55 protein-coding genes and 1 pseudogene (2 of these 56 running past the window's edge) are annotated in these 57,671 nt (G+C 51.3%); 27 read left to right on the top strand and 29 right to left on the bottom strand.

The features are described from left to right. The 6 genes from abgA to uspE all read left to right on the top strand — a co-directional run. Positions 1-774, top strand: partial view of a p-aminobenzoyl-glutamate hydrolase subunit AbgA gene (abgA, locus tag ACJHXA_RS01900; protein WP_000444949.1) — the 3' portion only. The gene continues 537 nt to the left of window position 1, outside the view; the window shows 774 of its 1,311 coding nt (coding positions 538-1,311); the start codon falls outside the window, past its left edge; the stop codon is at positions 772-774. Then, positions 774-2,219 carry a p-aminobenzoyl-glutamate hydrolase subunit AbgB gene (abgB, locus tag ACJHXA_RS01895; protein WP_001156440.1) on the top strand — a complete coding sequence of 482 codons (1,446 nt, stop codon included), beginning with the start codon at positions 774-776 and terminating at the stop codon, positions 2,217-2,219. The genes abgA and abgB overlap by 1 nt, the downstream gene beginning before the upstream one ends. Before the next feature lie 36 nt (positions 2,220-2,255). Beyond that, positions 2,256-3,782 carry a p-aminobenzoyl-glutamate transporter gene (gene abgT, locus ACJHXA_RS01890; RefSeq protein ID WP_000062967.1) on the top strand — a complete coding sequence of 509 codons (1,527 nt, stop codon included), beginning with the start codon at positions 2,256-2,258 and terminating at the stop codon, positions 3,780-3,782. A gap of 10 nt (positions 3,783-3,792) precedes the next feature. Next, entirely contained in the window at positions 3,793-4,308 is a 516-nt protein-coding gene (gene ogt / locus ACJHXA_RS01885; RefSeq protein WP_000945005.1) for a methylated-DNA--[protein]-cysteine S-methyltransferase, read from the top strand. A gap of 194 nt (positions 4,309-4,502) precedes the next feature. After that, positions 4,503-5,255 carry a fumarate/nitrate reduction transcriptional regulator Fnr gene (gene fnr / locus ACJHXA_RS01880; RefSeq protein WP_000611911.1) on the top strand — a complete coding sequence of 251 codons (753 nt, stop codon included), beginning with the start codon at positions 4,503-4,505 and terminating at the stop codon, positions 5,253-5,255. Positions 5,256-5,406: 151 nt separating this feature from the next. Beyond that, the gene (gene uspE, locus ACJHXA_RS01875; protein ID WP_001262123.1) at positions 5,407-6,357 is read left to right on the top strand and encodes a universal stress protein UspE; all 951 of its coding nucleotides are present in this window, start codon (positions 5,407-5,409) and stop codon (positions 6,355-6,357) included. Between the two features lie 49 nt (positions 6,358-6,406). Here the strand turns inward: uspE and ACJHXA_RS01870 are convergent, their stop codons facing one another. After that, a complete protein-coding gene (locus tag ACJHXA_RS01870; RefSeq protein WP_000605090.1) occupies positions 6,407-6,664 on the bottom strand; it encodes a DUF2534 family protein in 258 nt (85 codons plus the stop codon). A gap of 243 nt (positions 6,665-6,907) precedes the next feature. On the opposite strand from ACJHXA_RS01870, the gene ynaI reads away from it, so the two are divergent. Then, entirely contained in the window at positions 6,908-7,939 is a 1,032-nt protein-coding gene (gene ynaI, locus ACJHXA_RS01865) for a low conductance mechanosensitive channel YnaI (RefSeq protein WP_000559900.1), read from the top strand. A 50-nt stretch (positions 7,940-7,989) separates the two neighbouring features. Here ynaI and mppA read toward each other — a convergent pair whose 3' ends face one another. After that, positions 7,990-9,603, bottom strand: coding sequence for a murein tripeptide ABC transporter substrate-binding protein MppA (mppA, locus tag ACJHXA_RS01860; protein ID WP_000683008.1), 1,614 nt, complete (start codon positions 9,601-9,603; stop codon positions 7,990-7,992). A gap of 336 nt (positions 9,604-9,939) precedes the next feature. Then, on the bottom strand, positions 9,940-10,839 hold the full coding sequence (gene pgrR, locus ACJHXA_RS01855; protein ID WP_000817693.1) for a DNA-binding transcriptional regulator PgrR: 900 nt from the start codon (positions 10,837-10,839) through the stop codon (positions 9,940-9,942). A gap of 137 nt (positions 10,840-10,976) precedes the next feature. On the opposite strand from pgrR, the gene ACJHXA_RS01850 reads away from it, so the two are divergent. From ACJHXA_RS01850 to mpaA, 3 genes and pseudogenes are all read left to right on the top strand, one after another. Next, complete coding sequence (locus tag ACJHXA_RS01850; protein ID WP_001345592.1) at positions 10,977-11,897, top strand: alpha/beta hydrolase; 921 nt, start codon at positions 10,977-10,979, stop codon at positions 11,895-11,897. A 70-nt stretch (positions 11,898-11,967) separates the two neighbouring features. Continuing rightward, positions 11,968-12,105, top strand: a pseudogene (locus ACJHXA_RS01845) (NAD-dependent dehydratase); the annotation flags it as partial. Positions 12,106-12,231: 126 nt separating this feature from the next. Further along, the gene (gene mpaA / locus ACJHXA_RS01840) at positions 12,232-12,960 is read left to right on the top strand and encodes a murein tripeptide amidase MpaA (protein ID WP_000219119.1); all 729 of its coding nucleotides are present in this window, start codon (positions 12,232-12,234) and stop codon (positions 12,958-12,960) included. On the opposite strand, the gene ycjG is transcribed toward mpaA, so the two are convergent. Beyond that, positions 12,935-13,900, bottom strand: a complete 966-nt coding sequence (gene ycjG / locus ACJHXA_RS01835) for an L-Ala-D/L-Glu epimerase (RefSeq protein ID WP_001317023.1) — start codon at positions 13,898-13,900, stop codon at positions 12,935-12,937. The genes mpaA and ycjG overlap by 26 nt on opposite strands. Positions 13,901-14,018: 118 nt before the next feature. On the opposite strand from ycjG, the gene tpx reads away from it, so the two are divergent. Further along, a complete protein-coding gene (gene tpx, locus ACJHXA_RS01830) occupies positions 14,019-14,525 on the top strand; it encodes a thiol peroxidase (RefSeq protein WP_000084393.1) in 507 nt (168 codons plus the stop codon). A 43-nt stretch (positions 14,526-14,568) separates the two neighbouring features. Here tpx and tyrR read toward each other — a convergent pair whose 3' ends face one another. The 3 genes from tyrR to ACJHXA_RS01815 all read right to left on the bottom strand — a co-directional run bounded on the left by tyrR (position 14,569) and on the right by ACJHXA_RS01815 (position 18,713). Then, positions 14,569-16,110, bottom strand: coding sequence for a transcriptional regulator TyrR (gene tyrR / locus ACJHXA_RS01825; protein WP_001306544.1), 1,542 nt, complete (start codon positions 16,108-16,110; stop codon positions 14,569-14,571). Between the two features lie 147 nt (positions 16,111-16,257). After that, entirely contained in the window at positions 16,258-17,319 is a 1,062-nt protein-coding gene (locus tag ACJHXA_RS01820; protein WP_000138717.1) for a YcjF family protein, read from the bottom strand. After that, positions 17,316-18,713, bottom strand: coding sequence for a YcjX family protein (locus ACJHXA_RS01815; RefSeq protein WP_000825784.1), 1,398 nt, complete (start codon positions 18,711-18,713; stop codon positions 17,316-17,318). The genes ACJHXA_RS01820 and ACJHXA_RS01815 overlap by 4 nt, the downstream gene beginning before the upstream one ends. A 154-nt stretch (positions 18,714-18,867) precedes the next feature. Between ACJHXA_RS01815 and ACJHXA_RS01810 the strand changes: the two genes are divergently transcribed. Further along, positions 18,868-19,866, top strand: a complete 999-nt coding sequence (locus ACJHXA_RS01810; RefSeq protein ID WP_000075377.1) for a LacI family DNA-binding transcriptional regulator — start codon at positions 18,868-18,870, stop codon at positions 19,864-19,866. Positions 19,867-19,976: 110 nt separating this feature from the next. On the opposite strand, the gene ompG is transcribed toward ACJHXA_RS01810, so the two are convergent. The 16 genes from ompG to pspA form a co-directional block, all read right to left on the bottom strand. Further along, a complete protein-coding gene (gene ompG / locus ACJHXA_RS01805) occupies positions 19,977-20,882 on the bottom strand; it encodes a monomeric porin OmpG (RefSeq protein ID WP_000735257.1) in 906 nt (301 codons plus the stop codon). Positions 20,883-20,926: 44 nt separating this feature from the next. Further along, entirely contained in the window at positions 20,927-22,009 is a 1,083-nt protein-coding gene (locus ACJHXA_RS01800) for an ABC transporter ATP-binding protein (RefSeq protein ID WP_000057977.1), read from the bottom strand. 13 nt (positions 22,010-22,022) lie between these two features. Next, on the bottom strand, positions 22,023-22,682 hold the full coding sequence (pgmB, locus tag ACJHXA_RS01795) for a beta-phosphoglucomutase (RefSeq protein ID WP_000775799.1): 660 nt from the start codon (positions 22,680-22,682) through the stop codon (positions 22,023-22,025). Continuing rightward, a complete protein-coding gene (gene ycjT, locus ACJHXA_RS01790; RefSeq protein WP_000198012.1) occupies positions 22,679-24,946 on the bottom strand; it encodes a kojibiose phosphorylase in 2,268 nt (755 codons plus the stop codon). Before ycjT ends, pgmB begins: the two co-directional genes overlap by 4 nt. After that, entirely contained in the window at positions 24,943-25,998 is a 1,056-nt protein-coding gene (locus ACJHXA_RS01785; RefSeq protein ID WP_000833563.1) for a Gfo/Idh/MocA family protein, read from the bottom strand. Before ACJHXA_RS01785 ends, ycjT begins: the two co-directional genes overlap by 4 nt. Positions 25,999-26,007: 9 nt before the next feature. Beyond that, complete coding sequence (locus ACJHXA_RS01780) at positions 26,008-26,796, bottom strand: sugar phosphate isomerase/epimerase family protein (protein ID WP_001315450.1); 789 nt, start codon at positions 26,794-26,796, stop codon at positions 26,008-26,010. Between the two features lie 18 nt (positions 26,797-26,814). Next, complete coding sequence (locus ACJHXA_RS01775; RefSeq protein ID WP_000737347.1) at positions 26,815-27,867, bottom strand: zinc-dependent alcohol dehydrogenase; 1,053 nt, start codon at positions 27,865-27,867, stop codon at positions 26,815-26,817. 30 nt (positions 27,868-27,897) lie between these two features. Next, the gene (locus ACJHXA_RS01770; RefSeq protein ID WP_000224659.1) at positions 27,898-28,740 is read right to left on the bottom strand and encodes a carbohydrate ABC transporter permease; all 843 of its coding nucleotides are present in this window, start codon (positions 28,738-28,740) and stop codon (positions 27,898-27,900) included. Then, entirely contained in the window at positions 28,727-29,608 is an 882-nt protein-coding gene (locus ACJHXA_RS01765; protein WP_001080790.1) for a carbohydrate ABC transporter permease, read from the bottom strand. The genes ACJHXA_RS01770 and ACJHXA_RS01765 overlap by 14 nt, the downstream gene beginning before the upstream one ends. 20 nt (positions 29,609-29,628) lie before the next feature. After that, the gene (locus ACJHXA_RS01760) at positions 29,629-30,921 is read right to left on the bottom strand and encodes an ABC transporter substrate-binding protein (RefSeq protein ID WP_000597458.1); all 1,293 of its coding nucleotides are present in this window, start codon (positions 30,919-30,921) and stop codon (positions 29,629-29,631) included. 13 nt (positions 30,922-30,934) lie between these two features. Then, positions 30,935-32,614 carry a glucosylglycerate phosphorylase gene (ycjM, locus tag ACJHXA_RS01755; protein ID WP_000810516.1) on the bottom strand — a complete coding sequence of 560 codons (1,680 nt, stop codon included), beginning with the start codon at positions 32,612-32,614 and terminating at the stop codon, positions 30,935-30,937. 211 nt (positions 32,615-32,825) lie between these two features. Further along, the gene (gene pspE / locus ACJHXA_RS01750; RefSeq protein ID WP_000473109.1) at positions 32,826-33,140 is read right to left on the bottom strand and encodes a thiosulfate sulfurtransferase PspE; all 315 of its coding nucleotides are present in this window, start codon (positions 33,138-33,140) and stop codon (positions 32,826-32,828) included. A 74-nt stretch (positions 33,141-33,214) separates the two neighbouring features. Further along, complete coding sequence (gene pspD / locus ACJHXA_RS01745) at positions 33,215-33,436, bottom strand: phage shock protein PspD (protein WP_001295585.1); 222 nt, start codon at positions 33,434-33,436, stop codon at positions 33,215-33,217. Positions 33,437-33,444: 8 nt separating this feature from the next. After that, entirely contained in the window at positions 33,445-33,804 is a 360-nt protein-coding gene (gene pspC / locus ACJHXA_RS01740) for an envelope stress response membrane protein PspC (RefSeq protein WP_000907387.1), read from the bottom strand. Further along, a complete protein-coding gene (gene pspB, locus ACJHXA_RS01735) occupies positions 33,804-34,028 on the bottom strand; it encodes an envelope stress response membrane protein PspB (protein WP_001274963.1) in 225 nt (74 codons plus the stop codon). The genes pspC and pspB overlap by 1 nt, the downstream gene beginning before the upstream one ends. A 53-nt stretch (positions 34,029-34,081) precedes the next feature. After that, complete coding sequence (gene pspA, locus ACJHXA_RS01730; RefSeq protein WP_000511025.1) at positions 34,082-34,750, bottom strand: phage shock protein PspA; 669 nt, start codon at positions 34,748-34,750, stop codon at positions 34,082-34,084. A 166-nt stretch (positions 34,751-34,916) separates the two neighbouring features. On the opposite strand from pspA, the gene pspF reads away from it, so the two are divergent. After that, complete coding sequence (gene pspF / locus ACJHXA_RS01725; RefSeq protein ID WP_001315447.1) at positions 34,917-35,894, top strand: phage shock protein operon transcriptional activator; 978 nt, start codon at positions 34,917-34,919, stop codon at positions 35,892-35,894. 119 nt (positions 35,895-36,013) lie between these two features. Here pspF and puuE read toward each other — a convergent pair whose 3' ends face one another. The 5 genes from puuE to puuD all read right to left on the bottom strand — a co-directional run bounded on the left by puuE (position 36,014) and on the right by puuD (position 41,709). Beyond that, positions 36,014-37,279 carry a 4-aminobutyrate transaminase gene (puuE, locus tag ACJHXA_RS01720; RefSeq protein ID WP_000069226.1) on the bottom strand — a complete coding sequence of 422 codons (1,266 nt, stop codon included), beginning with the start codon at positions 37,277-37,279 and terminating at the stop codon, positions 36,014-36,016. A 37-nt stretch (positions 37,280-37,316) separates the two neighbouring features. Beyond that, positions 37,317-38,597 (bottom strand): gamma-glutamylputrescine oxidase, encoded by a 1,281-nt coding sequence (puuB, locus tag ACJHXA_RS01715; protein WP_000134843.1) that lies wholly within the window; start codon positions 38,595-38,597, stop codon positions 37,317-37,319. 1 nt (position 38,598) lies between these two features. Then, positions 38,599-40,086, bottom strand: a complete 1,488-nt coding sequence (puuC, locus tag ACJHXA_RS01710; protein ID WP_001009111.1) for an aldehyde dehydrogenase PuuC — start codon at positions 40,084-40,086, stop codon at positions 38,599-38,601. A gap of 274 nt (positions 40,087-40,360) precedes the next feature. Next, positions 40,361-40,918, bottom strand: coding sequence for an HTH-type transcriptional regulator PuuR (gene puuR / locus ACJHXA_RS01705; protein WP_001278727.1), 558 nt, complete (start codon positions 40,916-40,918; stop codon positions 40,361-40,363). 26 nt (positions 40,919-40,944) lie between these two features. Further along, positions 40,945-41,709: a gamma-glutamyl-gamma-aminobutyrate hydrolase gene (gene puuD / locus ACJHXA_RS01700; protein ID WP_001307158.1), complete on the bottom strand. Its 765-nt coding sequence runs from the start codon at positions 41,707-41,709 to the stop codon at positions 40,945-40,947. Between the two features lie 211 nt (positions 41,710-41,920). Between puuD and puuA the strand changes: the two genes are divergently transcribed. The 13 genes from puuA to rnb all read left to right on the top strand — a co-directional run bounded on the left by puuA (position 41,921) and on the right by rnb (position 55,854). Continuing rightward, a complete protein-coding gene (puuA, locus tag ACJHXA_RS01695; RefSeq protein ID WP_001296746.1) occupies positions 41,921-43,339 on the top strand; it encodes a glutamate-putrescine ligase in 1,419 nt (472 codons plus the stop codon). 148 nt (positions 43,340-43,487) lie between these two features. Continuing rightward, positions 43,488-43,652, top strand: a complete 165-nt coding sequence (locus ACJHXA_RS01690; RefSeq protein WP_120795382.1) for a protein YmjE — start codon at positions 43,488-43,490, stop codon at positions 43,650-43,652. Next, the gene (gene puuP, locus ACJHXA_RS01685; protein ID WP_000996861.1) at positions 43,642-45,027 is read left to right on the top strand and encodes a putrescine/proton symporter PuuP; all 1,386 of its coding nucleotides are present in this window, start codon (positions 43,642-43,644) and stop codon (positions 45,025-45,027) included. The genes ACJHXA_RS01690 and puuP overlap by 11 nt, the downstream gene beginning before the upstream one ends. Before the next feature lie 133 nt (positions 45,028-45,160). Then, on the top strand, positions 45,161-45,406 hold the full coding sequence (locus ACJHXA_RS01680) for a YmjA family protein (protein ID WP_001015099.1): 246 nt from the start codon (positions 45,161-45,163) through the stop codon (positions 45,404-45,406). 312 nt (positions 45,407-45,718) lie between these two features. Next, positions 45,719-47,362 carry an ABC transporter substrate-binding protein SapA gene (gene sapA, locus ACJHXA_RS01675; RefSeq protein WP_001250213.1) on the top strand — a complete coding sequence of 548 codons (1,644 nt, stop codon included), beginning with the start codon at positions 45,719-45,721 and terminating at the stop codon, positions 47,360-47,362. Then, positions 47,359-48,324: a putrescine export ABC transporter permease SapB gene (sapB, locus tag ACJHXA_RS01670; RefSeq protein WP_000583277.1), complete on the top strand. Its 966-nt coding sequence runs from the start codon at positions 47,359-47,361 to the stop codon at positions 48,322-48,324. Before sapA ends, sapB begins: the two co-directional genes overlap by 4 nt. Then, positions 48,311-49,201, top strand: a complete 891-nt coding sequence (sapC, locus tag ACJHXA_RS01665) for a peptide ABC transporter permease SapC (RefSeq protein WP_001146163.1) — start codon at positions 48,311-48,313, stop codon at positions 49,199-49,201. Before sapB ends, sapC begins: the two co-directional genes overlap by 14 nt. Beyond that, entirely contained in the window at positions 49,201-50,193 is a 993-nt protein-coding gene (sapD, locus tag ACJHXA_RS01660; protein WP_001128858.1) for a peptide ABC transporter ATP-binding protein SapD, read from the top strand. Before sapC ends, sapD begins: the two co-directional genes overlap by 1 nt. 1 nt (position 50,194) lies before the next feature. Continuing rightward, on the top strand, positions 50,195-51,001 hold the full coding sequence (gene sapF / locus ACJHXA_RS01655) for a peptide ABC transporter ATP-binding protein SapF (RefSeq protein ID WP_000573407.1): 807 nt from the start codon (positions 50,195-50,197) through the stop codon (positions 50,999-51,001). Positions 51,002-51,068: 67 nt separating this feature from the next. Continuing rightward, positions 51,069-51,422: a DUF559 domain-containing protein gene (locus ACJHXA_RS01650; protein WP_000968857.1), complete on the top strand. Its 354-nt coding sequence runs from the start codon at positions 51,069-51,071 to the stop codon at positions 51,420-51,422. A 369-nt stretch (positions 51,423-51,791) separates the two neighbouring features. Next, on the top strand, positions 51,792-52,580 hold the full coding sequence (gene fabI, locus ACJHXA_RS01645) for an enoyl-ACP reductase FabI (RefSeq protein WP_000506490.1): 789 nt from the start codon (positions 51,792-51,794) through the stop codon (positions 52,578-52,580). 144 nt (positions 52,581-52,724) lie between these two features. Continuing rightward, positions 52,725-53,852: a carboxymuconolactone decarboxylase family protein gene (locus tag ACJHXA_RS01640; RefSeq protein WP_000437858.1), complete on the top strand. Its 1,128-nt coding sequence runs from the start codon at positions 52,725-52,727 to the stop codon at positions 53,850-53,852. 67 nt (positions 53,853-53,919) lie between these two features. Next, complete coding sequence (rnb, locus tag ACJHXA_RS01635) at positions 53,920-55,854, top strand: exoribonuclease II (protein ID WP_000484984.1); 1,935 nt, start codon at positions 53,920-53,922, stop codon at positions 55,852-55,854. Positions 55,855-55,931: 77 nt separating this feature from the next. On the opposite strand, the gene ACJHXA_RS01630 is transcribed toward rnb, so the two are convergent. Next, complete coding sequence (locus tag ACJHXA_RS01630) at positions 55,932-56,036, bottom strand: hypothetical protein (RefSeq protein ID WP_000221855.1); 105 nt, start codon at positions 56,034-56,036, stop codon at positions 55,932-55,934. Positions 56,037-56,089: 53 nt separating this feature from the next. Here ACJHXA_RS01630 and pdeR point away from each other — a divergent pair, with 53 nt between their 5' ends. Beyond that, positions 56,090-57,671, top strand: the 5' portion of a protein-coding gene (gene pdeR / locus ACJHXA_RS01625; protein WP_000859945.1) for a cyclic di-GMP phosphodiesterase. The gene runs 404 nt beyond the window's last position; only the first 1,582 of its 1,986 coding nucleotides appear in the window; its start codon is at positions 56,090-56,092; its stop codon lies beyond the right edge, outside the window.

Raw genomic sequence — 57,671 nt, 5'->3', positions numbered from 1 at the left:
CAGCCTGCAGAGGAAGGTACGCGTGGCGCGCGGGCGATGGTCGATGCAGGTGTCGTAGATGATGTTGATTATTTTACTGCCGTGCACATTGGCACTGGCGTACCTGCGGGCACCGTGGTGTGCGGCAGTGATAATTTTATGGCAACCACCAAATTTGACGCGCACTTCACCGGTACCGCCGCTCACGCAGGCGCAAAACCAGAAGACGGTCACAATGCCTTGTTGGCGGCAGCACAAGCCACTCTTGCACTGCATGCAATCGCCCCGCACAGCGAAGGAGCTTCCAGAGTAAACGTGGGCGTTATGCAGGCAGGAAGCGGTCGTAACGTTGTTCCTGCCTCGGCGTTGCTGAAAGTGGAAACACGCGGGGCCAGCGACGTCATTAATCAATATGTTTTTGACCGTGCACAACAAGCGATTCAGGGCGCAGCAACCATGTATGGTGTCGGCGTTGAAACTCGTCTGATGGGTGCAGCTACCGCCAGTTCTCCTTCGCCGCAATGGGTCGCATGGTTGCAAAGTCAGGCGGCTCAGGTCGCGGGGGTCAATCAGGCCATTGAACGTGTTGAAGCGCCTGCGGGTTCCGAAGATGCCACATTAATGATGGCCCGCGTGCAGCAACATCAAGGGCAAGCCTCCTACGTGGTGTTTGGCACACAGCTGGCGGCAGGTCATCACAACGAAAAATTCGATTTTGACGAGCAGGTTCTCGCTATTGCCGTCGAAACGCTGGCGCGCACCGCGCTCAATTTTCCCTGGACGCGAGGTATCTGATGCAGGAAATCTATCGTTTTATCGACGATGCGATTGAAGCCGATCGCCAACGTTATACCGATATTGCCGATCAAATCTGGGATCATCCAGAAACACGTTTTGAAGAGTTCTGGTCAGCGGAGCATCTGGCTTCGGCGCTGGAATCTGCAGGCTTCACCGTTACCCGCAACGTAGGCAATATCCCAAATGCCTTTATTGCTTCGTTTGGTCAAGGCAAACCGGTTATCGCCCTGCTGGGAGAATATGACGCCCTGGCAGGTTTAAGTCAGCAAGCAGGTTGCGCGCAACCTACATCCGTGACGCCCGGTGAAAATGGTCACGGTTGCGGACACAATTTGCTGGGAACCGCCGCCTTTGCCGCTGCAATAGCCGTCAAGAAATGGCTGGAACAATATGGGCAAGGCGGCACAGTGCGCTTTTATGGTTGTCCTGGCGAAGAAGGCGGCTCGGGTAAAACGTTCATGGTCCGCGAGGGGGTATTTGATGATGTGGATGCGGCACTCACCTGGCACCCGGAAGCCTTTGCCGGTATGTTCAATACCCGCACGCTGGCAAACATTCAGGCATCATGGCGCTTTAAAGGGATCGCAGCACATGCCGCGAATTCCCCTCATTTGGGACGCAGCGCCCTTGATGCCGTAACGTTGATGACCACTGGCACCAACTTCCTCAACGAACATATTATTGAAAAAGCGCGCGTACACTATGCCATCACAGATAGCGGCGGGATCTCGCCCAACGTGGTCCAGGCGCAGGCAGAAGTGCTTTATCTTATCCGTGCCCCCGAAATGACCGACGTGCAGCATATTTATGATCGGGTCGCCAAAATCGCCGAAGGTGCGGCATTGATGACCGAAACCACGGTTGAATGCCGCTTCGACAAAGCCTGTTCCAGTTATCTCCCGAATCGCACCTTAGAAAATGCCATGTACCATGCCCTATCCCATTTTGGTACCCCGGAATGGAACTCCGAAGAACTGGCTTTTGCGAAACAAATTCAGGCTACGCTCACCCCCAACGATCGGCAAAACAGTCTGAATAATATCGCCGCAACCGGTGGCGAAAACGGCAAGGTTTTTGCACTACGTCATCGTGAAACGGTACTGGCGAATGAGGTCGCTCCATATGCCGCCACCGATAACGTGCTTGCGGCATCGACTGATGTCGGCGACGTCAGTTGGAAACTGCCTGTTGCCCAGTGTTTCAGCCCCTGTTTTGCCGTCGGTACACCGCTACATACGTGGCAACTGGTTAGCCAGGGGCGAACATCTATTGCTCATAAAGGAATGCTGCTGGCGGCGAAAACTATGGCAGCAACCACAGTCAATCTCTTCATTGATTCAGGGCTATTGCAAGAATGCCAACAAGAGCATCAGCAAGTTACGGACACGCAACCGTATCACTGCCCTATCCCGAAAAACGTGACACCGTCACCTTTAAAATAACAACAACAACGCAAACACAACAACCGAGGAATGCCCATGAGTATGTCATCCATACCGTCGTCCTCCCAATCCGGGAAGCTCTATGGCTGGGTCGAAAGAATTGGTAACAAGGTTCCCCATCCTTTTTTGCTCTTTATCTATTTGATAATCGTACTCATGGTGACGACGGCAATTTTGTCAGCCTTTGGCGTCAGTGCGAAAAACCCGACCGATGGTACGCCGGTGGTGGTGAAAAACCTGCTCAGTGTGGAAGGATTACACTGGTTTTTACCCAATGTGATTAAAAACTTTAGCGGTTTTGCTCCACTTGGAGCGATCCTGGCGCTGGTTTTAGGTGCCGGCCTAGCGGAGCGCGTCGGCTTACTGCCAGCGCTAATGGTTAAAATGGCATCGCATGTTAATGCCCGCTACGCCAGTTATATGGTGCTGTTTATTGCTTTTTTCAGCCACATTTCTTCCGATGCGGCGTTAGTGATCATGCCACCGATGGGTGCGCTGATTTTTCTGGCGGTGGGCAGGCATCCAGTTGCAGGTTTACTGGCTGCCATTGCAGGCGTAGGTTGCGGCTTTACGGCTAATTTACTGATTGTCACAACCGACGTGTTGCTGTCGGGGATCAGCACGGAAGCGGCGGCTGCGTTCAATCCGCAAATGCACGTCAGTGTAATTGATAACTGGTATTTTATGGCCAGCTCCGTAGTCGTACTGACGATTGTTGGCGGCCTGATAACCGACAAAATCATCGAGCCACGATTAGGTCAATGGCAGGGAAACAGCGATGAGAAACTGCAGACATTGACCGAAAGTCAGCGTTTTGGTTTACGCATAGCAGGTGTCGTATCGCTACTTTTTATTGCTGCGATCGCGCTGATGGTGATCCCGGAAAACGGGATATTGCGCGATCCGATTAATCACACCGTGATGCCATCACCCTTTATTAAAGGTATCGTGCCACTGATCATTCTTTTTTTCTTTGTTGTCTCGCTGGCTTATGGCATCGCTACCCGCACAATTCGACGTCAGGCGGATTTACCGCATTTAATGATTGAACCGATGAAAGAGATGGCGGGATTTATCGTGATGGTTTTTCCCCTCGCCCAATTTGTCGCCATGTTTAACTGGAGCAACATGGGGAAATTCATCGCCGTGGGGCTGACCGATATACTTGAAAGTTCAGGGCTTAGCGGCATCCCGGCGTTTGTCGGTCTGGCGTTGCTTTCCTCTTTCTTATGCATGTTTATTGCCAGCGGTTCCGCAATCTGGTCGATTCTGGCCCCCATTTTCGTACCAATGTTTATGCTACTTGGCTTTCACCCGGCATTTGCGCAAATCCTCTTTCGTATTGCCGACTCATCCGTATTGCCTTTAGCGCCGGTATCTCCTTTTGTTCCACTGTTTCTTGGATTCCTGCAACGCTACAAACCAGACGCAAAACTGGGTACTTACTATTCATTAGTCTTGCCCTATCCGCTTATCTTTTTGGTGGTATGGCTGCTGATGTTGCTGGCGTGGTATCTTGTTGGTCTGCCGATAGGTCCGGGGATTTACCCACGTTTGTCTTAAGAGAGAACGGATGCTGAGATTACTTGAAGAAAAAATTGCCACGCCACTGGGTCCACTGTGGGTGATTTGCGATGAGCAATTTCGCCTGCGGGCGGTTGAATGGGAAGAGTACAGCGAACGCATGGTGCAGCTGCTGGACATCCATTATCGCAAAGAAGGCTATGAGCGCATTTCTGCCACCAACCCAGGCGGTTTAAGCGACAAGCTTCGTGATTATTTTGCCGGTAATCTTAGCATTATTGATACGCTTCCCACTGCCACAGGGGGGACGCCATTTCAGCGCGAAGTCTGGAAAACTCTACGCACTATCCCCTGCGGGCAGGTAATGCATTACGGCCAACTGGCTGAACAATTGGGCCGCCCTGGCGCGGCGCGTGCCGTTGGTGCGGCAAACGGATCGAATCCCATCAGCATCGTCGTACCTTGCCATCGGGTTATTGGCCGAAACGGCACCATGACCGGATATGCAGGCGGAGTTCAGCGAAAAGAGTGGTTATTGCGCCACGAAGGTTATCTTTTGCTGTAAACATTAAACAATTTGTGCCAGCTTGTTCACACTTTTATGTAAAGTTACCCTTAACAACTTAAGGGTTTTCAAATAGATAGACATATATTTACATCTGATATCGGAATTCTCTGCTGTTAAGGTTTGCTTAGACTTACTTGCTCCCTAAAAAGATGTTAAAATTGACAAATATCAATTACGGCTTGAGCAGACCTATGATCCCGGAAAAGCGAATTATACGGCGCATTCAGTCTGGCGGTTGTGCTATCCATTGCCAGGATTGCAGCATCAGCCAGCTTTGCATCCCGTTCACACTCAACGAACATGAGCTTGATCAGCTTGATAATATCATTGAGCGGAAGAAGCCTATTCAGAAAGGCCAGACGCTGTTTAAGGCTGGTGATGAACTTAAATCGCTTTATGCCATCCGCTCCGGTACGATTAAAAGTTATACCATCACTGAGCAAGGCGACGAGCAAATCACTGGTTTCCATTTAGCTGGCGACCTGGTGGGATTTGACGCCATCGGCAGCGGCCATCACCCGAGCTTCGCTCAGGCGCTGGAAACCTCGATGGTATGTGAAATCCCGTTCGAAACGCTGGACGATTTGTCCGGTAAAATGCCGAATCTGCGTCAGCAGATGATGCGTCTGATGAGCGGTGAAATCAAAGGCGATCAGGACATGATCCTGCTGTTGTCGAAGAAAAATGCCGAGGAACGTCTGGCTGCATTCATCTACAACCTGTCCCGTCGTTTTGCCCAACGCGGCTTCTCCCCTCGTGAATTCCGCCTGACGATGACTCGTGGCGATATCGGTAACTATCTGGGCCTGACGGTAGAAACCATCAGCCGTCTGCTGGGTCGCTTCCAGAAAAGCGGTATGCTGGCAGTCAAAGGTAAATACATCACCATCGAAAATAACGATGCGCTGGCCCAGCTTGCTGGTCATACGCGTAATGTTGCCTGATTTTTCCGCATAACTCACTATCCTTCTGTCATATCATTAAATTTTTCTGATTTATTGATCTGGCAGAAGGTTCATCACTGTTTCATTCACCAGATATGGGTTAATCTTTTAATTACAAACTGCGTTGACAGTTGTTGTAAGGAGACCCTGTATGGCTATGTATCAGAACATGCTCGTTGTTATCGATCCTAACCAGGACGACCAACCAGCATTGCGGCGAGCTGTTTATTTACATCAACGGATTGGTGGCAAAATTAAAGCCTTTTTGCCGATCTATGACTTCTCATACGAAATGACCACCCTGCTCTCCCCGGACGAACGTACGGCTATGCGTCAGGGCGTCATCAGCCAGCGTACAGCCTGGATCCACGAGCAGGCAAAATATTATCTCAATGCTGGCGTTCCCATTGAAATTAAAGTGGTCTGGCATAACCGTCCTTTCGAAGCCATCATTCAGGAAGTGATCAGCGGCGGGCACGATTTGGTGCTAAAAATGGCGCACCAACATGACCGTCTGGAAGCGGTGATTTTTACGCCAACGGACTGGCATCTGTTACGCAAATGCCCAAGCCCGGTGTGGATGGTGAAAGACCAGCCGTGGCCGGAAGGAGGCAAGGCGCTGGTGGCGGTGAATCTCGCCAGTGAAGAGCCGTATCATAATGCGCTCAATGAAAAACTGGTCAAAGAGACGATCGAACTGGCAGAACAAGTCAACCATACCGAAGTTCATCTGGTTGGCGCTTATCCGGTAACGCCAATTAATATCGCGATTGAACTGCCGGAATTTGATCCGAGCGTTTATAACGATGCCATTCGTGGGCAACATTTGCTGGCAATGAAAGCTCTGCGGCAGAAATTCGGCATTAATGAAAACATGACGCACGTAGAAAAAGGTCTGCCAGAAGAGGTGATTCCTGATTTGGCGGAACACTTACAGGCGGGGATTGTGGTTCTGGGCACGGTAGGACGCACCGGTATTTCAGCAGCATTCCTCGGCAACACGGCGGAACAGGTGATTGATCATCTTCGCTGCGATCTGTTGGTCATTAAACCTGACCAGTATCAGACACCCGTTGAACTGGATGACGAAGAAGACGATTAACGACTCTTCAATAACTGACAAGGCCCGAGTTATCGGGCCTATTTTTTACTTACTGCTCTTCGCCGCCAAGGAAATAAATTCCCAACGGGATTGCCAGCAACACAGTAAAGACCAGGCTATAAACAAAAATCATCGATGACTGAATCACATACATTGATGTCGTCCACTCAGACAGCGGAATATTGTACTGTTCTATAACGCCGCCGATAGTCGCGCGAGTCACAACCGACGCCGCAATAATGAAAACCGCCAACAAACCAAAGAGAAATTTCTTCCCTTTCGCTGACTTCAGTTTCGCCATAATCATGATGTAATCCTTGTGAAGACAAATTTCTTGTTACCTAAACGTAACAATACCATGACATTTCACCGTTGTCTGCTCTGAAAACCTCACCTCTTAGCTGGATTTACAATCAACGCATTGATTAGTTAGCTAATGTTGCTACTTCCTTCCCTGACTATTGATGATCTGAATGAATTGTCGCGGTAAAATAGCCCCGCCAGGGGTTTCCGGCATGACGACAATTATCTGGAGGAGCCTGATAAAACAATGATCGCTGAACTGTTTACAAATAATGCGCTTAATCTGGTCATTATTTTCGGTAGCTGCGCAGCATTGATTCTGATGAGCTTTTGGTTTCGCCGCGGAAATCGTAAAAGAAAAGGTTTTTTATTCCATGCGGTGCAATTTTTAATCTACACCATAATTATCAGTGCTGTTGGTAGCATTATTAATTATGTTATAGAAAACTATAAACTCAAATTTATCACCCCAGGCGTTATCGATTTTATCTGTACGTCCCTGATTGCGGTTATTCTGACGATTAAGCTATTTTTGCTGATTAATCAGTTTGAAAAACAGCAGATTAAAAAAGGTCGCGATATCACCAGTGCGCGGATTATGTCGCGCATTATCAAAATCACCATTATTGTGGTGCTTGTTCTGCTTTATGGCGAACATTTCGGCATGAGCCTTTCTGGCTTGCTGACCTTTGGTGGTATTGGTGGTCTGGCTGTCGGTATGGCCGGTAAAGATATTCTGAGTAATTTCTTTTCCGGGATCATGCTCTATTTCGACCGTCCTTTCAGTATTGGCGACTGGATCCGTTCACCGGACAGAAATATCGAAGGTACAGTAGCGGAAATTGGCTGGCGAATTACCAAAATTACGACCTTTGATAATCGTCCATTGTACGTACCGAACTCGCTGTTTTCATCGATCAGCGTAGAAAACCCAGGACGAATGACCAACCGCCGCATTACCACGACCATTGGTTTACGTTATGAGGATGCGGCAAAAGTGGGCGTTATTGTCGAAGCCGTACGTGAGATGCTGAAAAATCACCCGGCCATCGACCAGCGACAAACCTTACTGGTTTATTTCAACCAGTTTGCCGACTCGTCATTGAATATTATGGTTTATTGCTTTACCAAAACCACGGTATGGGCTGAGTGGCTTGCTGCACAGCAAGACGTTTATTTGAAGATTATCGATATTGTACAGTCACACGGCGCGGACTTTGCCTTCCCCAGCCAGACGCTGTATATGGATAACATTACACCGCCGGAACAGGGTCGCTAAATCAGACATCACTGGCGTTATCCACAAGGGTAACGCCAGTTCCCATCACATCAATGCTTCACAATATACATAGTCCGGCTGTACGCCACATCTTCCGGGTTATTAATGGGATAACCTTTCAGCCACGGCTTGATTAATCGTCCATTGGTATATTGATAAATTGGTGCAATCGGTGCTTGCTCCATGAGGATTTTTTCTGCCGCGTTGTAATCGGCATTACGCGCTTTAACGGTATTTTCCGTCGATGCCTGGGCCAGAACTTTGTCGTATGCCGGATTGTTAAAGCGTGAAATATTTCCTGAATGCGTTGACGTTAATAATGTCAGGAAAGTGGAGGGTTCATTATAATCCCCCACCCATGAGGCACGGATAACATCAAAATTGCCGGTGTTACGGCTATCGATATAGGTTTTCCATTCCTGATTTTGCAATTTAACATCTACGCCAAGGTTCTTTTTCCACATCGATGCTACAGCAATCGCAATTTTTTGATGGTTTTCTGAAGTGTTATACAAAAGCGTCAGCTTCAGCGGTTTTTGCGGACCATAACCAGCTGCGCTCAACAAAGTTTTTGCCTGTGCATTCAGTTCTTCCTGACTCATTTGTTCAAACGGCGAAGGTTCCGGCGTAAATCCGGCGGTAACATCTGGTGTAAAATGCCACGCTGGCTTTTCGCCCGTTCCCAACACTTTTTCGGTCATCAGGCGGCGATCTATCGTCATACTTAATGCCAGGCGAACGCGCTGATCTGCCGTCGGCCCTTTTTGCGTGTTAAACGCATAATAATAGGTCCCGAGCTGTGGCGGCGTATAAACCTGCCCCGGAATATCCTTCAACAGCTTCTGATACATATTTTTCGGGAAGGATTCGGTGATATCAATATCCCCCGCGAGGTAACGCTTAGTGGCTGCGGATTCCTGATTAATTGGCAGGAAGGTCACTTTTTGCAGTACCGTTTTGGCGTTATCCCAATAATGGGTATTCGGTACCACGACCAGTTTTTCATTGACTACGCGATCTTTAAGAACATAAGCGCCATTGCCGATCAGATTTCCGGGTTTCGTCCACTCTTTACCGCTTTCTACGTTGGCTTTTTGCACCGGGAAGAAGGCAAAGTTAGCGGTTAAATTCACAAACCACGGCAACGGTTTATCAAGCTGAATTTTCAAGGTATGGGCATCAACTGCGGTGACGCCAAGCTGGTCAGGCGTAGCTTTACCATCAATAATCGCCTGTGCGTTGTTGATTCCCGCCAGCGCGGCAAACCATGCAAATGGCGATAGCGTTTTCGGGTCCACCAGACGCTGCCAGCTGTAGACAAAATCTTGCGCCGTTACCGGTGTGCCATCCGCCCATTTTGCGTTATCGCGCAGGGTAAAAGTCCAGATACGGTTGTCATTACTTTTCCACTGAGTCGCAACGCCGGGGACAATCTCCCCTTTCTCGTTCTGATTCACCAGTCCTTCAAACAGATCGCGAATGACCTGAATCTCTGGCAGGCCCACGGCTTTAGCGGGATCCAGCGACGCAGGCTCATCTTTAATGTGGCGCACCAGCTCCTGCTTCTCTGCCAGTACTGTGCCGCTCGGAACTTCTGCAGCATACGAAAGAGAAATGCTGCTGACCAACAGCGCACAACACGTGACTGAAACAGAGTGCTTCATAAGTTTCCCTCTAACCAACATTAAAATTGATGCGTAATTATTTGTTTCGCCTTAAAGAAATGCAAACAACTTCCATCAAAAAAGTGACACAGGAAGCATAAAATGTTTTATGTATCAATATATTAAATCAGATTTAGTGTAAATAATCGACGCCAAAATGCGGCAAAGCACATAGAACACCGAACACTACGTTCAGGCTTCGCACGTTCAAACCAGTTTTCGGTATCAAAATCAGCATCTGTCGCCATTGTACGAAGAATAAAAAATAACCAAAACGTTGAAAGGAACTGAGAATACGTTAAGAGAGAAATTAAATTAATGTATCAGCAAGTAGTGCTAAACAGCACCTTTATACTTCAGCCTATCTATAAATAATGAGAATGCCGAGCCAGCATGTCGACGGTGTGGATAGTACAGGTGATAACCGGGTAAATCTGGTGTGAATTTATCCAAAACACGTATCAGTTTTTTTTCTTTAATAGCCCGCTCAACCTGATCATAAGGTAGATACGCCAATCCATGCCCATCAATTGCAGCATCAATGATCAGGTCTATCGTATTCAGTAAAAGCTGACCTTCCATGCGAACACGAACTTCACGTCCACCGCGTATTAATCTCCAGCGATTTGCTGTACCCGATGTGGGAAGATACAAATTAATTGCCTGATGATCTATTAATTGTGACACTGACGTTGGAACACTTCGGCGAGAAAAATAATCCGGTGAGCCAACAATAGCCATTGGTATATCTGGCCCGATTCGAATGGCGATCATATCTTTATCCATCTCCCCACCCAGACGGACGCCTGCATCAAAACGTTCAGAAACGACATCGGTCAAACCATAATCAATGGTGAGCTGAATATCAATTTCAGGATGCGATTTCAGGAATGTGCGCATTGCTGGTAACAATATCGTTTTTGCTGCATGTTCTACAGTAGTAATACGTATTGTCCCGGATGGGCGGTTCTGCAGCTCGCTCAGGGATGCCAGGGCTGAATCTATGTCATGCAACATAGGGCCAAGAACAGACAAAAGATGCTCGCCCGCTTCAGTTGGAACAACGCTGCGCGTGGTTCGCGTCAGAAGCCGCAATCCCAATCGTTCTTCTATACGACGCACTATCTGGCTTAAAGCTGACTGCGCCATGCTCAGGCGGGCTGCTGCACGAGTGAAGCTACGCTCCTCTGCAACGACGACAAACGCCATCAGATCAGCGATTTCTTCACGCTTCATTCAGTATCTCCATGCAATCTATTAATCATTTAAATGATAGGTCTAATCATGATTTTGGGTCTAATCAACTTAATGATCAATATCTATAGTGATATCACCAACCGTTAAAACGAACCGACAACTCCATGAGGAACGGAATGATGAATAATAAAGTCAGCTTCACTAACAGCAATAATCCAACCATCTCTTTGTCTGCAGTGATCTATTTCCCTCCAAAATTTGATGAAACCCGTCAGTATCAGGCAATTGTGGTATCTCACCCAGGTGGGGGCGTTAAAGAACAAACGGCCGGAACCTATGCCAAAAAACTGGCGGAAAAGGGATTTGTCACTATTGCTTATGACGCATCTTATCAAGGTGAAAGTGGCGGCGAGCCGCGTCAGTTAGAAAACCCATACATTCGTACTGAAGACATCAGTGCCGTGATTGATTACCTGACAACGCTTTCTTATGTCGACAATACCCGAATTGGTGCGATGGGAATTTGTGCCGGTGCAGGATATACAGCCAATGCTGCAATTCAGGATCGCCGCATCAAGGCCATCGGTACCGTTAGTGCGGTCAATATTGGTTCGATGTTCCGTAATGGTTGGGAAAACAATGTGAAATCTATTGATGCCCTGCCATACGTTGAAGCGGGTTCAAACGCCCGAACCAGCGATATTAGCAGCGGAGAATATGCCGTTATGCCACTGGCACCAATGAAGGAGTCCGATGCGCCGAACGAAGAACTGCGTCAGGCCTGGGAGTATTACCACACCCCTCGCGCGCAGTATCCAACAGCACCGGGTTACGCTACTTTGCGCAGCCTTAACCAGATTATTACCTATGATGCTTACCATATGGCGGAAGTGTACCTGACTCAGCCGATGCAGATTGTGGCGGGCAGCCAGGCAGGGAGCAAATGGATGAGTGACGACCTGTACGATCGGGCATCAAGCCAGGATAAACGCTATCACATTGTTGAAGGCGCAAACCATATGGATCTTTATGACGGCAAAGCCTATGTGGCTGAAGCAATTTCAGTATTAGCTCCGTTCTTTGAGGAAACTCTGTAATGAAACATATTCAAATCCGCAATAGTGATATGGCCTGGCATATTGCTGCCAATAATCTGGGATAATTTTCATGAAAAATGTACTGATTCTTGGTGCTGGCGGTCAGATAGCCCGCCATGTGATTAATCAACTGGCAGATAAGCAAACCATTAAACAAACTTTATTTGCCCGTCAGCCAGCAAAAATCCACAAACCCTATCCAACTAATAAAATGCAAACAACTTCCGGCAAAAAAGTGATACAAGATCGATGACATAGCGTTGAAGAAAAGGATTTGATAATCCGCAAAATTTGCACAACACTGCCTGTAATACTTCCTGAACCAGAGACGATCATGACCGTAACCCGCCCACGCGCCGAACGCGGCGCATTTCCGCCCGGAACAGAACATTACGGACGTTCATTATTGGGCGCGCCGTTAATCTGGTTTCCTGCCCCTGCAGCCAGTCGCGAAAGTGGTTTGATTCTGGCTGGCACTCACGGTGATGAAAACTCTTCGGTCGTCACGCTCTCCTGTGCTCTGCGGACTTTGACACCTTCTTTGCGCCGCCATCATGTGGTGCTGTGTGTGAATCCTGACGGCTGCCAGCTGGGGTTACGGGCCAATGCTAATGGTGTGGATTTAAACAGAAACTTTCCGGCGGCGAACTGGAAGGAAGGTGAAACAGTTTATCGCTGGAACAGCGCCGCTGAAGAACGTGATGTCGTATTACTGACAGGTGACAAACCTGGCTCCGAACCTGAAACCCTGGCGCTGTGCCAGCTTATACACCGCATTCAACCTGCCTGGGTGGTCTCATTCCACGATCCACTGGCTTGTATTGAAGATCCCAGACACAGCGAATTAGGCGAATGGCTGGCCCAGGCGTTTGAATTGCCTCTGGTAACCAGCGTCGGTTATGAAACGCCTGGCTCTTTCGGCAGTTGGTGTGCAGATCTCAACTTGCATTGCATCACCGCAGAGTTTCCGCCCATCTCCTCCGACGAAGCCAGCGAAAAATATCTCTTTGCGATGGCAAACTTGCTGCGCTGGCATCCTAAAGATGCAATTCGCCCGTCGTGAACTGAAGCGCTGGTTCCACATCTACCGCCAGCCAGGTCGGTCCGTCAAGATCGGCGAAACTGACCTGCGGCACCAGCGGTAAAGCGGCGCTAATGGCACGAGAGGTACACAACATGCAGCCCAGCATCAGACTGAAACCTTGTGCACGCGCTTCAGTCGCCAGCGCCAGCGCTTCCGTCAGACCCCCGGTTTTATCGAGCTTAATATTAACCATCTCATAGCGCCCTTTCAGCGCCTTCAAATTGCTACGAGTATGACAACTTTCATCAGCACAAATCGGCAACGGATGAATAAAATTCTCCAGCGCCGCATCGTCCTGCGCAGGAAGCGGTTGTTCAAGCATCGCAACGCCTAAATCCGCCAATAGCTGGCAACGTGCCGCCAACCCTTCTGCACGCCAGGATTCATTTGCATCAACGATCAGCGTGGCATCGGGCACAGCTGTGCGAATTGCCACCATCCGCTCACTGATAAGATGGTTATCCAGCTTCACTTTCAGTAATTTCGCGCCGGCCTGCCAGAGTGTTGATGCGCTATTGGCCATCTGATCAGGCGTACCGATGACTACCGTCTGTGCAGTGGTGACTGTCCCGGGAAGCGTTATGCCGATCAAATCAGCCAGCGATTGCTGCTGTTTTCGCGCGGCCAGATCCCACAATGCACAATCCAGCGCATTACGTGCTGCGCCGGCAGGGAGAATTTTTTGCAACTCCTCCCGTGTAAGCCCTTTCTCTAATTGCGGCACGACGCTCATAATTTGCGCCATTACCGAGGCATCACTTTCCCCATAACGCGGATACGGCGTGCATTCGCCGGTGCCTTTAATGCCTTCTTCTTCCAGTTCAACCACCACCACGTGCGCTTCACTGCGACTTCCCCGGGCAATCACAAACGGGGTATGTAAGGGCCAGGCTTCCTCAAATACCTTAACGGTTCTCATCTTTACTCCTTGTTGTCGCGGTGGTCTGCGGATTAAGCGCAAATAGCGTTTGCTGTGTTATTGACAGTTAGCATAAACTAGGTGTGACGTTAACTATATGTAAACAGGAAAGATAATCATGTCACAAACCGTTCATTTCCAGGGCAACCCGGTTACAGTCGCCAATTCCATCCCGCAGGCGGGTAGCAAAGCGCAGACTTTTACTCTCGTGGCAAAAGATCTGTCTGACGTCACCCTCGGTCAGTTTGCGGGTAAACGCAAAGTGCTGAACATTTTCCCGAGTATTGATACCGGTGTTTGCGCCGTATCAGTACGTAAGTTTAACCAACTGGCAACCGAGATCGACAACACCGTTGTGCTGTGTATTTCTGCCGATCTGCCGTTCGCCCAGTCTCGTTTCTGCGGCGCAGAAGGTCTGAACAACGTTATCACCCTCTCCACTTTCCGTAACGCTGAATTCCTGCAAGCCTACGGTGTGGCAATTGCTGATGGCCCACTGAAAGGTCTGGCAGCGCGTGCCGTTGTGGTTATTGATGAAAATGACAATGTGATTTTCAGCCAGCTGGTGGATGAAATCACCACCGAGCCGGATTACGAAGCAGCTCTGGCGGTACTGAAAGCATAAGTTAATATGCCTGATGGTGTTGCACCATCAGGCATATTCGCGCTTACTCTTCGTTCTTCTTCTGGCTTAAGCCATATTCCCGCAACTTATTGGCAATCGCGGTATGTGAAACGCCGAGACGTTTTGCCAGTTTGCGCGTGCTGGGATAATTGCGATAAAGCTGGGTTAATACCGAGCGTTCAAAACGGCTGGTGATTTCATCCAGCGAACCTTCCATCGCATCTTCGCCCACGGCTACCGTTGCGGCGTCATAATCCGGCAACAAAATATCCTGTGGACGCAGCTCATAACCGTCCAGTTGTGTCAGTGCGCGATAGATAGCGTTCTTTAACTGCCGCACATTTCCCGGCCACGCATAACGCGTAAGTACAGTATTCAGGTCAGCGGCCAGTTTCGGACGCGGCACGCCCTGCTCGTCGGCAAAGCGGGCGACGAACAGCTCAGTTAACGGCATGATGTCCTGCGGACAGTCACGTAGCGGCGGCAGATTGAGCGTCAACACGTTCAGACGATAATAGAGATCTTCACGGAACACGCCTTTTTGCACCAGTTCGACCAGATTCTTCTGCGTAGCGCAAATCACCCGCACATCGACATGCACCTCATGGTCTTCGCCAACCCGACGGAAAGTGCCATCATTAAGGAAACGCAGTAATTTCGCCTGCATCCGTGGTGACATCTCACCTATTTCATCCAACAGCACCGAACCACCGTTCGCCTGCTCAAAGAATCCTTTCTTCCCTTCCGGAGCATGACCAAACAGTTCACTCTCGACCGCATCTTCTGGTATAGACGCGCAATTCAGCGCCAGGTAAGGTTTGCCCGCTCTGGGGCTTGCCTGATGGCAGGCGTAGGCAAAAAGATCTTTACCTGTACCTGTGTCACCCGTAATCAGCAGCGGCGCGCTTAGCATCGCCAGTTTCTGCGCCTGTTCGACAACATGCTTCATTTTCGGGCTGACGGCGACAATTTGACTAAAGGCGCTGACGTCCTGGGCGGCAACATTTTGCAACTGACGGCCCATACGAATCGTTGATCGCAACATCACCACCGCACCGGTCAGGACGTGTTGATCATTTTCATCCTGAAGATAAACAGGCGTAATCTCCATCAGGAAATTCTGCCCATTAATAACAACATGCTCGTTATGCGAATCTTGCGGTTCGCTTTCCAGCCAACGTAAAAAATTAAAGCCGTTAATCAATTGTGCGGCGGTATGGTTGCGCAGGCGATCCAATTTTTGCCCAAAAAGCTGACAGCTCGCCGGGTTTGCCATATCCACTTTGCTTTTCATATCGACAGAGAGGACAGGTTCAGGCAACGCCTCCAGTAACGCGCTCAACGCCAGATGCTCACGTTCGGAAGGCATCCACGGGACAGTACGCACATCGGTAACACCTGCAATACGGCGTATTTCGGCCATCAGACTGCTGAAACTCTCAAACTCCAGTTCAGCAAAATTGAGGTAGATTCGCCCAATGGGGTCAATCTCAATACCGCGTAAATCAATGCCTCTTAGCACGAGTAGATCGAGTAATTCGCGGGTCAGACCGAGTCGGTCTTCACAAAAGACTTCCAGACGCATGGGAACCTTCACCTGAAAAAAGAACAATTAATATGATGATATGACACTATTTGGATAGCAGGAAGGTTTCTGTCAACAATCATTGACACAAAGACGGAAAAACGGGCACTTCGGCGTAAAGATATCCGGTCAGCACCCGATATTGCATTATTTTTCGCTGGGCGTTTTGCCTTTTTGCAGCGTTTCTTTCACCTGACCGATAAGCTGACGACGGAAATCCCCGAGGCGAGGTTTGTCATCGTCAATCCACGGCAGCGGGCGGCAAAGCTCCATAGCTTTAATCCCGAGTCGTGCCGTCAGAAGTCCAGCACCAATTCCCTGAGCTGCGCGGGTAGACAAACGAGCAGCGAGATCTTGCGACATCCAGTCCATCCCCACTTCGCGCACCAGTTCGCTGGCTCCGGCAAAAGCGATATTCAGCAATACCAGCTTAAACAGACGCAAACGGCTGTAATACCCCAGTTCAATGCCATACAGCGTGGCGATGCGATTAATTAAACGCAGATTGCGCCAGGCGATAAACGCCATATCGACCAACGCCAGCGGGCTGACCGCAATCATCAACGTTGATTCCGCCGCCGAACGGCTGATTTCGCGCCGCGCCTGGGCATCTAAAACTGGCTGGACCAAATGCGCATACAAACTGACCACTTCACGGTCGTTTTGCGTTTCATGGATTGAGGCATACCAGCGTTGCAGCGCTGGATGAGACTGATCAATACCCGCCTGCTGCGCCAGTTTTTCGCAAAATGCGCGGCCTTTGCCCGTGCCGTGGCTGTGCAACAAATCGCGCGCTTCGTCGCGTTCATGGGCGCGCTGTCGCAAGCGCCATAAGCGCCGCCACTCTGTTACCACAGAACCTACGCCAGCGCCGATAATCAATGCCCCAGCGGCACATCCACCCAGCGCCACCCAGTCCTGAGTTTGCCAGGCATTCATTGTCCACTGTACACCCTGCCCGACAACGCTTGCGCCAAACAGAGCCAGCCCGCCCATCACCATTTTGCGCCACAGGCTGCGTTTCGGACGTAACGCTGCATCCATTACCGCTTCAACTTGCCCCTCTTCTTCAGGCGCTTCATCGAGCGTGGCCGGGGCAAAATTTTGCGCCTGATTTTCGTCAAAGGTCTGCTGCGCCCTGAATTTTGGATTCTGATCGACCTCCAGCGGACCGTCGAAATCAATACGTGGTTTTAACGGTTCGGTCATCGCAATTTATCTCCTATTAAAAATTCAAGCGCGGCATCAAGGCGAATATGCGGCAGCGGTTTGTCGACATCCATCACCTGCGGACGAAACGCCTCAAACTGGAAGCCTTGCTTATCCCAGAACGCCTGACCGGGCAAACGAGCGGGAACTTCGCCAGGATAAACAGTGAGCGGTGCGCCATCGCTGAGTCGATTACCGCGTAGCGCCGGGATTTTCTCACCGTTAACATCAATAATGCCGCTGGTGGTCGCCTGCACCGAGGCCAGCCCCAGGCAATCCATACTAATCCCTTCAAACGCCGCATTTTGCCAGGCATCCTGAATCAGTTGTTGCAGTAATGAAACCATATTGGCGTGCTGATCGATGGTCACATGGTCCGCTTTAGTGGCAGCAAACAATAGCTTATCGATAACCGGCGAAAACAAACGCCGGAACAAGGTACGCTGCCCGTAGTGGAAACTTTGCATCAGCTGCGTCAGTGCCAGACGCATATCATTAAATGCCTGTGGCCCACTGTTGAGAGGTTGCAGGCAATCAACCAGCACAATCTGGCGGTCAAAGCGCAGAAAATGATTCTTATAGAACCCCTTCACCACCTTCTCGCAGTAATAATTAAACCGCTCGCGCAGCATTCCGGCATTGGTGTGCTTATCGGCCTGCGCCAGTTTGGACTCGCCCCAGGCATCGACATCCGGCCACGGGAAGAATTGCAGCGCGGGCGCACCTGCCATATCTCCCGGCAAGACAAAGCGCCCAGGCTGAATAAAGTGCAGCCCCTGCTGTTTACAGTGGTGGAGATAATCGGTCCACGCGGCAGCAATGTCTGCCAGCCGGTTTTCGTCGGCAGGCGCTAGCGGGTCCAGCCCTTCGCACATCATTCGCCATTTGACCGACCATTCGCCGCGCTGACCATTGAGTAAGCCCGTCATCTGGCGTGACCAGCTTAAATAGTCCTGCGCCAGCATCGGCAGGTCGAGCAACCATTCGCCGGGATAATCCACAATCTCCAGATACAGCGTGGAGGTGTCCTTGAAGTGGCGTAGCAGCGAATCGTTCGATTTAAAACGTAGCGCCAGGCGGATTTCACTGACGCCGCGCGTTGGCGTCGGCCAGGCGGGAGGATCGCCATATAACTGCGCCAGTCCTTCATCATATGTGAAGCGCGGAATGCCAAAGTCACGCTGAGGAATGCGTTTTACGCCCAGCAGGCGCTCTTCACGCACCGCGCTTAACAGCGGCAAGCGTGCTCCGGCGTGAATATTGAGCAACTGATTGACCATCGCAGTGATAAACGCTGTTTTGCCGCTGCGGCTTAGTCCGGTTACGGCGAGGCGCAGATGTCTGTCGACACCCCGATTCACCAGCGCATTAAGTTCATTTTTAAGTCGCTTCATTGCTGTCCTGTGCTGCTCTGAAGACCAGAAAAAAATCATTCGTAAGGATATGAATGTGGGGGCCAGGCCATTGATTATCAACTGCCCGTGTTGTCATCGACGGGCGAACTCCATAAGATGTGCAGCATTCACGTTCGGACGGAGTTCCTGACCTATGTCCCCTACTATTTATGATATTGCCAGGGTTGCAGGCGTATCAAAATCCACCGTATCACGCGTGCTGAATAAGCAAACTAATATCTCCCCGGAAGCGCGCGAAAAAGTGTTACGGGCCATTGAAGAATTACAGTATCAGCCAAACAAGCTGGCCCGCGCGCTGACCTCTTCGGGTTTTGATGCCATTATGGTGATTTCTACCCGTTCGACCAAAACTACGGCGGGTAATCCGTTTTTCTCTGAAGTTTTGCATGCCATCACCGCCAAAGCTGAAGAGGAAGGTTTCGACGTGATATTGCAGACGTCGCACAATCCGGCAGAAGACTTACAAAAATGTGAAAGCAAAATTAAGCAGAAAATGATTAAAGGCATTATTATGCTAAGTTCGCCAGCGGATGAGTCATTTTTTGCCCAACTTGATAAATACGATATTCCTGTCGTGGTGATTGGCAAAGTTGAAGGTCAATATGCCCATGTTTATTCTGTCGATACCGATAATTTTGGCGACAGCATTGCGTTGACCGATGCATTAATTGAAAGTGGGCATCAAAATATTGCCTGCCTGCATGCTCCGCTTGATGTCCATGTTTCAGTGGATCGGGTAAATGGTTATAAGCAGAGCCTGGCTGCGCATAATATTGCAGTGCGTGATGAATGGATTGTTGACGGCGGTTATACCCATGAAACAGCACTGCAAGCCGCGCGGGAATTATTAAGCCAGTCACCGTTGCCTGAGGCAGTGTTTGCTACTGACAGCCTGAAATTAATGAGTATTTATCGTGCGGCAGCAGAGAAAAATATTGCTATTCCGCAGCAGTTAGCGGTGGTGGGTTATAGTAATGAAACGCTGTCGTTTATTTTAACGCCTGCGCCAGGCGGTATTGATATCCCAACACAGGAGTTAGGTCAACAAAGCTGTGAGTTATTATTCCGCTTAATTTCTGGAAAACCGTCACCACAGAATATTACCGTTGCCACGCATATGACGCTGAAATAAATACCAGCTACCTTGCCTGAATGCCGGATGCGATGCTAGCGCATCTTATCCGGCCTACATTTATAGTTCGGATAAAGTACTCGTGCCGCATCCGGCAATTTAGCCCATTATCAGAACGAGTAATTTACGCCGACACCTGCATAATGGAATTTATCGCTGTCGCCTTCGTCGTGATCCTGCCACTCAAACGCGTATTCCAGCGAAACGGAAAGCCCGTTCTGGAAATCATAACCGTAAAATAAACCTACACGGTTAAAATCATGGCCTTCACGTTCAATATCATCCTGCCAGTCCCAGTTACTCCAGCGATCCAGCCCAATGCGCGTATACGGCGTCACCGAGTGGTTGCCGAGCGTCAGCGGCAAATAGGCGCGAATTTCTTGCGTAGAAAACTCACCGTTATTGCGGCTGTCGTCCATATTAAAGCCGCGCTCGAGATAATAGTTCACTCGCAAGGCAACCGTTTCGTTGAAGGTATATTGCAGGCCTGTTTCCGTTTCGACTCGGGTATCAGCGTAACCGGTCGTGTTCAGATCGTTGGCAAATTTATACATCGACAACCAACCGTTGAAACGTAAATCGTCAGTCAGTTTCACATCCCAGTCTGGCGCGATTTTCCAGCGCTGCATATTCGCCGTGTCTTTACCCGGTTCATCAACGTAGTGATAACCATAATTACGGAAACCGCCGGTCAGGCCGAAACTGAAATCATCGTTTTCGAGGAACTGATAATGCACCTCCAGCTCCGGGCGATCAAACCACGTTCCACGTTTACCCGCGCTATAATCTACCGGCCCTTCCTGATAATAGGCCAGAGCAATTCTCCACGGCCCGTTGGCGGCATTAAAATAGACTGAAGGCTCCGCCAGCCCATCCATATCTTCGCCATAACCCTCGACGTTTTCTATTTCGTACATCGCGCCGATATTAAAGTGCCAGTCGTTCCTTTCCTCGGCCTGTGCGCAGGCCATTCCCGCACACATCACCAGTGCGGTACAGGGTAATAACTTTTTCATTATTGTTCCTTGTATTATTCTGGGGGAATGCCTTCCCCCTGTATTTAGCGAATTGCTATTTCCGTTTCTGCATCAAAGAAATGACATTTCGTCATATCAAAATGAATAGTGATATTTTCTCCTGCATGATAATCATTTAACGCACCAGCACGGACCACTAACTCGTGCCCCCCAACCGTGGTGTAGAGCATAAATTCCGCACCGGTTAATTCTGCCACGCTAATTTTGGCGGAAATGTTATTTTCCTCTTGCGCGTCCGGATGAATATCTTCCGGACGTATTCCCATCACGATGGGCTTATGCAAACTTCCCTGTGTTTTCAGAACCGCTAATTTCTCTTCGGGAATGGTTAATTTAAGCGTTTCCGTAACGAATTTATCGCCATCGATCGTGCCACGAATAAAATTCATCGCCGGTGATCCAATAAATCCGGCAACAAACATATTCGCTGGTTGGTTATAAACCGTTTTCGGCGCACCAACTTGCTGAACAATCCCATCCTTCATAATCACAATCCGCGTCGCCATGGTCATCGCTTCGGTCTGATCGTGGGTCACGTAGATCATGGTGGTATTCAGCTTCTGGTGTAGCTTGCTGATCTCTGCGCGCATTTGCACGCGCAGCTTGGCATCAAGGTTAGAGAGCGGTTCATCCATTAAAAACACGCCCGCTTCGCGCACAATCGCCCGCCCGAGCGCCACACGCTGGCGTTGCCCGCCGGAAAGCGCGCCCGGCTTGCGTTTCAGGTACTCACGCAGGCCGAGAATTTGCGCCGCCCAGTTCACCCGCTCATCAATCACCTCTTTGGCGATTTTTTGCATCTTCAGGCCAAACGCCATGTTGTCGTAAACCGTCATATGCGGATACAACGCGTAGTTCTGGAACACCATCGCTATATTGCGTGCTTTGGCTGGAACGTCATTCATTCGTTTGCCGTCGATCAACAGATCGCCGCCGCTGATCTCCTCAAGCCCGGCAATCATGCGCAGGGTGGTCGACTTACCGCAGCCCGACGGGCCGACAAACACGATGAACTCTTTATCGGCAATTTCCAGGTTGAAGTCCTTCACCACATGCACCTGGTTATCGTAGATTTTTTGAATATGTTGTAACGAAAGCTGAGCCATGTTGATTCCTTTGCTATACGTTTTGCCAGAAGGCCGATAACCGCGACCAGGTCAGAGAGTCCGTTGAAGGCAACAGTAATTGCGCCCCGGTTAAGCCCGCGCCGATCCCCACCGAGCGCATACCGCTGGCGTTAATGGCGTCAATGCCCGCCTGCGCATCTTCAATGCCGATACATGCCTGCGGCGGCACGCCCAGCCCGGCACAGGCGGCGAGAAAGATTTCCGGGTCCGGTTTCGAGTTTTTAAGTTGGGAAGCATCCGCGCAGAAGGTGAAAAACTCGCGCAGCTCCAGCGCCGCTAAAATCGTCGGCGCATTCAGGGAGACAGAAGCCAGCCCAACCGGGATCTGCTGTGCACGGAGATCTGCCAGCAAAGAGCGAATGCCGGGTAGAACAGCGCTGACCGTCAACTCGCGCAGTGAGTGGACATAGAGCAGATTTTTGCGATACGCCAGTTGCGCCCTCTCCTGCGAGTTAAAGTCGCCCTCTTTGCCCCCGTGTTGCAGAATGCGCCGCAGAGACTCATCGCGGCTGATCCCTTTTAGGGATTCGTTAAACTGCGCATCAATGCTGATGCCAATTTCAGCGGCAATCTGCTGCCACGCCTGGAAATGCAGATGCGCGGTATCGGTGATTACACCATCCAGATCGAAAATTACCCCTTGCAGTTTCATTCATCCTCCTGATGTGTGGTAGCGGTCCCATTGAAGGGCAAAATAAAATCACCCAAACAGAAAACAGATTCTTCAGCCACGGATATAAGCTGACCGTTCAAACGCAGTGAAACGGGCGCAGAAGTTCGAATCGCAATACGCTGCGCGTCAAGAGTGACCTGTAATTCGCAGCCCTGCCAGAACAGAGGGAAAGACAACTGTTGCCACTGCTCAGGTAACGCCGGATTGAGATGCAATTCACCGTCACGCACGCTCACCCCGGCAAAACCCTGAATCGCCCCCAGCCAGATAGCGCCAGTTGCGGCAGCATGGATACCATCATCACAACTATGCGGATCAGCACCAAGATCGATTTCAGTCCCCTCGCGCCAGAACTGATAACTTTGGGTCAGCAGGCCACAGCGTGCGGCAACAATGCCGTGGATTGCTTTACTTAATGACGAGTCGTGAATAGTGCGCGGTTCATAAAATTGCAGATTGGCAAGACACGATGCCGCTGAGAACTGCTCCGGCAGCATGTAATTGAGCATCACCACATCAGCTTGTTTGAGGATTTGCATCTCGTTCACTTCTGCGCGTGAATAATCCAGCAGAATGGTTTGCTTCCCCGCCGCCGCTTTGTATTTCGCCAGATTAATCGCCGGCTTAGCCATAAACGAATCATCCTGCGGCAAAACGCCGTCGGGCTGAATTTCTGGCAGCCGCAGTTCTTTAAGGAACATTTCGGCGCGATGGATAAACGCATCGTCGCTACAGCCAAACTGGCGGGCAATACTCAGCGCCTGCTGGACGTTGTAATACGCCATATAGCTGGTGAAGGCGTTATTATTGACATGTTCGGTATATTCGTCAGGCCCAATAACATCATGAATTTCCAGACGGTCGTTAACCCTCACCGCGCGGCTAATCCAGAACTTTGCAGTTTCCAGAAGTAGCGCCATGCCTTCATGCGCAATGAAACTTTCATCCCCCGTGGTCTGCCAGTATTGAATAACCGCCCAGGCGATATCGGCCACCAGATGATGTTCCGCCTGCGCCGAGGCCACTTTTTGCCGCAGCCCGGTGCGAATGTTAATGGCGGCAAATTCCGGCGTCTCTTCTTCGCCGCTGCGCGCGCTTTCCCACGGAAATAGCGCGCCCTGCCAGCCGTTGCGTCGCGCTTTCTCCTGCGCGCCTGGCAAGTTGTGCCAGCGATAACGCAGTAAACTTCGGGCAACCGTCGGATCGCTAAACAGATGAAACGGTAACAAAAATACTTCTGTATCCCAGAAAACGTGGCCTTTGTAGCCTTCGCCGGTTAAGCCTTTTGCCGCAATGCTGCTGCGCTCGTCGTGGGCAGGCGTCATGATGCGCAGATGATAAAGCGCATAATCTAACGCTTGCTGATCGTGCGCTTCGCCGCCATTTACCGTGATACGACGTTTCTGCCACCATTGACGCCAGTTTTCTGTTGATACTGCAAGAAGTTGGTCGTAACTCTGCTGCGCGCACATTTCAAGCTGGCGAAGCGACGCGCTGCCCCACTCGTCTAAAACGGCTTGCCTGTCATCCCGCCAGTCGATCCACACCAGTTTTTGCAACGTCACTGTCTCGCCTGCATGAAGCTGCGCACTGGTATGTTGCTGCAAACGGCGCTCTTTGGCGGTATAGCATTGCTGCACATCACCGCTCACCATACAGCAACAGCTGATGGCCACATCACTGCGTCCATCCTGGGTGGTGTAGATCCCCTGCATCAGATGCTGACCAAACACCCGCACCTGGGTTTCGTCGAGATGTTGGCGACCGTGGTTGGTTTGCGTGGCGTCGATACCTGTTGAAATCAGCACTGACGCGTCGGCGTCCAGTGGCGTAATAGTGATTTCCAGCACAATGAGCGGCAGTTGGTCTGCCGAAACAAAGCGACGGCTGGCGATGGTGTAACCTGTGCCGTTGCTGGTACGCCAGACAACGCTACGGCGTAATTCTCCACTGGCAAAGTCAAGTTCACGCTGCCAGGCTTCGCGGGATAACGAGAAAACCTCACCATTTATGGCAATCTCCATCCCCAAGATATCAGGCAGGTTCACCAGTTCGTTGATTTCACCTTTTCCCGCCCGATGATACAGCCCCGCCAGATACATCCCTCGCGTCTGGCGCGTGTAATCTTCTTCATGGCTGGCGCGAAGCCCAAGATAGCCGTTCCCCTGCGCCATCAGCGATGCATACTTGTTCAGGGTATGCTGGCTGAAATGGGGTTCTGATAACGTTACTGGCCTGGTCATAATTCCACACGCGTCCCTGTTTCTGCGGATTGATACAACGCCGCCACCAGTTGCTGGATGATGTACCCCTGCTCGGCGTCGGCTATCATCACGGGCTTGCCCTGTACGTGATTGATAAAGGCTTCCATGCTGCGCAAATGGCGGTTGTCGTCTGCCAGTTCCCGTTGCATCAGCGTCATTAATTCACCGTTGTTATCGGTGTAGATATGTGCTGGAAACAGCGTCGCACCGGCTTTATCACCACAAAAGCTGACGTTCATAATCGACTGTTCGCGGATGTTGAGTGCAAATGACGTTTCCAGCCACAGAATGCCGCCGTTATGAAATTCAATGGTGCCAAATAACGAATCTTCGACGCTGTAAGTTGCCGGATCCCACTCGCCAAATTGACCGCAGCTCTTTTGCGTGCCGATCTTTTGAAAGCTATGCGCATTCACGCTTTTCACCGCCGGAAAGCCCAGCACATACATCGCCGCATCCAGCATATGAATGCCGATGTCGATAAGCGGGCCACCACCCTGCAGTTCTTTATTGGTAAAGACACCCCAGCCGGGAACGCCGCAGCGACGCAGGGCGCGGGCGGTGGTAACGTAAATCTCTCCCAAAACGCCGTTGGTCACCTGTTCACGCAGCTGTTGCGTATCGAGCGCAAAACGATGGTGAAAGTCGTAGGCCAGCACCTTGCCCTGTTTGCGCGCGGTATCGCACATTTCCCGCGCCTGTTCTGGCGTCATGGCGGGCGGTTTTTCGCACATCACATGGCAGCCCGCTTCCAGTGCCATCAGGGTATGTTCGTAATGAAAACGGTTAGGTGAGCAGACGCTAACCACATCAGGTTTCACCGCCAGCAGCATGGCCTGCGGATCGTCCCACACGGATGCATTACCGTATTTATCTGCCAGCGCCTGCGCCTGGGAAAGGCGGCTATCACAGACAGCCACCAGTTCCAGATCGTTGCGGGTGCAGTAGTACGAAGCATGAACCTTATCCGCCACCTGGCCTGCGCCTATTATCGCGACCCGCAGCGGAGAGCTTGTCATTGCACTTTTCACAAAGACCTCTTAGCAGGTACGCAACCAGGCCAACGAATCACGGTACGCCTGGGCAGGATCTTCTGCCCGGATACGCCCTTCATACACCACATAACCCTGATAGTTATCGGCGCGCAGCTGTTCAAACAGCGCGTGGAAATCGAGGGTGCCACTGCCCGGCTGGTAACGATGGTTATCGGCAATATGCACATGACCGAGCAGGTCACGGTTGTCGTGCAGCGCCTGCGCCAGGTTATCTTCTTCGATGTTCATGTGATAGAAATCGCCGATAATCTGCACATGTTTAAGATTGTTTTCGACGATGTAACGACGAGCATCGGCGAGGGTGTTGATCATATGATCCTGATAGCGGTTTAACGGTTCGAGATACACCACGGTTCCGGTACGCGCGGCGACCTGTTCCAGTACGCGCAGGGAATCACTCACCATTTTGCGGTCGCCGTCCAGGCTACGCGGCGAGGTCATCGGCGGTAAGCGGAAGGTAAACATGCCCCACGCTGCCGGAACGACGATGCCTTTACCCCCCACTTCTGCCAGCGCTTCGAGAATGCGTTCGATCTGCTTTAAGCCATTAAGACGACGCTCTTCGATAAAGTCACCAATCCAGCCGTCATAGCCACCGCAGGTGGTGGTCACCGGTAAACCAGTTTCTTTGATCGCCGCTTTGACTTCTTCGAGATTGTTGACCAGCAGTTTGCCGTCGATCTCAAAACCATCGAAACCCATCTCTTTGATATAACGAAATTTCTCCAGAATATTTTCCGGAAAGAACGCCTGATTCTGTGTGCCTATTTTCATTTTTTTCATTCCTTTGAATTAAAACGTAACGCCCATTTTGATGCTCTGTTCCGGATGCTGGTCGACATACTGCATGTAGCTTTCCGGGCTATTGGCAAAGGTCACCACCGGGTCGATTAGATCTTCACAATTGAGATAACCGTTCATCAGCAGTTCCCAACAGGTTTCTTCGATACGCTTGCGGCTCCAGCGCGGATAATCCGGGTTCGGTTCGCTGCACGCGCGGGAGAAGACAATTTTGGCGTTATTGAAATGGGCTTCGCGTCCGAGGTTAAAACCTTCGGCAAACGGTTTGGCAAACGCAACATACGAGATGGTGCCGCCATAAGCCAGGCCGCGGAGCGCCGATTGCAGCGCGTCGGCGTAACCGCTGGTTTCGATAATCACATCGGCACCCTGCTTGCCGGTCAGCGTTTTGATCTCTTTACCTACGTCAGTGCCGATGGGGTTAAGGCAGAAATCCGCACCGTGGCGACGGGCAATATCACAGCGATGGGCGATAGGATCGACGCCAATTACCACCGATGCGCCAGCGCGTTTCGCCAGTTGGATGGCTATTTGACCAATCGCGCCAAGCCCTACCACCACCACAAAATCACCCACGCGCACGTTGGCATCGCGCACGCCGCTCATGGCAAACTGCGCCGGGTCGTAACAGACGGCGTTTTTCCAGGAGCTGCCTTGCGGCATTTTGCGCAGCTTGTAGTTATTCACCGCGTTAATGATGACCGTCTCGGAGAGTGGGCCGTAGCCGCATACGCTGTCGCCCACCGCGTAGTCGGTTACGTCGCTGCCGCACTCGATAATGTCGCCAACCACCATGTTGCCAAGCTGGAATTTGCCAAACTCAATGCCGCGCGGCGCATCTGCCGGACGCGGAGTGAACATCTGCCATTCACCGTTAAAGTCTTCATCGATAAACGGGCTGGCGGCGCGGAAGTCGACCACTTCCGTTCCGTGTTTCGGTGCGCCGAAACGCACGCGGATTTTCACTTCATTGGCTAAAATCGCCCGATCTTCATACTCAACCAGCGCAGCAACACGCGGTGCTGTGGCTACTAACTTTTTCATTTAAAACTCCTTGTAAAGAAACTGGCCGCTTTAGCCCTTCACGCCACCGGCGGTCAAACCACTCTTAATAAAACGTTCCGAAAGCGCATACATAATCACCACCGGCAATGCGGTCACCAGTGAGGCCGCCATCATCCGTCCCCAGATGTAATCTGGCGTACTGAACAGCGCGTTCAGGCCCACCGGTAAGGTGAAATTGCTGGCGCTGGAGAGGAAAATCGACGCAAACAGATAGTCGTTCCACGCCACCATAAAGCAGTAGACGAACACGGATATCAGCCCGGACATCGCCAACGGCACGGTGATGCGGAAGATAATTTGCAGACGGTTGAGGCCATCCATCATCGCCGCTTCTTCGATCTCATCGGGGATGGTGTCGAAGTAGCTTTTCAGCATAAACACGGCGGTGGGCAGAGTTTGCGTCACCATGGTGATGATCAGCGCCATCTCGGTGTCGTAAATGCCCAGCGCGGTGATGATTTTGAACAGCGGCACCACCAGCAAAATGCCAGAGAACATATACACCGTGTAAAAGCTGGCATTGATGGTCATCCGACCTTTAAAGCGCAGGCGGGAAAGCGCGTAAGCCCCAAGAATGCCGAGGAATACCGCCACCACGGATGAAACCACCGACACCACCAGACTGTTACGGAAGTAGTCGACAAACGGGAAAATCATCGGGTTAAAAATGTCGACGTAATGCTCCAGCGTCCACTGCTGCGGCAGCAGCGTAGGATGCAGTGAGATCGCCTCTTTCGCGCCCTTGAACGAGGTCATCAGCATCACAAAAAATGGAAACAGCGTGATGATGAGAAACAGCGCCAGCCCGCAGTAAAAACCGATGCGACTGAGTGTGCGTTTATTTGTTGCCATTGAGGTTCACCCGTTTCCTGGTCAGCAGAATGACAGCGAAAATAATGATGAAGAGCACCACCGAGATCGCCGCCGCTTTTCCTAAATCATTAAAGGCAAAGGCGGTTTTGTAGAGATATACACCGAGAATATCGACCTTGGTCGTCAGCAAATAAACATCCGCGAACATGTAGAACATCCAGATGGTGCGCAGGGTCACCACCGTCGCCAGGACCGGCATAATCGCGGGCAGCGTGACGATACGAAACCGTTGCCAGGCATTAGCGCCATCCATCTCTGCCGCTTCGTACAGCGATTTGTCGATGGTCTGCAAAATCGCCAGAAACGAGATAAAGGCATACGGGAAGTAGCGCCAGATGGCGAACAGCACCACCAGCACAAAGCTACTGCCCGGATTATCGAACCACAGCGGTGCCTGCTCATAGAGATGCAGAAGATCGACGCCGAGGTAGTTCACAATGCCGTAGCCGTTGTTGAACATGTATTTCCAGGCAAACACCAGCGAAATGGACGGCGTTACGTAGGAGAGGATCACCAGCGAACGCGCGGTTTTGCGCAGACGGAACTCGCGGTTGAAAAACATCGCCACTGCCAGCCCGAGCACGGTGCTGCCCGCCACCACCAGCGCGGTATACCAGACCGTCATCCACAGCGAGTGCCAGAAGCCGGGATCGGAGAGGATACGCACATAGTTACTCACCCCAACAAAGGTTGACTCGATGTTGGGATTGAGCGGCAGACGTAAAAAACTGATTTCGATATTCGACACCATCGGCCACGCCACCAGACCGCCCAGCAGTAATAAGCTGGGCGCGAGAAGCAACAGCGCAAAGGGCATATCGGAACGACCTGAAAAAAGCCTGTTCATTGCGGATTCCTGTCCGGGGTTTAGTGCTGTTCGATCAGTTCATCCAGCTTTTTCTGGCTCGCTTGCAGCGTGCCAGGGAGATCGGCTTTACCCACGGTGACGTTATGCACCATGGAGCTCACCACTCCAGACCCCGTCACATCACCCATGCGGGTAAAGTTTTTATCCCCTACTGCACCAAAGACCTGAATATTTGGCAGTTCACCGATTAGCTGATTCGGTAGTTCACCCAGCGCCTTAATAACGTCGTTGTCTTTCCAGGTGGCGGTAGTGACAACCGCTTTATTCACCGGCAGCGCAGCACCTGGCGACATCATCACCCAGTCGGCAATGTTGTCTGCCTGCTCCATAAAGGTGACAAATTTTTCTGCTGCTTCCGTCTCTTCGGTCTTTTGCCCGGCGGTAATGGTCAGCGAGGTCAACATGCCGTAGACCGCAGAGTTTTTCTCGGTTGGCACCACGAAACCGACGTTTTTCGGGTCGCCTTCTTTAATCACAGCCGGAAGGATATAGGTGGAGTAAATCGCCATCGGCGCGGTGCCGTTCATAAAGGCGTCTTTCACTTCCATGATGTCGTTAGAACCCGGCATAGTGTTGGCAGCAAGGTCGCGGTAATAGGTCAGTGCCTGCATCATCTCTGGTGTATCAAGGGTGATTTTGCCTTCGGCGTTAAAGACGTTAGCCTGGTTGGATAACGCAAACTGGGAGAAGGATTGTTCCGTCAACACGCTTTCTGCTGTAGGCAGCGCAATGCCGTATTTTTTATTCGCCGGGTCATTCAGTTTCTGTGCAACGTCCAGCAGCTGTTGCCAGTTTTTCGGCTCCTCAAGCCCCGCTTTTGCCAGCACATCTTTGCGATACCAGATACCGCCAATCCAGGCGCTGACAGGAACACCGGTCCATGCGCTACCATCTTCGGTACGCACAATACGCAGTACGCCATCGTAAAACGCGCCTTCACCAACGTTGCTGATGACTGTGGCAACCGCTTTGCGATCGATAAGCTGCTCTTTGTCCATCACTTTGGCGTAGTCATGGCTGGTTTCGATCACTTCCGGCAGCGAACCGCTACGTGAAAGAGTAATGACTTTAGTGTTATAGGCATCTTCTTCCACGGGCACTTGCTTAACGGTGATGCCAGGGTTTTCTTTTTCAAAACGGGCAATCAATTTACTGATAACGGCCTGGCGCTCCTGCTCCACCGAAGAATGCATAAATTCGATGGATACATTCGTTTTATTTTCTTCTTTACAGCCTGAAATCAGGGCGCAGGAAACCAGTGCTGATAACAGCACGATTTTTGATTTAATCATGAGATGTTCCTTTTTATTTAATCCACATAACCTGCCAGGGGCGCAGCGTTATTTCATTACCCAATATATCAACTTCACTAATCAGATCCCGACCATGCAGATTAGTAATATTTACATGCTGAATATTTTTACTGACATTAAACAATCCAGTCAGACAATTACCATCAGCGTTACTTCTTTGAATACGCATTACGGATGAATTAATCGTATCAATGGTAAAATTATTATCCGGATGAAACTCGTTATGGCTGCGACGAAGTGTAATTAAACGCGACAACTCATGATATACCGCATGCCTTAATGTAGCTTCATCGTTCAGTTCTCGGGTTATCTCTTTACTGTGATATTTTTTACGGTTAATCGCACGGTTATATCCGAGTTTTTCGACACCTGCGTAATCATTACGCGAGCCAAGAATACTTTGAATATATATCGCTGGCACACCGGGGAAACTTAACAAAATCGCATGGGCGAGAATAAACCTGGCGCAACGTTCTTCATCGCTACTCTCACGGCGGCTTAACGCATCCATATAGGTCACATTTATTTCATACGGACTGCGTGTACCGTCGGGATTATTTTTCCAGTTTACTAATGCACCTTCCTGCTGTAACGCCTCGACCAGCTCTAATATTTCGCTTTCAGGCAACAAGCCCCGTAGCGGGTTTAGCCCGATGCCATCGTGAGAGGCGAGGAAGTTAAACCAGGTGGTGTTGCTGGAAGGTAGTGTCAGGTTTTGCGCCCACGCACAAAGCGCCTCAACGTTCTGTTTTTGCACCGCATGCAGCACCAGTGGCGGCAGCGAGAACTGGTACACCATATGTGCTTCGTCATCGCCTGCGCCAAAGTAAGCAATGTTGTCTTTATGCGGAACATTGGTCTCGGTAATGATCACTGTACCTGGCGCAACGTTATCAATAATCGACCGTAACAGTTTGATAATCAGATGTGTTTTTTCCAGATGGATGCAGCTTGTTCCCGGCTCTTTCCACATAAAGCCAACGGCATCCAGGCGGACATACTCAGCACCTTTCGCAAGGTAACAGAGTAAAACATCCACCATCGCCAGCAACACTTCAGGGCTACGGTAATTCAGGTCAATTTGATCGTCACTAAAGGTGGTCCATAAATGGCGCGTTGAATGATCGCGCATCTGGAATGGCGTTAATAACGGTAACGCACGCGGGCGAGTGACGGCGCTGAGATCGGTTTGCGGGTCAACGGCAATAAAAAAATCTTCAAAACCTGGATGCTGTTGTAAATAGTTTTTAAACCATTCACTTTTTGCCGACATATGGTTGCAGACAAAATCAAACATTAAATGACTACATTCACCGAGTTGCTGAATATCCTGCCACTCCCCCGCTTCACTGGCGACCTGTTGATAATCAATTACCGAAAAGCCATCATCAGATGACCATGGATAAAACGGCAACAAATGAACATGTGAAAAAATGCTTTGCAGCCATTGATGGTAAAACTGATTAAATGTGGGTAATGGTTTTAAATCATTGCTGTGAAATTGATCGGCATAGGTAATTAACACGACATCACTTTCATCCCAGTGTTTTTTACGTCGCTGTGTAATTAATCGTTTCGCACTCTCAAGACGCGTTACAAGTTTCTGTAAATGAGTTGCGGTAAATGTTCCACCGTAGATTTCGTCCAGGTAATCCGTAATTTTCTGTTTCATGTTGCCTTTCCGTGGTAGCGGTCCCATGAAACGAGAGACTACTCCGCAGAAAATAAACTGTCAATTGAGCACAAGGGTTTTAGTCACGCAGGAAATCATTTTTTACCAGGGAAAAAGCGTATTTGTGAGCTGACGCAAATAATCTATGGGGATGTAAATAAGGTGTGACAGAAAAAAAACGGCGCATAAGCGCCGCTCATGGTGAATTCTTTTAACCTTTGACCTTCGGCATTGCGATGTCTTTCAGGCCACCGGCGTTCTCAACGTGGGTATATCCCATCTCGCTAAGGATCTCTTTTGCTTGCCCTGACTGGCGTCCGGCATTGCAATACACTTTCACGGTGTCGTTTTTATCCGGAACGGCGGTGGCAATGCGCTCTTTCACTTCCTTCAGGGGAATATTGATGGCCCCCTGAACGTGCTCTTGCTGATACTGCTCTGGAACACGAACATCGATCCAGTGTTCAGCGGCGAAAACGGGCAGTGAAAACACCAGTGCCAGAGCAAGTAAGCCTTTTTTAAACATGTAAGCGTCCTTCTATGGATGAAAATTGCCATCCATTATACGCCTGAGATTTAACAATTTTTGCGAAACTCCCCTCACCTTTTATAACGCTGTGCCAGTTTATTAGCAGCCCGACTTAACAGCGGTTCCAGCGCCACAGCCAGCAACATTTTCAGCGGTCGGCGAGCAACTGATTTTATCGCCCAGCCCGCCACACCCGCCGGGCCATAGCGCAGTGCGGTAAGAAGTACCAGCTTGCCTGCTAATTTGAAACCAGGCTTTACCTTTTGCCCGGCCTGTTGCCAGCGAGTATTCATAACTTTCCTCACAGTTGACGGAAACGGCTACGTAACGTGAAAGTATCGGAAGTGACATAACGTTCCATCTCGCGTAAACGCGTTTCACTTGCCGCCAGTTCACGGTCGACTTCATCCAGCAATTCGCTGCTGGAAGGTAGCTGCTCACCAAAGGCCATGTTGTCCGGCATTGGATCAAGCGCAAATGACAAAATGATGTAAGCAACCAGGGTAAACAGCGCCAGACCGAAGAAAATCGACAGCACCACCAGGATACGCACCAGTTTTACCGGTACATCAAAATAGTTGGCAATCCCGGCGCAGACGCCGCGGACCATGCCCTGCTGTGGAATACGCCATAATTTTTTATTGAGATTAATGCCCGCCATTAGCGATCCCTCCAGTTCGGATGTTCTGCATCAAGAATAGATTCCAGCGCCTGAATACGTTCGCGCATCCGTTTTGCTTCATCAGCCAGTTGCGCTAATCGCTGCTGCTCACTTTGCGACAATTCACTGCGACCAGAACGATTGCTGTAATGCAGCCATAACCAGATCGGTAAAACAAACAGCACAAAAATGGTTAACGGAATAGCCAGAAATAGCGCGCTCATAAGTACTCCTTAGACGATGAGCGGCGGCGCGTTCGGACGCCGCCTGGATGTTATTATTGATTGTCTTGCTTCATTTTGGCTTTTAATTGTGCCAGTTGTTCGCTGATTGCATCATCGGCTTTCAGTTCGGCAAACTGATCGTCCAGCGATTTTTGTTTACCGAAGCTGTGGCTTTCTGCTTCCGCTTCCATCTGGTCAATACGACGTTCGAAAGATTCGAAACGAGCCATTGCTTCATCCAGTTTGCCACTGTCCAGCTGACGACGCACATCGCGCGACGAGTTTGCCGCCTGATGACGTAACATCAATGCCTGCTGGCGAGCGCGTGTTTCGCTCAATTTGTTTTCCAGCTCACCGATCTCTTTCTTCATGCGTGCCAGCGTGTCGTCCACCAGCGTCACTTCATGTTCCAGGCTCTTAATCAGATCGGTCAGTTTCTGTTTTTCAATTAACGCTGCACGTGCCAAATCCTCTCTCTCTTTCAGCAGCGCCAGTTCGGCTTTTTCCTGCCATTCAACTTCACGCGCCGACGCTTGTTCAATACGGCGAGTCAGCTGTTTCTTTTCTGCCAACGCACGCGCCGAAGTAGAACGTACTTCAACCAGTGTATCTTCCATCTCCTGGATCATCAGACGAACCAGTTTCTGTGGATCTTCCGCTTTCTCTAACAGAGCGTTGATGTTGGCATTCACGATGTCGGCAAAGCGAGAAAAAATACCCATAATGTTGTCCTCTTGATTTCTGCGTTCAGGATTGTCCTGCTGAACTGTTAATACAATTTGCGTGCCAATTTTTTATCTTTTTGATTTATAAAGATCTGATTGAAGAATCAACAGCAACATGCCAGGATGAGTTAGCGAATTACACTAACAAGTGGCGAATTTCATCATGGCAGAATACAAAGATAATTTACTTGGTGAGGCGAACAGCTTTCTCGAAGTGCTGGAACAGGTTTCGCATCTCGCACCGCTGGACAAACCGGTGCTCATCATCGGCGAACGCGGCACCGGTAAAGAGCTGATTGCCAGCCGCCTGCATTATCTCTCCTCCCGTTGGCAAGGGCCGTTTATTTCCCTTAACTGCGCGGCGTTAAATGAAAATCTGCTGGATTCCGAACTGTTTGGTCACGAAGCGGGGGCGTTTACCGGTGCGCAAAAACGTCATCCTGGGAGATTTGAACGTGCCGACGGCGGTACGCTATTTCTTGATGAACTCGCTACGGCACCGATGATGGTGCAGGAGAAATTATTGCGCGTGATTGAGTACGGTGAACTGGAGCGCGTTGGCGGCAGCCAGCCATTGCAGGTGAATGTGCGGTTGGTATGCGCGACGAATGCCGATCTCCCGGCGATGGTCAATGAAGGCACTTTTCGCGCTGACCTGCTCGACCGACTGGCTTTTGATGTTGTACAACTGCCACCACTGCGCGAGCGCGAAAGCGACATAATGTTGATGGCAGAACACTTTGCCATCCAGATGTGTCGGGAAATCAAGCTGCCTCTGTTCCCGGGGTTTACGGAGCGCGCCAAAGAAACATTGCTGAATTATCGTTGGCCGGGAAATATTCGTGAATTGAAAAACGTGGTGGAACGTTCAGTGTATCGCCACGGCACCAGCGATTATCCGCTTGATGACATCATTATTGATCCCTTTAAACGGCGTCCGCCTGAAGACACTATCGCCGTTTCAGAAACCACCTCGCTTCCAACACTGCCGCTGGATTTACGTGAGTTTCAGATGCAGCAGGAAAAAGAGTTGCTGCAACTCAGTTTGCAACAAGGGAAATATAACCAGAAGCGCGCGGCTGAATTACTGGGGTTAACTTATCATCAGTTCCGCGCGTTGTTGAAAAAGCACCAGATTTAGCGAAGTTGAGCAATACAACTTGCCGGATGCGGCGTGAATGCTTTATTCGGCATACATAATCAATACGTCGTTTGCAGGCCTGATAAGCGCAGCGCATCAGACATTATTGCGTTGGGCTATTAATCGCTCAGCGCATCCTGCAAAATTTTCATTGCCGCATCGAATTGCGCATCCGGGATGGTCAGCGGATACAGGAAGCGAATCACGTTGCCGTATGCGCCACAGGTCAGCAGGAGCAGCCCCTGCGCCAGCGCGCGTTGCTGGATTTTCTGTGCAATCGCCGCTGACGGCTCGCCCGTTTGCGGATCGTTAAACTCTGCCGCAATCATCGACCCCAGGCCGCGTACCGCAGCAATGGCCGGAACGCTTTCTTTGGCATCAATCAACGTGTTTTTGAGACGCTGGCCCAGTTGATTCGCGCGTTCGCAGAGTGATTCTTTGTCGATAATATTGAGCACCGCGTGCGCGGCAGCCACCGCCAGCGGGTTCCCGGCGTAGGTGCCACCCAACCCGCCCGGCGCGGGCGCGTCCATAATATTCGCGTTACCGACCACGCCCGAAAGCGGCATCCCGCCCGCGAGGCTTTTCGCCATCGTCATTAAGTCCGGCTTATCGGCGTAATGATCCATGGCAAACAGTTTACCGGTACGCGCAAAGCCGCTTTGCACTTCATCGGCAATCATCACAATACCGTGCTCGTCGCACAGGCGGCGAATGGCGGCAACCAGCTCTTTTGGCGCAACGTTGAAACCGCCCTCGCCCTGCACCGGTTCGAAAATAATGGCCGCGACCTGCTTCGCTTCGATGTCTGATTTAAACAAGCGTTCGATGGCGTCGAGGGAGTCCTGTGTTGAAATGCCGTGTAAATCTGACGGATAAGGTACGTGATACACCGAACCAGGGAACGGGCCGAAGCCGATTTTGTACGGCGCAACTTTTCCGGTCAGCGCCATGGTCATATATGTACGACCGTGGAAGCCACCGCTAAACGCAATCACGCCAGGTCGTCCGGTATGGGCGCGAGCAATTTTCACCGCGTTTTCCACCGCTTCCGCACCGGTAGTGAAGAATGCGGTTTTAGCCTGCCCGCTCACTGGGGCAAGGGCGTTAATTTTCTCCGCCAGCGTGACGTAGCTTTCGTACGGCACAATCTGATACGCGGTGTGGGTAAACTGTTGCAATTGCTGCTCCACCGCCGCGACCAGATCAGGGTGGCGATGCCCGGTATTCAGCACCGCAATGCCTGCGGCGAAATCGATGTATTCGTTGCCCTCTACGTCCTTCAGCGTAGCGTTTTCTGCCGACTGGGCGAAGAAGTTACACATCACGCCAACCCCGCGTGGGGTAGCAGAAAGACGACGCTGATGGAATTCATTGTTGCTCATGTTTCACACCTTTTGACTCTTCACTGTTAATCGGAAATTAAACGCCCAGACGATCGCGCAGGCTGTAATAAGCCGCGCCCATCGCGGTAAATGGCACGCGCAGCGTGCGCCCGCCGGGGAACGGGTAATGCGGCAGATTGGCGAAGGCATCGAAACGTTCGGCGTCGCCGCGCAGCAGTTCGGCAATCAGACGCCCGGCAAGATGGGTACAGGTGACGCCGTGGCCGCTGTAGCCCTGCATGTAATAGATGTTGGTATCAAGGCGACCGAACTGCGGCATGCGCGACAAGGTCAGCAGGAAGTTGCCCGTCCAGCGGTAATCAATTTTCACGCCCTTCAGCTGCGGGAAGGTTTTCAGCAGTTTCGGCACCACAAGGCGCTCAACGTCATCCGGGTCGCGCGCGCCGTAGACCACGCCGCCGCCGTACAGCAGGCGGTTGTCGGCGGTAAGACGGTAGTAATCAAGCAGATAGTTACAGTCTTCCACACAGTAGTTTTTCGGGATCAGCGAACGGGCTAAATCTTCCGACAGCCGTTCGGTGGTGATCACCTGCGTGCCGCACGGCATGCTGCGTTTCGCCAGTTCCGGCTCTACTTTATCGCCCAGATACGCATTCCCGGCGACAATCACATACTTCGCCGTCACCTGACCTTTGGCAGTTCGCACAACGGCTGGCGTGGTGTGCTGGATCTGCGTCACGGCAGAAAGTTCATACACGCGCCCGCCGTTGAGGCGGATGGCGTCCGCTTCGCCAATGGCGAGGTTTAGCGGATGAATATGCCCACCGCTGTGATCCAGCAGCGCACCGGTATAGCGATCGCTGGCTACTTCACGGCGAATGGCGTTGGCGTCCAGCAATTCCAGCTGTTTATTGCCGTAGCGTTCCCAGTTCTCTTTCTGCTCTTCAAGTGTGGCGAGCTGTTTATCATTCATCGCCACAAACAGGCCGCCGGGGCGGTAGTCGCAGTCAATCTGATAACGTTTGATACGTTCGCGGATGATCTCACCACCTTCGAACATCATGCTGCCGAGCATACGGGCGGTGTCCATGCCGTAGCTTTTTTCGATCACGTCGATGTCGCGGCTGTAGGAGTTCACAAGCTGCCCGCCATTGCGCCCGCTTGCGCCAAAGCCGATGCGTGAGGCTTCGAGAACCACTACGTCAAAGCCCGCTTCCGCCAGATGCAGCGCGGAAGAGAGCCCGGTATAGCCGCCGCCGACCACGCAAACGTCGCAGGAAATCGACTCATTCAGCGTGTCGAATGGCGCGTATTTATTCGCACTGGCGGCGTAGTAACTGCTGGTATGTTCGGTCATTTCAGGCCTCCAGGCTTATCCAGATGGTTTTCAGTTCGGTGAATTTTTCAAGGGCATGCAGGGATTTGTCGCGACCGTTGCCGCTCTGCTTATAGCCGCCAAACGGCACGGTCATATCGCCGTCGTTGTAGTTATTGACGAAGACGGAACCAGCCTTCAGGCGGCGGCTCATGCGGTGCGCGCGGGAGAGGTCGCGCGTCCATACCGCCGCGCCAAGGCCGTACTGGCTGTCGTTGGCAAGCTGTAGCGCCTGGTCTTCTGATGTGAAACGCGTGACCACCAGCACCGGACCGAAAATCTCTTCGCGGCTTAAGGACGCATTCGGGTCTACATCCACAAAGATGGTCGGGCCGATGGCGGCAGCCAGCTCAGCGTTACGACCATCCAGCAGCAGTTGCCCTTTGCTTTCGCCTTCCCGAATAAAGCTATGGACCGAGTCGGCGTGGGCGCAGTCGATTAAGGTGCCCATGGTGGTTGCGGGATCAAGTGGATGGCCCGGCTGCCAGTTTTGCGCCTGCTGTTTTAACAGGGCTAAGAATTCATCGGCGATGCTCTCTTCCAGCAACAAACGCGTTCCGGCGATGCACACCTGGCCCTGGTTGTAGAAGATGCCTGCGGCGGTGGCGCTTGCCGCTTTTTGCAGATCCGGACAATCGGCGAAAACGAGGTTGGCGCTTTTGCCGCCCGCTTCCAGCCAGACGCGTTTCATGTTGCTGTCGCCCGCATCTTTCAGCAGCTGTTTCCCGGTACGGGTTGAACCGGTAAAGGCAATGGCGTCGATATCGTTATGACGCGACAGCGCCTGCCCCGCTTCATGACCAAAACCCGTCACCACGTTCAACACACCATCCGGCAAGCCTGCTTCTTTCGCCAGCCCCGCGAGACGAATCGCACTGAGCGGTGATTTTTCAGACGGTTTTAGAATCACGCTGTTTCCCGCCGCCAGCGCCGGGCCGAGTTTCCAGCAAGTCAGCAACAGCGGGAAGTTCCACGGCACGATGGCGGCAATCACGCCGACCGGTTCACGCACGATCATCGCCAGCTCATGGCTACTGGTGGTCGCCACTTCGCCATACACTTTGTCGATCGCTTCGGCGTACCAGCGAATGGCGCGCGCCGCGCCGGGAATATCATCACGCAGACTGTGACGAATCGGTTTGCCGGTGTCGAGAGTTTCCAGCAGTGCCAGCTCTTCGGCGTGGGCTTCCATTAAATCGGCGAGTTTATTCAGTACCGCTTTACGTTTAGCCGGAGAAGAGAGTGACCAGTCGCCGCGTTCAAATACGCCGCGTGCTGCGCTCACCGCACGGTCGATATCGACGCTCTTGCCGCGGGCAATTTTCGCCAGCGGTGCCTGGGTGACCGGATCAACGGTTTCAAAGGTTTCATTTTCCGCCGCAGCAGTATATTCACCGTTAATAAATAAGCGGTTTTCAATGGCGAGACTTAACGCTTTATCCTGCCAGTAAGCCAGATGATGAAAATTCATTATGACTCCTGTTTCACGTCTATCAGATATATGCAGTTTGTGAACGTCAGGGCGCAGAGATCCCCGGGCCGTATGCCCGTTTATTTCTGGCGACATTCTTTATATACACTTCATCCTTCAAGCCGCCTCTGCCTTGGCTGCGTTCGCTCCCCCGAATCACTTACCTGAGTAAGCTCATCGGGATTCGCTCACTTGCCGCCTTGATGCAACTTGAATGATTTTGTGTATAGATTGCCGGGCGCATTGCGCTTACCCGGCTTACAGAACAAAAAGATTAAAACGTGGTGGGCGTATGGGCGCTGATAATTCGGCAAATACCTGCCGACGTATTACTGAAACTGTGCGGTATGCCGGTATTAATGGCATAACTTTGCCCCGCGACGAGGTGGTAATCCTGACCATTAATCGTCAGAACAATTTCACCTTCCAGTACTGTGCCTATTTCCTCACCCTGATGCTTAATTCTTTCCCCAGTGGTTGTGCCCGGCTGGTACGTTTCAAAGATCATCGCCAGCGTGCGATTCGGGTTACCGTTATGAACCAGCTTCATTGACACACCCTGACTGCCCATCTCAATTAAGTCGTCCTGATTAATGACGACCTGCGGCTCATCAGGTTTTTCCGGCTCGGAAAAGAATTCCGAGAGTGACAGACCATACACCTTCAGCAGCTTTTGCAGCGTACTGATGGCAGGGCTGACTTTATCTTGTTCTATCGTACTGATAGCACTGTGAGTCAGCCCGGAGAGTTCGGCGGCACGACGTTGTGAAAGCCCCTGCTGCTGGCGGATTTCCGACAAGCGTTTTCCTGGCGCCAGTCCCTCATCACTCATATTTGCATTTCCTTAAACTGTAGTGGTCAGAGTCGCTGTTTTTCAGCGATATGGTGCTGACAAGCGGTGATAAAGCCCTCGAACAATATACGCGAAAGCGCGTACTCGCTACTGTTCCATTCCGGGTGCCACTGTACGCCCAGCGCAAAAGGATGATTGATGACGCTAACCGCCTCAACTAAGCCATCCGGCGAGCGAGCTTCAACACGCAACCGTGGGCTAACGACCTTCGCCCCTTGCCCATGCAGAGAGTTTACCCAAAAGTTGCTACATTCAGGTAACAACGCAGACAGTAATCCCCCCTCTTCAACCTGAACTTCATGCGACGGTGCATATTGCTGTTCCACCGGCAGTTCGGGATCTTCCCGATGTTCCAGCAATTCAGGCTGTTCGCACAGCTTGCGATGCAACGAACCACCGGTTGCCACCACCAGTTCCTGTAAACCCCGGCAGATGGCGAAAATGGGGATGCGCCTTTCGAGTGCGGCATTAATTAACGCCATGCTCAGAAGATCACGCCCGGGATCGGCGTCAGGCTCATCGCCGTTTTCACCATATAGGTGCGGCTGCACATTGCTGGGACTACCAGGAAGATAAATGCCATCGAGTTTCGGCAAAAGTTGTTCAAGTAATGACGGTTCCGCCAGCGCATGTGGTAGCGCAATTGGCAAGCCGCCTGCGTGGATGATGGCATTCAGGTACTTTTCTTGCAGAGTCTGGGTCGCATGACCCTTAAGCCTGTTCCTGCACATTACGACACCGATAACCGGATTGTTCATTATATTTTCCATGCTCAATCTCACAAAGTGGACTAAATTATCGCCATTACTGCGGTTTAAATGACCTTTATGTTCAATATTTTTTCAATCTAGCAGTGGGTTTTCATTTTTGCAAACTCAATTTAACATTTGACAAACATTTAGTTTGCATACAGATTCGAATGGTGGTCATTATATTTTACGCTTTGATAACGAGCGGAAAACAAACCAAAGGCGAAGAATCATGGAAACCAATATCGTTGAAGTAGAGAACTTTGTTCAGCAGTCAGAAGAGAGGCGGGGTAGCGCCTTTACGCAGGAAGTGAAACGCTACCTGGAGCGCTACCCGAATACGCAATATGTTGATGTTTTACTTACTGATTTGAATGGTTGCTTCCGTGGAAAACGTATCCCTGTTTCAAGCCTGAAGAAGTTGGAGAAAGGGTGTTATTTCCCGGCCTCGGTGTTTGCAATGGATATTCTGGGCAACGTAGTAGAAGAAGCGGGTCTGGGTCAGGAAATGGGCGAGCCGGATCGTACTTGTGTTCCTGTTCTCGGTTCCTTAACCCCTTCTGCCGCCGATCCAGAGTTTATCGGTCAGATGCTCCTGACCATGGTCGATGAAGATGGCGCTCCCTTTGACGTTGAGCCGCGGAACGTTCTTAACCGCCTGTGGCAGCAGCTACGCCAGCGCGGATTGTTCCCGGTTGTAGCGGTAGAGCTGGAGTTCTATTTACTGGATCGTCAGCGCGACGCTGAAGGGTATCTGCAACCGCCCTGCGCGCCCGGCACCGATGACCGCAATACACAAAGCCAGGTTTACTCCGTTGATAACCTCAACCACTTCGCCGATGTGCTCAATGATATTGATGAACTGGCGCAGTTACAGTTAATTCCCGCCGACGGTGCGGTCGCCGAAGCCTCGCCGGGTCAGTTTGAAATCAACCTTTACCATACCGATAACGTGCTGGAAGCCTGCGATGATGCGCTGGCGCTAAAACGCCTGGTGCGTCTGATGGCAGAAAAGCATAAGATGCACGCCACTTTTATGGCGAAGCCGTATGAAGAGCACGCGGGCAGCGGAATGCATATCCATATCAGTATGCAAAATAACCGTGGCGAGAACGTGCTTTCTGACGCGGAAGGCGAAGATTCGCCGCTGCTGAAAAAGATGCTCGCCGGGATGATTGACCTGATGCCGTCGTCGATGGCGTTGCTGGCACCAAACGTGAACTCGTATCGCCGCTTCCAGCCGGGAATGTATGTGCCGACGCAGGCGTCGTGGGGCCATAACAACCGCACCGTCGCCCTGCGTATTCCGTGCGGCGACCGTCATAATCACCGCGTGGAATATCGCGTGGCGGGTGCCGATGCCAACCCATATCTGGTGATGGCAGCGATTTTTGCCGGTATTTTGCATGGCCTTGATAACGAGCTGCCGTTGCAGGAAGAAGTCGAAGGCAACGGGCTGGAACAGGAAGGCTTACCCTTCCCGATTCGCCAGAGCGATGCCCTGGGTGAGTTTATCGAGAATGATCACCTGCGCCGCTATTTAGGCGAACGGTTTTGCCATGTGTATCACGCCTGTAAAAATGATGAGCTGTTGCAGTTTGAGCGCCTCATCACAGAAACAGAAATTGAGTGGATGTTGAAAAACGCGTAATTCCCCATGCGGGGTTGTTTCATCGGCCTGAGCGGAGCCAGGCCTGACATTTGCTGGTAATCCAGACATTTCCCGGATGTCGCGTTATGGAGCGCAGGCGGCAACGGGCTTCCGTTAACGATTAAGACTGTGACGAGGAAATGAGATGATGCCGATGATTAAATCCCCGCATGGCGAGGGAGGCTGCGTATGCGCCCCTCCTGCTACTGACTGGACTCCGCCCCCTTTGCTTCCCTTGCTAAACAGGTTTGATTTCAGGTCGACACGACCGCAAACCTTATTACGCAGGGGAGGCAGCAATTATGGCTATTAATTCACCACTGAATATTGCTGCGCAACCCGGCAAAACCCGTCTGCGAAAATCACTGAAATTGTGGCAGGTGGTAATGATGGGTCTGGCCTATCTCACGCCGATGACCGTATTTGATACTTTTGGTATTGTCTCCGGCATTAGCGACGGTCACGTTCCAGCGTCCTATTTGCTGGCGCTGGCGGGCGTGCTGTTTACCGCTATCAGCTACGGCAAACTGGTTCGCCAGTTTCCGGAGGCCGGTTCGGCCTATACCTACGCGCAAAAGTCGATTAATCCGCACGTCGGATTTATGGTCGGCTGGTCATCACTGCTGGATTATCTCTTTTTGCCAATGATCAACGTTTTGTTGGCGAAAATCTATCTCTCCGCCCTCTTCCCGGAAGTGCCGCCGTGGGTGTGGGTGGTAACCTTCGTCGCCATTTTAACCGCCGCGAATCTGAAGAGCGTCAACCTGGTCGCTAACTTCAATACCCTGTTTGTACTGGTGCAAATCTCCATCATGGTGGTGTTTATCTTCCTGGTGGTTCAGGGACTGCATAAAGGAGAAGGCGTTGGCACCGTCTGGTCACTTCAGCCGTTTATCAGCGAGAACGCGCACCTGATCCCGATTATTACCGGTGCGACGATTGTCTGTTTCTCGTTCCTCGGTTTCGATGCGGTGACCACGCTTTCGGAAGAGACGCCGGACGCCGCACGCGTGATCCCGAAAGCCATCTTCCTGACGGCGGTATACGGCGGCGTTATCTTTATCGCGGCGTCGTTCTTTATGCAGCTGTTCTTTCCCGATATCAGCCGCTTTAAAGACCCGGACGCCGCACTGCCTGAAATTGCGCTGTACGTCGGCGGTAAGCTGTTCCAGTCGATTTTCCTTTGCACCACGTTTGTGAACACGTTAGCGTCTGGCCTGGCCTCACATGCCAGCGTGTCACGTCTGCTGTATGTGATGGGGCGCGACAATGTGTTTCCGGAGCGCGTGTTTGGCTATGTGCATCCGAAATGGCGGACTCCGGCACTGAACGTCATTATGGTCGGGATTGTCGCGATGTCGGCGCTGTTCTTCGATTTAGTTACCGCCACAGCGTTAATTAACTTCGGCGCGTTGGTAGCGTTTACCTTCGTTAACCTGTCGGTGTTCAACCACTTCTGGCGGCGCAAAGGAATGAATAAAAGCTGGAAGGAACACTTCCACTATTTATTAATGCCGCTGGTTGGCGCGCTGACGGTGGGCGTGCTGTGGATTAACCTCGAAGCCACCTCGCTGACGCTGGGTCTGGTATGGGCTTCGTTAGGCGGCGCATATTTGTGGTATCTGATCCGCCGCTATCGCAAAGTGCCGCTGTACGAAGGTGACAGAACGCCAGTGAGCGAAACGTAATAGTCGGATGCGCGCCGCATTATCCTGCCTGAGGGTAATGCGCCGCGCCATTAACTATAAAAAGATGTATGACCCGGATCACGAGTGCTATCATCCGCCCTTATGCTTAGCGCATTAACCCCAGGGGCAAATAATGAACCACGATATCCCGCTAAAATATTTTGATATTGCCGATGAGTACGCGACCGAATGCGCAGAGCCTGTCGCAGACGCTGAACGCACACCGCTGGCCCACTACTTCCAGTTACTGCTCACCCGTTTGATGAACAATGAAGAGATCAGCGAAGAAGCCCAACATGAAATGGCTGCTGAAGCGGGGATTAATCCCGTACGCATTGATGAGATCGCAGAGTTTTTGAATCAATGGGGTAATGAGTAATTATTTAATTGCAGACGATCGGTCAGTATCGTTGTCCGGATAAAGCGTTCACGCCGCATCCGGCTAACAATGACACGCACTGCAGCGTGCTTTAATGGGTTTCTCACGATCGTACCGCTCTGCTCCTCGCTAAGTTGTTCTGTGAGTTATAGTTATAGAGAAATCACGGGTACGAATGTTGAACAGATGGCGACGCCACCTGTTCAACGACCAACCACACGGCCCTCATTACGACCCCTGAACACAAACGGTAATGGCAAATGTCATTAAATATTAGTAAGATAGCCTCTTTACATAAAATCCCTTAATATTATGCGCCAGGTATTATCGTCTCTTTTGGTGATTGCTGGACTTGTGAGTGGTCAGGCAATCGCCGCGCCTGAATCCCCCCCGCATGCTGATATCCGCGACAGCGGTTTTGTCTATTGCGTCAGCGGGCAAGTCAACACCTTTAACCCATCCAAAGCGAGCAGTGGGTTAATTGTCGATACCCTTGCCGCCCAGTTTTATGATCGACTGCTGGATGTCGATCCCTATACCTATCGCCTGATGCCGGAACTTGCCGAAAGCTGGGAAGTACTCGACAACGGCGCGACCTATCGCTTCCACCTGCGTCGCGATGTTCCGTTTCAAAAAACCGACTGGTTTACTCCCACTCGTAAAATGAATGCCGACGATGTGGTGTTTACCTTCCAGCGAATTTTTGACCGCAACAACCCGTGGCATAACGTCAACGGCAGCAACTTCCCCTACTTCGACAGCCTGCAATTTGCCGATAACGTGAAAAGCGTCCGCAAACTGGATAATCATACCGTTGAGTTCCGACTCGCCCAGCCGGATGCTTCTTTTTTGTGGCACCTCGCAACCCATTATGCTTCGGTCATGTCGGCAGAATATGCCCGGAAGTTAGAGAAAGAAGATCGCCAGGAGCAACTCGACCGTCAACCGGTCGGCACCGGTCCGTATCAGTTGTCGGAATACCGCGCCGGGCAATTTATTCGCCTACAACGTCATGATGACTTCTGGCGCGGTAAACCGTTAATGCCGCAGGTAGTGGTGGATTTAGGCTCCGGCGGCACCGGACGTCTGTCGAAACTCCTGACCGGGGAATGCGACGTTCTGGCCTGGCCTGCTGCCAGCCAGCTATCCATTTTGCGTGACGACCCGCGCTTGCGTTTAACGCTGCGTCCTGGGATGAACGTCGCCTATCTGGCATTTAACACCGCCAAACCGCCGCTAAATAATCCCGCTGTCCGCCATGCACTGGCACTGGCGATTAATAACCAGCGCCTGATGCAATCCATCTATTATGGTACGGCTGAAACGGCGGCCTCTATTTTACCGCGCGCCTCGTGGGCCTATGACAACGAGGCTAAAATTACTGAATACAATCCGGCGAAATCGCGCGAACAGTTGAAGGCGTTGGGGCTGGAAAACTTAACGCTGAAACTGTGGGTGCCCACACGTTCGCAGGCGTGGAACCCCAGTCCACTGAAAACTGCCGAACTGATTCAGGCGGATATGGCGCAGGTTGGCGTAAAAGTGGTGATTGTGCCGGTAGAAGGTCGCTTTCAGGAGGCGCGGTTGATGGATATGAGCCATGATCTGACGTTATCCGGTTGGGCGACGGACAGTAACGACCCGGACAGTTTCTTCCGTCCGTTACTGAGCTGCGCGGCAATTCATTCACAGACCAACCTCGCCCACTGGTGCGATCCGAAATTCGACAGCGTGTTGCGTAAGGCGCTCTCCTCGCAGCAGCTGGCAGCGCGTATTGAAGCCTATGACGAAGCGCAGAGTATTCTGGCGCAGGAATTACCTATTCTGCCGCTGGCGTCGTCATTGCGTTTGCAGGCCTATCGGTACGATATCAAAGGTCTGGTACTTAGCCCGTTTGGTAACGCCTCCTTTGCTGGGGTGTATCGCGAGAAACAGGATGAGGTGAAAAAACCATGATTATCTTCACCTTACGCCGCATTTTGTTATTGATTGTCACCTTGTTCCTGCTGACCTTCGTTGGCTTCAGTTTGAGCTATTTCACTCCACACGCGCCGTTACAAGGCGCGTCACTGTGGAATGCCTGGGTGTTCTGGTTTAACGGCCTGATCCACTGGGATTTTGGTGTTTCCAGCATTAACGGTCAACCGATTGCCGAACAGTTAAAAGAGGTCTTCCCTGCGACGATGGAACTGTGCATCCTCGCCTTCGGTTTTGCGCTGATTGTTGGCATCCCCGTGGGGATGATTGCCGGGATTACGCGCCATAAGTGGCAGGATAACTTGATCAACGCCATCGCCTTGCTGGGCTTTTCAATCCCGGTGTTCTGGCTGGCGCTTCTGTTGACGCTGTTTTGTTCACTCACGCTAGGTTGGTTGCCCGTTTCAGGGCGTTTCGATCTGCTGTACGAAGTGAAACCGATTACCGGGTTTGCGTTGATTGATGCCTGGCTTTCGGACTCACCATGGCGGGATGAAATGATCATGAGCGCAATCCGCCATATGATATTGCCCGTGATCACCCTGTCGGTTGCGCCAACAACTGAAGTGATCCGACTGATGCGTATCAGCACTATCGAAGTGTATGACCAGAACTATGTTAAAGCGGCGGCTACCCGCGGTTTGTCGCGCTTTACTATTTTGCGTCGCCACGTTCTGCATAACGCGTTACCGCCGGTTATTCCTCGCCTGGGCTTACAGTTTTCCACCATGCTGACGCTGGCGATGATCACCGAAATGGTTTTTAGCTGGCCGGGTTTAGGGCGCTGGTTAATTAACGCCATCCGCCAGCAGGATTACGCAGCCATTTCCGCCGGAGTGATGGTGTGTGGCTCACTGGTCATTATTGTTAACGTGATTTCTGATATTTTGGGTGCCATGGCTAACCCTCTGAAACATAAGGAATGGTATGCCTTACGATAGCGTATACAGCGAAAAGCGCCCGCCGGGCACGCTGCGTACCGCCTGGCGCAAATTTTATAGTGACGCCTCTGCGATGGTCGGCCTGTACGGCTGCGCGGGGCTGGCTGTACTGTGTATTTTTGGCGGCTGGTTTGCGCCTTACGGCATCGACCAGCAATTTCTCGGTTACCAATTATTGCCGCCGTCATGGTCGCGCTATGGCGAAGTTTCTTTCTTCCTGGGGACTGACGACCTCGGACGCGATGTTTTAAGCCGTTTACTGAGCGGAGCTGCGCCAACCGTGGGTGGCGCATTTGTGGTGACGCTTGCCGCGACGATCTGTGGCCTGGTACTGGGCACCTTCGCCGGGGCGACGCACGGCCTACGCTCAGCGGTGCTTAACCATATTCTGGATACCTTACTGGCGATCCCTTCGCTGCTGCTGGCAATTATCGTTGTAGCGTTTGCCGGACCGAGTTTGTCCCACGCTATGTTTGCTGTCTGGCTGGCATTGCTGCCGCGTATGGTACGTTCGATTTACAGCATGGTGCATGACGAACTGGAAAAAGAGTACGTTATCGCCGCCCGTCTGGATGGCGCATCAACGCTGAATATTCTCTGGTTTGCTGTGATGCCAAACATCACCGCCGGGCTGGTCACCGAGATCACCCGCGCACTGTCGATGGCAATTCTCGATATCGCCGCGCTGGGCTTTCTCGATCTCGGCGCACAACTCCCCTCGCCTGAATGGGGAGCGATGCTCGGTGATGCGCTGGAACTGATTTATGTCGCCCCGTGGACTGTCATGCTGCCAGGTGCGGCAATTATGATTAGCGTGTTGTTGGTTAACCTCCTTGGCGATGGCGTTCGTCGTGCGATTATTGCGGGGGTGGAATAATGCCATTACTCGATATTCGTAACCTGACCATTGAATTTAAAACCGGTGATGAGTGGGTTAAAGCCGTCGACCGGGTAAGTATGACCTTAACCGAAGGTGAAATCCGCGGTCTTGTTGGTGAATCCGGTTCCGGCAAGAGTTTGATTGCGAAAGCGATTTGTGGGGTGAATAAAGATAACTGGCGTGTTACTGCTGACCGTATGCGTTTTGATGATATCGATTTGCTGCGTCTCTCCGCACGCGAACGGCGCAAACTGGTTGGCCATAACGTGTCGATGATTTTCCAGGAACCGCAGTCGTGTCTTGACCCTTCAGAACGTGTGGGTCGCCAGTTGATGCAAAACATCCCAGCCTGGACCTATAAAGGCCGTTGGTGGCAGCGTTTTGGCTGGCGCAAACGCCGTGCCATTGAACTGCTGCACCGCGTGGGGATTAAAGATCACAAAGATGCGATGCGCAGTTTTCCCTATGAGTTGACCGAAGGTGAATGTCAGAAAGTGATGATAGCCATTGCACTGGCGAATCAACCGCGTCTGCTGATTGCTGACGAACCGACCAACTCAATGGAGCCAACAACCCAGGCGCAAATCTTTCGCCTGCTGACGCGTCTCAACCAAAACAGCAATACCACTATTTTGCTTATCAGCCATGACTTACAAATGCTTAGCCAATGGGCGGATAAAATTAACGTGCTTTACTGCGGTCAAACAGTGGAAACCGCGCCGAGTAAGGAGTTGGTGACGATGCCACATCATCCTTATACCCAGGCGCTGATCCGCGCGATACCAGACTTCGGCAGCGCGATGCCGCATAAAAGTCGCCTCAATACGCTGCCCGGCGCTATCCCACTGCTGGAACAGTTACCGATTGGTTGTCGTCTGGGGCCACGTTGCCCGTATGCACAACGAGAATGCATTGTGACGCCACGTTTGACGGGGGCGAAAAATCATCTCTATGCCTGTCATTTCCCGCTGAACATGGAGAAAGAGTGAGATGATCGAAACGCTGCTTGAAGTGCGTAATTTAAGTAAAACGTTCCGCTACCGGACCGGCTGGTTTCGTCGTCAGACCGTAGAAGCGGTAAAACCCTTGAGCTTTACGCTACGTGAAGGCCAGACACTGGCGATTATTGGCGAGAATGGTTCGGGTAAATCCACGCTGGCAAAAATGCTGGCGGGAATGATAGAGCCTACCAGCGGCGAGTTATTGATTGACGATCATCCACTGCATTTTGGCGATTATTCCTTCCGCAGTCAGCGTATTCGCATGATTTTTCAGGATCCTTCGACCTCGTTGAATCCCCGTCAACGTATCTCGCAAATTCTGGATTTTCCACTGCGCCTGAACACCGACCTGGAACCGGAACAGCGTCGCAAACAGATTATTGAAACGATGCGTATGGTTGGGCTGCTACCGGATCACGTCAGTTACTATCCGCATATGTTGGCACCCGGACAAAAACAGCGTCTGGGTCTGGCGCGCGCGCTGATATTGCGCCCAAAAGTCATTATTGCCGATGAAGCCCTCGCTTCACTGGATATGTCGATGCGTTCGCAGTTGATTAATCTGATGCTGGAGTTACAGGAAAAACAGGGCATTTCGTATATTTATGTTACCCAGCATATCGGAATGATGAAGCACATTAGCGACCAGGTGCTGGTGATGCATCAGGGCGAGGTTGTCGAGCGAGGCAGCACCGCGGATGTGCTGGCATCACCGCTGCATGAACTCACCAAACGGCTGATTGCCGGGCACTTTGGCGAAGCATTGACAGCGGATGCGTGGCGTAAAGATCGCTAATTTTCTGAATCCTCCTTCCAGATTATTCACCTCATTCTGACAAGAGATTAAATCTTGTCAGAATGAGGTGATGGATAAAATAAAATCAAATGCGCGTGATTTAAGAAGCAATCTCACTTTGCAGGAACGAAAGCTCTGGCGATATCTTCGCAGCCGACGTTTTGGTGATTTCAAATTTCGCCGTCAACATCCGGTGGGGAGCTACATTCTCGATTTTGCTTGCTGCTCGGCGCGTGTAGTCGTTGAGCTGGATGGTGGGCAGCATGATTTGGCAGTTGCCTATGATTCCAGGCGCACTAGCTGGCTTGAGTCGCAGGGCTGGACCGTGCTGCGTTTCTGGAATAACGAGATTGATTGTAATGAGGAGACGGTGCTGGAGAATATTCTGCAGGAACTGAACCGCCGGTCACCCTCTCCCTGAAAGAGCGAGGGGGCCGACCGAGCCGAATAGCTGTTGTGGTGAAAATATGGTGACAGTTCTGGAGAATATTCGGCAAGGTCTGAACCGTCCCAGCCATCGCCCTGAAAGGGTTAGGGGGCTGTATAAGCCTGTTTGTTGCTGGGGTGACAATATTTGCACAATACGGTCCCCTCGCCCCTCTGGGGAGAGGATTAGGGTGTGGGGAAAAGCGCCCACCCTGCCCGCACCCTGCTCCGGTCGGACCTGGCAGCTATAGCCACTCACAGCCAGGTTGATTATAATAACCGTTTATCTGTTCGTACTGTTTACTAAAACGACGAATCGCCTGATTTTCAGGCACAACAAGCATCAACAATAAGGATTAAAGCTATGGGTTTTCTTTCCGGTAAGCGCATTCTGGTAACCGGTGTTGCCAGCAAACTATCCATCGCCTACGGTATCGCTCAGGCGATGCACCGCGAAGGAGCTGAACTGGCATTCACCTACCAGAACGACAAACTGAAAGGCCGCGTAGAAGAATTTGCCGCTCAATTGGGTTCTGACATCGTTCTGCAGTGCGATGTTGCAGAAGATGCCAGCATCGACACCATGTTCGCTGAACTGGGGAAAGTTTGGCCGAAATTTGACGGTTTCGTACACTCTATTGGTTTTGCACCTGGCGATCAGCTGGATGGTGACTATGTTAACGCCGTTACCCGTGAAGGCTTCAAAATTGCCCACGACATCAGCTCCTACAGCTTCGTTGCAATGGCAAAAGCTTGCCGCTCCATGCTGAATCCGGGTTCTGCCCTGCTGACCCTTTCCTACCTTGGCGCTGAGCGCGCTATCCCGAACTACAACGTTATGGGTCTGGCAAAAGCGTCTCTGGAAGCGAACGTGCGCTATATGGCGAACGCGATGGGTCCGGAAGGTGTGCGTGTTAACGCCATCTCTGCTGGTCCGATCCGTACTCTGGCGGCCTCCGGTATCAAAGACTTCCGCAAAATGCTGGCTCATTGCGAAGCCGTTACCCCGATTCGCCGTACCGTTACTATTGAAGATGTGGGTAACTCCGCGGCATTCCTGTGCTCCGATCTCTCTGCCGGTATCTCCGGTGAAGTGGTCCACGTTGACGGCGGTTTCAGCATCGCTGCAATGAACGAACTCGAATTGAAATAATCATTCTGTTGGTAAATATTGGGCGGCGTTCTGCCGCCCGTTATCTCTGTTATACCTTTCTGATATTTGTTATCGCCGATCCGTCTTTCTCCCCTTCCCGCCTTGCGTCAGGATAACGATTTCCTTTACGACCAAGGAGCGCCCATGGAACAACGCCACATCACCGGCAAAAGCCACTGGTATCATGAAACGCAATCCAGTACTGCGGAGTATGACGTTCTGCCTCTGGTCCCGGAAGCCGCAAAGGTCAGCGATCCCTTTCTGCTCGACGTGATCCTTGATGAAGAAACGCTGGCTCCCTTCCTTTCATGGCTGGTCCCTGCGCGCGTTCTTGCAGTGGAATTGTTCCCTGACCAGCTTACCGTGACCCGTTCACAGACCTTCACCGCTTATGAACGCTTGTCTACGGCCCTGACGGTTGCTCAGGTTTGCGGCGTCCAGCGGTTATGTAACTACTATTCGGCGCGACTTACGCCGCTCCCCGGGCCTGATTCCTCCAGGGAAAGCAATCATAGGTTGGCACAAATCACGCAATATGCCCGCCAACTGGCTAGCTCGCCTTCTATTATCGACAACCGATCGCGCCAGCATCTGAATGACGTCGGTCTTACTGCCGGGGACTGTGTGATCATTAACCAAATCATTGGTTTTATTGGCTTTCAGGCGCGGACCATTGCGACATTTCAGGCTTATCTCGGGCACCCGGTACGCTGGTTACCCGGTCTGGAAATACAAAACTACGCCGACGCGTCACTGTTTGCTGATGAATCAATACGCTGGCGAAGCAGCTATGAGGTGGAAAAACTACCTGAAGAGTACACAAAAAGTTCAACAGCAGAACTTTGCCAACTGGCCGAAACACTCTCTCTCCACCCTATTTCACTTTCCCTTCTCGAAAGGTTGTTAAACAGTACACGGGTTAATACACAGCCGGATAATAAGCTTGCGGCGTTGTTATGCGCGCGGATAAATGGCAGTCCTGCTTGTTTTGCCGCCTGTATGGATTCATCAAATGAATATAAAAAAATCAGCCCCCTTCTGCGCAAGGGCGAAAATGAAATTAACCAATGGGCTGACCGTCATTCTGTTGAGCACGCTACCGTTCAGGCGATACAATGGCTGACCCGAGCACCCGATCGCTTTAGCGCCGCCCAGTTCAGCCCTTTACTCGAACACGAAAAATCATCAACGCAGATTATTAATCTGCTGGTATGGAGCGGGCTGTGTGGCTGGATAAATCGCTTAAAAATCGCGTTGGGTGAGACATATTAACCTTGCCGCGTCAGACAGATTCGCGTAAAACTGTCAGCCGCTCTAATGGCCACCAAAATAGACAATTATGTTTCAGGACAACCCGCTGCTAGCGCAGCTTAAACAGCAACTGCATTCCCAGACGCCACGCGCTGAAGGGGTGGTAAAAGCCACAGAAAAAGGCTTTGGCTTCCTGGAAGTCGACGCGCAAAAAAGTTATTTCATTCCGCCGCCGCAGATGAAAAAAGTCATGCATGGCGACCGAATTATCGCGGTGATCCACAGTGAAAAAGAACGTGAATCCGCAGAGCCAGAAGAACTGGTTGAACCGTTCCTGACTCGTTTCGTGGGTAAAGTTCAGGGCAAAAATGACCGTCTGGCCATCGTTCCTGATCATCCACTCTTAAAAGACGCCATTCCTTGCCGCGCAGCCCGTGGCCTGAACCACGAGTTTAAAGAAGGCGACTGGGCGGTTGCCGAAATGCGCCGTCATCCGCTGAAAGGCGATCGTTCTTTCTATGCTGAACTGACACAATACATCACTTTTGGTGACGACCACTTTGTACCGTGGTGGGTTACCCTTGCGCGCCATAATCTGGAAAAAGAAGCACCAGACGGCGTCGCTACCGAAATGCTCGATGAAGGTCTGGTTCGTGAAGATCTGACCGCGCTGGATTTTGTCACCATCGACAGTGCCAGCACAGAAGATATGGATGACGCCCTTTTCGCTAAGGCGTTGCCGGATGACAAACTTCAGCTGATTGTGGCGATTGCCGATCCAACCGCGTGGATTGCAGAAGGCAGCAAGCTGGACAAAGCCGCGAAAATTCGCGCATTCACCAACTATCTGCCTGGCTTCAACATCCCTATGCTGCCTCGCGAGCTTTCTGACGATCTCTGCTCACTGCGCGCCAATGAAGTCCGCCCGGTACTGGCATGCCGCATGACGCTCTCCGCTGATGGCACCATTGAAGATAATATCGAATTCTTTGCCGCCACCATCGAATCCAAAGCGAAGCTGGTGTATGACCAGGTTTCTGACTGGCTGGAAAATACCGGTGACTGGCAGCCTGAAAGTGAAGCAATTGCCGAACAAGTCCGTTTGCTAGCGCAAATTTGCCAACGCCGCGGTGAGTGGCGTCATAACCACGCACTGGTGTTTAAAGATCGCCCGGATTACCGCTTTATTCTCGGTGAAAAAGGTGAAGTGCTGGATATCGTCGCCGAGCCTCGTCGCATTGCCAACCGTATCGTCGAAGAAGCGATGATTGCCGCTAACATTTGTGCGGCCCGCGTACTGCGCGATAAGCTCGGTTTTGGCATCTATAACGTGCATATGGGCTTTGATCCGGCGAATGCCGACGCGCTGGCAGCGTTGCTGAAAACGCACGGTCTGCATGTCGATGCCGAAGAAGTGCTCACGCTGGACGGTTTCTGCAAACTGCGTCGTGAACTGGATGCGCAACCAACTGGTTTCCTCGACAGCCGCATTCGTCGCTTCCAGTCATTTGCTGAAATTAGCACTGAACCCGGTCCTCACTTTGGCCTCGGTCTGGAAGCATACGCCACCTGGACTTCGCCGATCCGTAAATATGGCGACATGATCAACCACCGTCTGCTGAAAGCGGTTATCAAAGGCGAAACTGCGACGCGCCCACAGGATGAAATCACTGTCCAAATGGCCGAGCGTCGCCGTCTCAACCGGATGGCAGAACGTGATGTTGGTGACTGGTTATACGCACGCTTCCTGAAAGACAAAGCCGGGACCGACACCCGTTTCGCAGCGGAAATTGTCGATATCAGCCGTGGCGGCATGCGTGTTCGTTTGGTTGATAACGGCGCTATCGCCTTTATTCCGGCACCTTTCTTACACGCTGTGCGCGATGAACTGGTTTGCAGCCAGGAAAACGGCACTGTACAAATTAAAGGTGAAACGGTTTACAAAGTGACTGACGTTATTGACGTCACTATTGCCGAAGTCCGCATGGAAACCCGCAGCATTATTGCGCGCCCGGTCGCGTAATCTCCTTTCACGGCCCATTCCTCATGGATGGGCCGTTTATTTCCCCGCTCTACCTTCGTTATATCCAGGCAGATTTTTTAACTGACTTTCGTTTGAAAACTGGCGTTTTTCCAAAACTGGATTACAAATAAATATATAAAAAAAACAATGCGTTTAGCCGCCGTTAATTTCATGTAAGTCATGTTGTTCCTTTTATTTAACCGCGGACTCCGCAGTTAACCGGAGGATATGCATCATGAAAACCGTTAGGGAGTCCACAACGTTGTACAACTTTCTCGGATCGCACAATCCATACTGGCGGTTGACGGAAAGCAGCGATGTTTTGCGCTTTTCTACCACCGAAACCACAGAACCTGATCGTACTTTGCAGTTATCTGCCGAACAGGCTGCTCGCATCAGGGAAATGACGGTCATCACCTCCAGCCTGATGATGAGTCTGACCGTCGATGAAAGCGATCTTTCTGTGCATCTGGTAGGACGAAAAATCAATAAACGGGAATGGGCTGGCAACGCGTCTGCATGGCATGACACACCGGCGGTTGCTCGTGATTTATCACACGGGCTTTCCTTTGCTGAGCAGGTAGTTTCTGAAGCACATTCCGCAATAGTGATTCTCGACAGCCGGGGGAATATCCAACGCTTCAATCGGTTATGTGAAGATTACACAGGGTTGAAAGAACACGACGTCATTGGGCAAAGCGTGTTTAAACTGTTTATGAGCCGTCGTGAAGCTGCGGCATCCAGGCGCAATAACCGTGTATTTTTTCGAAGCGGCAATGCATATGAAGTCGAACTGTGGATACCAACATGTAAAGGCCAGCGGCTGTTTCTGTTTCGCAATAAATTTGTCCACAGCGGCAGTGGCAAAAACGAGATTTTTTTAATCTGTTCCGGCACCGACATTACCGAAGAGCGCCGCGCTCAGGAGCGACTGCGTATTCTGGCAAATACCGACAGTATCACCGGACTGCCGAATCGTAACGCAATGCAGGATTTAATCGATCACGCTATTAATCATGCAGATAACAATAAAGTTGGGGTTGTGTATCTTGATTTGGATAATTTCAAAAAGGTCAACGACGCCTATGGGCATTTGTTTGGTGACCAGTTATTACGCGACGTGTCATTGGCTATTTTAAGCTGTCTCGAACATGACCAGGTGTTGGCGCGTCCAGGTGGGGATGAGTTTCTGGTACTGGCATCCAACACCTCACAAAGCGCGCTGGAAGCAATGGCATCACGAATTTTGACCCGCTTACGGCTCCCCTTTCGCATTGGTTTAATTGAAGTTTATACCAGCTGTTCAGTAGGTATTGCACTCTCTCCCGAACATGGTTCAGACAGCACGGCTATTATTCGTCACGCCGACACAGCAATGTACACAGCGAAGGAAGGCGGACGAGGACAATTTTGCGTTTTTACCCCAGAAATGAATCAACGGGTATTTGAATATCTCTGGCTGGATACCAACTTGCGTAAAGCACTGGAAAACGATCAGTTGGTTATTCACTATCAACCGAAAATCACCTGGCGTGGCGAAGTGCGCAGTCTGGAAGCACTAGTACGTTGGCAGTCACCTGAACGTGGGTTGATTCCACCGTTGGACTTCATTTCCTACGCCGAAGAGTCAGGGCTAATTGTGCCTTTAGGCCGTTGGGTGATTCTCGATGTCGTACGCCAGGTGGCGAAGTGGCGGGATAAAGGTATTAACCTGCGAGTGGCGGTAAATATTTCTGCACGTCAGCTCGCCGATCAAACCATTTTCACCGCCCTGAAACAGGTTCTCCAGGAACTCAATTTTGAATACTGCCCTATAG

This window comes from Escherichia sp. WS33 (assembly GCF_046486385.1).
Taxonomy (GTDB): domain Bacteria; phylum Pseudomonadota; class Gammaproteobacteria; order Enterobacterales; family Enterobacteriaceae; genus ECMA0423.
Note: the sequence above shows the minus strand (reverse complement) of the source record. Positions and strands in the feature narration are given on the sequence as shown.

Coding starts and splice junctions, on each gene's coding strand:
- abgB (WP_001156440.1), top strand. CDS start 774: ATGCAGGAAATCTATCGTTTTATCGACGATGCGATTGAAGCCGATCGC.
- abgT (WP_000062967.1), top strand. CDS start 2,256: ATGAGTATGTCATCCATACCGTCGTCCTCCCAATCCGGGAAGCTCTAT.
- ogt (WP_000945005.1), top strand. CDS start 3,793: ATGCTGAGATTACTTGAAGAAAAAATTGCCACGCCACTGGGTCCACTG.
- fnr (WP_000611911.1), top strand. CDS start 4,503: ATGATCCCGGAAAAGCGAATTATACGGCGCATTCAGTCTGGCGGTTGT.
- uspE (WP_001262123.1), top strand. CDS start 5,407: ATGGCTATGTATCAGAACATGCTCGTTGTTATCGATCCTAACCAGGAC.
- ACJHXA_RS01870 (WP_000605090.1), bottom strand. CDS start 6,664: ATGATTATGGCGAAACTGAAGTCAGCGAAAGGGAAGAAATTTCTCTTT.
- ynaI (WP_000559900.1), top strand. CDS start 6,908: ATGATCGCTGAACTGTTTACAAATAATGCGCTTAATCTGGTCATTATT.
- mppA (WP_000683008.1), bottom strand. CDS start 9,603: ATGAAGCACTCTGTTTCAGTCACGTGTTGTGCGCTGTTGGTCAGCAGC.
- pgrR (WP_000817693.1), bottom strand. CDS start 10,839: ATGAAGCGTGAAGAAATCGCTGATCTGATGGCGTTTGTCGTCGTTGCA.
- ACJHXA_RS01850 (WP_001345592.1), top strand. CDS start 10,977: ATGATGAATAATAAAGTCAGCTTCACTAACAGCAATAATCCAACCATC.
- mpaA (WP_000219119.1), top strand. CDS start 12,232: ATGACCGTAACCCGCCCACGCGCCGAACGCGGCGCATTTCCGCCCGGA.
- ycjG (WP_001317023.1), bottom strand. CDS start 13,900: ATGAGAACCGTTAAGGTATTTGAGGAAGCCTGGCCCTTACATACCCCG.
- tpx (WP_000084393.1), top strand. CDS start 14,019: ATGTCACAAACCGTTCATTTCCAGGGCAACCCGGTTACAGTCGCCAAT.
- tyrR (WP_001306544.1), bottom strand. CDS start 16,110: ATGCGTCTGGAAGTCTTTTGTGAAGACCGACTCGGTCTGACCCGCGAA.
- ACJHXA_RS01820 (WP_000138717.1), bottom strand. CDS start 17,319: ATGACCGAACCGTTAAAACCACGTATTGATTTCGACGGTCCGCTGGAG.
- ACJHXA_RS01815 (WP_000825784.1), bottom strand. CDS start 18,713: ATGAAGCGACTTAAAAATGAACTTAATGCGCTGGTGAATCGGGGTGTC.
- ACJHXA_RS01810 (WP_000075377.1), top strand. CDS start 18,868: ATGTCCCCTACTATTTATGATATTGCCAGGGTTGCAGGCGTATCAAAA.
- ompG (WP_000735257.1), bottom strand. CDS start 20,882: ATGAAAAAGTTATTACCCTGTACCGCACTGGTGATGTGTGCGGGAATG.
- ACJHXA_RS01800 (WP_000057977.1), bottom strand. CDS start 22,009: ATGGCTCAGCTTTCGTTACAACATATTCAAAAAATCTACGATAACCAG.
- pgmB (WP_000775799.1), bottom strand. CDS start 22,682: ATGAAACTGCAAGGGGTAATTTTCGATCTGGATGGTGTAATCACCGAT.
- ycjT (WP_000198012.1), bottom strand. CDS start 24,946: ATGACCAGGCCAGTAACGTTATCAGAACCCCATTTCAGCCAGCATACC.
- ACJHXA_RS01780 (WP_001315450.1), bottom strand. CDS start 26,796: ATGAAAATAGGCACACAGAATCAGGCGTTCTTTCCGGAAAATATTCTG.
- ACJHXA_RS01775 (WP_000737347.1), bottom strand. CDS start 27,867: ATGAAAAAGTTAGTAGCCACAGCACCGCGTGTTGCTGCGCTGGTTGAG.
- ACJHXA_RS01770 (WP_000224659.1), bottom strand. CDS start 28,740: ATGGCAACAAATAAACGCACACTCAGTCGCATCGGTTTTTACTGCGGG.
- ACJHXA_RS01765 (WP_001080790.1), bottom strand. CDS start 29,608: ATGAACAGGCTTTTTTCAGGTCGTTCCGATATGCCCTTTGCGCTGTTG.
- ACJHXA_RS01760 (WP_000597458.1), bottom strand. CDS start 30,921: ATGATTAAATCAAAAATCGTGCTGTTATCAGCACTGGTTTCCTGCGCC.
- ycjM (WP_000810516.1), bottom strand. CDS start 32,614: ATGAAACAGAAAATTACGGATTACCTGGACGAAATCTACGGTGGAACA.
- pspE (WP_000473109.1), bottom strand. CDS start 33,140: ATGTTTAAAAAAGGCTTACTTGCTCTGGCACTGGTGTTTTCACTGCCC.
- pspD (WP_001295585.1), bottom strand. CDS start 33,436: ATGAATACTCGCTGGCAACAGGCCGGGCAAAAGGTAAAGCCTGGTTTC.
- pspC (WP_000907387.1), bottom strand. CDS start 33,804: ATGGCGGGCATTAATCTCAATAAAAAATTATGGCGTATTCCACAGCAG.
- pspB (WP_001274963.1), bottom strand. CDS start 34,028: ATGAGCGCGCTATTTCTGGCTATTCCGTTAACCATTTTTGTGCTGTTT.
- pspA (WP_000511025.1), bottom strand. CDS start 34,750: ATGGGTATTTTTTCTCGCTTTGCCGACATCGTGAATGCCAACATCAAC.
- pspF (WP_001315447.1), top strand. CDS start 34,917: ATGGCAGAATACAAAGATAATTTACTTGGTGAGGCGAACAGCTTTCTC.
- puuE (WP_000069226.1), bottom strand. CDS start 37,279: ATGAGCAACAATGAATTCCATCAGCGTCGTCTTTCTGCTACCCCACGC.
- puuB (WP_000134843.1), bottom strand. CDS start 38,597: ATGACCGAACATACCAGCAGTTACTACGCCGCCAGTGCGAATAAATAC.
- puuC (WP_001009111.1), bottom strand. CDS start 40,086: ATGAATTTTCATCATCTGGCTTACTGGCAGGATAAAGCGTTAAGTCTC.
- puuR (WP_001278727.1), bottom strand. CDS start 40,918: ATGAGTGATGAGGGACTGGCGCCAGGAAAACGCTTGTCGGAAATCCGC.
- puuD (WP_001307158.1), bottom strand. CDS start 41,709: ATGGAAAATATAATGAACAATCCGGTTATCGGTGTCGTAATGTGCAGG.
- puuA (WP_001296746.1), top strand. CDS start 41,921: ATGGAAACCAATATCGTTGAAGTAGAGAACTTTGTTCAGCAGTCAGAA.
- ACJHXA_RS01690 (WP_120795382.1), top strand. CDS start 43,488: ATGCCGATGATTAAATCCCCGCATGGCGAGGGAGGCTGCGTATGCGCC.
- puuP (WP_000996861.1), top strand. CDS start 43,642: ATGGCTATTAATTCACCACTGAATATTGCTGCGCAACCCGGCAAAACC.
- ACJHXA_RS01680 (WP_001015099.1), top strand. CDS start 45,161: ATGAACCACGATATCCCGCTAAAATATTTTGATATTGCCGATGAGTAC.
- sapA (WP_001250213.1), top strand. CDS start 45,719: ATGCGCCAGGTATTATCGTCTCTTTTGGTGATTGCTGGACTTGTGAGT.
- sapB (WP_000583277.1), top strand. CDS start 47,359: ATGATTATCTTCACCTTACGCCGCATTTTGTTATTGATTGTCACCTTG.
- sapC (WP_001146163.1), top strand. CDS start 48,311: ATGCCTTACGATAGCGTATACAGCGAAAAGCGCCCGCCGGGCACGCTG.
- sapD (WP_001128858.1), top strand. CDS start 49,201: ATGCCATTACTCGATATTCGTAACCTGACCATTGAATTTAAAACCGGT.
- sapF (WP_000573407.1), top strand. CDS start 50,195: ATGATCGAAACGCTGCTTGAAGTGCGTAATTTAAGTAAAACGTTCCGC.
- fabI (WP_000506490.1), top strand. CDS start 51,792: ATGGGTTTTCTTTCCGGTAAGCGCATTCTGGTAACCGGTGTTGCCAGC.
- ACJHXA_RS01640 (WP_000437858.1), top strand. CDS start 52,725: ATGGAACAACGCCACATCACCGGCAAAAGCCACTGGTATCATGAAACG.
- rnb (WP_000484984.1), top strand. CDS start 53,920: ATGTTTCAGGACAACCCGCTGCTAGCGCAGCTTAAACAGCAACTGCAT.
- ACJHXA_RS01630 (WP_000221855.1), bottom strand. CDS start 56,036: ATGACTTACATGAAATTAACGGCGGCTAAACGCATTGTTTTTTTTATA.